The organism is Pseudomonas sp. TE3786 (assembly GCF_054057335.1).
This window is the reverse complement of sequence record NZ_JBSRZF010000028.1, coordinates 1-54254: the sequence shown is the minus strand read 5'-3', so window position 1 is coordinate 54254 and position 54254 is coordinate 1. Positions and strand designations below refer to the sequence as shown.

General features: G+C 58.5%; 49 protein-coding genes. 38 read left to right on the top strand and 11 right to left on the bottom strand.

Features of this window, described 5'->3' with window-relative positions; translation table 11 throughout:
• Positions 1-255 precede the first annotated feature (255 nt).
• The 6 genes from ACVW0Y_RS22450 (at position 256) to ACVW0Y_RS22425 (ending at position 6303) form a co-directional block, all read left to right on the top strand.
• Positions 256-1056 (top strand): alpha/beta fold hydrolase, encoded by an 801-nt coding sequence (locus tag ACVW0Y_RS22450; protein WP_457441382.1) that lies wholly within the window; start codon positions 256-258, stop codon positions 1054-1056.
• Positions 1053-1916, top strand: a complete 864-nt coding sequence (locus ACVW0Y_RS22445) for an alpha/beta fold hydrolase (RefSeq protein WP_457441380.1) — start codon at positions 1053-1055, stop codon at positions 1914-1916. The genes ACVW0Y_RS22450 and ACVW0Y_RS22445 overlap by 4 nt, the downstream gene beginning before the upstream one ends.
• Before the next feature lie 60 nt (positions 1917-1976).
• On the top strand, positions 1977-2642 hold the full coding sequence (locus ACVW0Y_RS22440) for a glutathione S-transferase family protein (RefSeq protein ID WP_457441378.1): 666 nt from the start codon (positions 1977-1979) through the stop codon (positions 2640-2642).
• Positions 2639-3478, top strand: a complete 840-nt coding sequence (locus ACVW0Y_RS22435; RefSeq protein WP_457441376.1) for a DUF4892 domain-containing protein — start codon at positions 2639-2641, stop codon at positions 3476-3478. Before ACVW0Y_RS22440 ends, ACVW0Y_RS22435 begins: the two co-directional genes overlap by 4 nt.
• Before the next feature lie 27 nt (positions 3479-3505).
• Positions 3506-4573, top strand: coding sequence for an AI-2E family transporter (locus ACVW0Y_RS22430; RefSeq protein ID WP_457441374.1), 1068 nt, complete (start codon positions 3506-3508; stop codon positions 4571-4573).
• 128 nt (positions 4574-4701) lie between these two features.
• Positions 4702-6303, top strand: a complete 1602-nt coding sequence (locus tag ACVW0Y_RS22425) for a YdgA family protein (protein ID WP_457441372.1) — start codon at positions 4702-4704, stop codon at positions 6301-6303.
• Positions 6304-6485: 182 nt separating this feature from the next.
• On the opposite strand, the gene ACVW0Y_RS22420 is transcribed toward ACVW0Y_RS22425, so the two are convergent.
• From ACVW0Y_RS22420 to ACVW0Y_RS22400, 5 genes are all read right to left on the bottom strand, one after another.
• Positions 6486-7412 (bottom strand): GGDEF domain-containing protein, encoded by a 927-nt coding sequence (locus tag ACVW0Y_RS22420; RefSeq protein WP_457441370.1) that lies wholly within the window; start codon positions 7410-7412, stop codon positions 6486-6488.
• Positions 7413-7781: 369 nt separating this feature from the next.
• The gene (locus ACVW0Y_RS22415; RefSeq protein ID WP_457441368.1) at positions 7782-8522 is read right to left on the bottom strand and encodes a YciK family oxidoreductase; all 741 of its coding nucleotides are present in this window, start codon (positions 8520-8522) and stop codon (positions 7782-7784) included.
• Positions 8523-8586: 64 nt separating this feature from the next.
• On the bottom strand, positions 8587-9258 hold the full coding sequence (mupP, locus tag ACVW0Y_RS22410; RefSeq protein WP_457441367.1) for an N-acetylmuramic acid 6-phosphate phosphatase MupP: 672 nt from the start codon (positions 9256-9258) through the stop codon (positions 8587-8589).
• On the bottom strand, positions 9258-9956 hold the full coding sequence (ubiG, locus tag ACVW0Y_RS22405) for a bifunctional 2-polyprenyl-6-hydroxyphenol methylase/3-demethylubiquinol 3-O-methyltransferase UbiG (RefSeq protein ID WP_457441365.1): 699 nt from the start codon (positions 9954-9956) through the stop codon (positions 9258-9260). Before ubiG ends, mupP begins: the two co-directional genes overlap by 1 nt.
• A gap of 36 nt (positions 9957-9992) precedes the next feature.
• Complete coding sequence (locus ACVW0Y_RS22400) at positions 9993-11324, bottom strand: TRZ/ATZ family hydrolase (RefSeq protein ID WP_457441363.1); 1332 nt, start codon at positions 11322-11324, stop codon at positions 9993-9995.
• A gap of 173 nt (positions 11325-11497) precedes the next feature.
• Between ACVW0Y_RS22400 and mtnA the strand changes: the two genes are divergently transcribed.
• The 30 genes from mtnA to ACVW0Y_RS22250 all read left to right on the top strand — a co-directional run bounded on the left by mtnA (position 11498) and on the right by ACVW0Y_RS22250 (position 44918).
• Positions 11498-12574 carry an S-methyl-5-thioribose-1-phosphate isomerase gene (mtnA, locus tag ACVW0Y_RS22395; RefSeq protein ID WP_457441362.1) on the top strand — a complete coding sequence of 359 codons (1077 nt, stop codon included), beginning with the start codon at positions 11498-11500 and terminating at the stop codon, positions 12572-12574.
• Positions 12575-12854: 280 nt separating this feature from the next.
• Positions 12855-15665, top strand: coding sequence for a DNA gyrase subunit A (gene gyrA, locus ACVW0Y_RS22390; protein WP_457441360.1), 2811 nt, complete (start codon positions 12855-12857; stop codon positions 15663-15665).
• Positions 15666-15769: 104 nt separating this feature from the next.
• Positions 15770-16855, top strand: a complete 1086-nt coding sequence (gene serC / locus ACVW0Y_RS22385) for a 3-phosphoserine/phosphohydroxythreonine transaminase (protein WP_457441388.1) — start codon at positions 15770-15772, stop codon at positions 16853-16855.
• Positions 16855-17949: a prephenate dehydratase gene (gene pheA / locus ACVW0Y_RS22380; RefSeq protein WP_457441358.1), complete on the top strand. Its 1095-nt coding sequence runs from the start codon at positions 16855-16857 to the stop codon at positions 17947-17949. Before serC ends, pheA begins: the two co-directional genes overlap by 1 nt.
• A gap of 26 nt (positions 17950-17975) precedes the next feature.
• Entirely contained in the window at positions 17976-19088 is a 1113-nt protein-coding gene (gene hisC / locus ACVW0Y_RS22375) for a histidinol-phosphate transaminase (RefSeq protein ID WP_457441356.1), read from the top strand.
• A gap of 28 nt (positions 19089-19116) precedes the next feature.
• Positions 19117-21324 carry a bifunctional prephenate dehydrogenase/3-phosphoshikimate 1-carboxyvinyltransferase gene (locus ACVW0Y_RS22370; RefSeq protein WP_457441386.1) on the top strand — a complete coding sequence of 736 codons (2208 nt, stop codon included), beginning with the start codon at positions 19117-19119 and terminating at the stop codon, positions 21322-21324.
• Positions 21321-22010 carry a (d)CMP kinase gene (gene cmk, locus ACVW0Y_RS22365; RefSeq protein WP_457441354.1) on the top strand — a complete coding sequence of 230 codons (690 nt, stop codon included), beginning with the start codon at positions 21321-21323 and terminating at the stop codon, positions 22008-22010. The genes ACVW0Y_RS22370 and cmk overlap by 4 nt, the downstream gene beginning before the upstream one ends.
• A 124-nt stretch (positions 22011-22134) precedes the next feature.
• Positions 22135-23814 (top strand): 30S ribosomal protein S1, encoded by a 1680-nt coding sequence (gene rpsA, locus ACVW0Y_RS22360; protein ID WP_108098129.1) that lies wholly within the window; start codon positions 22135-22137, stop codon positions 23812-23814.
• Between the two features lie 154 nt (positions 23815-23968).
• Positions 23969-24253, top strand: coding sequence for an integration host factor subunit beta (gene ihfB, locus ACVW0Y_RS22355; RefSeq protein WP_108098123.1), 285 nt, complete (start codon positions 23969-23971; stop codon positions 24251-24253).
• 216 nt (positions 24254-24469) lie between these two features.
• Positions 24470-25456, top strand: a complete 987-nt coding sequence (locus tag ACVW0Y_RS22350) for an FAD-binding oxidoreductase (protein WP_457441351.1) — start codon at positions 24470-24472, stop codon at positions 25454-25456.
• Between the two features lie 12 nt (positions 25457-25468).
• A complete protein-coding gene (gene rfbF / locus ACVW0Y_RS22345) occupies positions 25469-26242 on the top strand; it encodes a glucose-1-phosphate cytidylyltransferase (RefSeq protein WP_457441349.1) in 774 nt (257 codons plus the stop codon).
• Between the two features lie 2 nt (positions 26243-26244).
• Positions 26245-27333 (top strand): CDP-glucose 4,6-dehydratase, encoded by a 1089-nt coding sequence (gene rfbG, locus ACVW0Y_RS22340; protein ID WP_457441347.1) that lies wholly within the window; start codon positions 26245-26247, stop codon positions 27331-27333.
• 21 nt (positions 27334-27354) lie between these two features.
• Positions 27355-28668: a lipopolysaccharide biosynthesis protein RfbH gene (gene rfbH, locus ACVW0Y_RS22335; protein ID WP_457441345.1), complete on the top strand. Its 1314-nt coding sequence runs from the start codon at positions 27355-27357 to the stop codon at positions 28666-28668.
• A 23-nt stretch (positions 28669-28691) separates the two neighbouring features.
• The gene (locus ACVW0Y_RS22330; RefSeq protein WP_457441343.1) at positions 28692-29249 is read left to right on the top strand and encodes a dTDP-4-dehydrorhamnose 3,5-epimerase family protein; all 558 of its coding nucleotides are present in this window, start codon (positions 28692-28694) and stop codon (positions 29247-29249) included.
• Complete coding sequence (locus ACVW0Y_RS22325) at positions 29249-30178, top strand: NAD-dependent epimerase/dehydratase family protein (RefSeq protein ID WP_457441341.1); 930 nt, start codon at positions 29249-29251, stop codon at positions 30176-30178. The genes ACVW0Y_RS22330 and ACVW0Y_RS22325 overlap by 1 nt, the downstream gene beginning before the upstream one ends.
• Positions 30168-31085, top strand: a complete 918-nt coding sequence (locus ACVW0Y_RS22320; RefSeq protein WP_457441339.1) for a hypothetical protein — start codon at positions 30168-30170, stop codon at positions 31083-31085. The genes ACVW0Y_RS22325 and ACVW0Y_RS22320 overlap by 11 nt, the downstream gene beginning before the upstream one ends.
• Complete coding sequence (locus ACVW0Y_RS22315) at positions 31085-32329, top strand: lipopolysaccharide biosynthesis protein (protein WP_457441337.1); 1245 nt, start codon at positions 31085-31087, stop codon at positions 32327-32329. The genes ACVW0Y_RS22320 and ACVW0Y_RS22315 overlap by 1 nt, the downstream gene beginning before the upstream one ends.
• 161 nt (positions 32330-32490) lie before the next feature.
• Positions 32491-32943 (top strand): acyltransferase, encoded by a 453-nt coding sequence (locus tag ACVW0Y_RS22310; RefSeq protein WP_457441335.1) that lies wholly within the window; start codon positions 32491-32493, stop codon positions 32941-32943.
• Entirely contained in the window at positions 32936-33850 is a 915-nt protein-coding gene (locus tag ACVW0Y_RS22305) for an NAD-dependent epimerase/dehydratase family protein (RefSeq protein WP_457441334.1), read from the top strand. Before ACVW0Y_RS22310 ends, ACVW0Y_RS22305 begins: the two co-directional genes overlap by 8 nt.
• Positions 33847-34995: a glycosyltransferase gene (locus ACVW0Y_RS22300; RefSeq protein ID WP_457441332.1), complete on the top strand. Its 1149-nt coding sequence runs from the start codon at positions 33847-33849 to the stop codon at positions 34993-34995. Before ACVW0Y_RS22305 ends, ACVW0Y_RS22300 begins: the two co-directional genes overlap by 4 nt.
• On the top strand, positions 34988-36109 hold the full coding sequence (gene gmd / locus ACVW0Y_RS22295; protein WP_457441330.1) for a GDP-mannose 4,6-dehydratase: 1122 nt from the start codon (positions 34988-34990) through the stop codon (positions 36107-36109). The genes ACVW0Y_RS22300 and gmd overlap by 8 nt, the downstream gene beginning before the upstream one ends.
• Position 36110: 1 nt before the next feature.
• On the top strand, positions 36111-37085 hold the full coding sequence (fcl, locus tag ACVW0Y_RS22290) for a GDP-L-fucose synthase (RefSeq protein ID WP_457441328.1): 975 nt from the start codon (positions 36111-36113) through the stop codon (positions 37083-37085).
• Between the two features lie 66 nt (positions 37086-37151).
• Positions 37152-37946 carry a glycosyltransferase gene (locus ACVW0Y_RS22285; protein WP_457441326.1) on the top strand — a complete coding sequence of 265 codons (795 nt, stop codon included), beginning with the start codon at positions 37152-37154 and terminating at the stop codon, positions 37944-37946.
• 45 nt (positions 37947-37991) lie between these two features.
• Entirely contained in the window at positions 37992-38864 is an 873-nt protein-coding gene (locus ACVW0Y_RS22280; protein ID WP_457441324.1) for a rhamnosyltransferase, read from the top strand.
• A 49-nt stretch (positions 38865-38913) separates the two neighbouring features.
• The gene (locus ACVW0Y_RS22275; protein ID WP_457441322.1) at positions 38914-39624 is read left to right on the top strand and encodes a glycosyltransferase family 2 protein; all 711 of its coding nucleotides are present in this window, start codon (positions 38914-38916) and stop codon (positions 39622-39624) included.
• Between the two features lie 74 nt (positions 39625-39698).
• Positions 39699-40472, top strand: a complete 774-nt coding sequence (locus ACVW0Y_RS22270; RefSeq protein WP_457441320.1) for a glycosyltransferase family 2 protein — start codon at positions 39699-39701, stop codon at positions 40470-40472.
• Positions 40465-41424, top strand: coding sequence for a UDP-glucose 4-epimerase family protein (locus ACVW0Y_RS22265; RefSeq protein ID WP_457441318.1), 960 nt, complete (start codon positions 40465-40467; stop codon positions 41422-41424). The genes ACVW0Y_RS22270 and ACVW0Y_RS22265 overlap by 8 nt, the downstream gene beginning before the upstream one ends.
• Entirely contained in the window at positions 41421-42431 is a 1011-nt protein-coding gene (locus ACVW0Y_RS22260; protein ID WP_457441316.1) for an MraY family glycosyltransferase, read from the top strand. The genes ACVW0Y_RS22265 and ACVW0Y_RS22260 overlap by 4 nt, the downstream gene beginning before the upstream one ends.
• A 94-nt stretch (positions 42432-42525) precedes the next feature.
• Positions 42526-44517: a polysaccharide biosynthesis protein gene (locus ACVW0Y_RS22255; RefSeq protein WP_457441384.1), complete on the top strand. Its 1992-nt coding sequence runs from the start codon at positions 42526-42528 to the stop codon at positions 44515-44517.
• A gap of 68 nt (positions 44518-44585) precedes the next feature.
• Entirely contained in the window at positions 44586-44918 is a 333-nt protein-coding gene (locus ACVW0Y_RS22250; protein ID WP_457441315.1) for a ComEA family DNA-binding protein, read from the top strand.
• Positions 44919-44999: 81 nt separating this feature from the next.
• Here the strand turns inward: ACVW0Y_RS22250 and htpX are convergent, their stop codons facing one another.
• The 3 genes from htpX to ACVW0Y_RS22235 all read right to left on the bottom strand — a co-directional run bounded on the left by htpX (position 45000) and on the right by ACVW0Y_RS22235 (position 47642).
• Complete coding sequence (gene htpX, locus ACVW0Y_RS22245) at positions 45000-45872, bottom strand: protease HtpX (RefSeq protein WP_457441313.1); 873 nt, start codon at positions 45870-45872, stop codon at positions 45000-45002.
• A 90-nt stretch (positions 45873-45962) separates the two neighbouring features.
• Positions 45963-46415, bottom strand: a complete 453-nt coding sequence (locus ACVW0Y_RS22240) for a hypothetical protein (RefSeq protein ID WP_457441311.1) — start codon at positions 46413-46415, stop codon at positions 45963-45965.
• A gap of 15 nt (positions 46416-46430) precedes the next feature.
• Positions 46431-47642, bottom strand: coding sequence for a pyridoxal phosphate-dependent aminotransferase (locus tag ACVW0Y_RS22235; protein ID WP_122497941.1), 1212 nt, complete (start codon positions 47640-47642; stop codon positions 46431-46433).
• A gap of 174 nt (positions 47643-47816) precedes the next feature.
• Here ACVW0Y_RS22235 and msrB point away from each other — a divergent pair, with 174 nt between their 5' ends.
• Positions 47817-48212, top strand: coding sequence for a peptide-methionine (R)-S-oxide reductase MsrB (msrB, locus tag ACVW0Y_RS22230; RefSeq protein ID WP_457441308.1), 396 nt, complete (start codon positions 47817-47819; stop codon positions 48210-48212).
• Here msrB and ACVW0Y_RS22225 read toward each other — a convergent pair.
• From ACVW0Y_RS22225 to ACVW0Y_RS22215, 3 genes are all read right to left on the bottom strand, one after another.
• A complete protein-coding gene (locus ACVW0Y_RS22225) occupies positions 48209-49027 on the bottom strand; it encodes a hypothetical protein (protein WP_457441306.1) in 819 nt (272 codons plus the stop codon). The genes msrB and ACVW0Y_RS22225 overlap by 4 nt on opposite strands.
• A 151-nt stretch (positions 49028-49178) precedes the next feature.
• Positions 49179-50357 carry an MFS transporter gene (locus ACVW0Y_RS22220; protein ID WP_457441304.1) on the bottom strand — a complete coding sequence of 393 codons (1179 nt, stop codon included), beginning with the start codon at positions 50355-50357 and terminating at the stop codon, positions 49179-49181.
• Positions 50358-50577: 220 nt separating this feature from the next.
• Positions 50578-51624, bottom strand: coding sequence for a LacI family DNA-binding transcriptional regulator (locus ACVW0Y_RS22215; protein WP_457441302.1), 1047 nt, complete (start codon positions 51622-51624; stop codon positions 50578-50580).
• A 268-nt stretch (positions 51625-51892) separates the two neighbouring features.
• Between ACVW0Y_RS22215 and ACVW0Y_RS22210 the strand changes: the two genes are divergently transcribed.
• The gene (locus ACVW0Y_RS22210; protein WP_457441300.1) at positions 51893-54112 is read left to right on the top strand and encodes a TonB-dependent receptor; all 2220 of its coding nucleotides are present in this window, start codon (positions 51893-51895) and stop codon (positions 54110-54112) included.
• Positions 54113-54254 lie beyond the last annotated feature (142 nt).

Genomic DNA, 54254 nt, shown 5'->3' with positions numbered 1-54254 from the left:
CATTCCGGGGCGGACCGGGGCCATGGTGCCGCTGGGGTCTAGGGCGCCGCCGTTCAAACCCCCCCCCCTCACCGTAGGTGCGGCTTCAGCCGCGATGCTTTTCGAGATCAACGGCATCGCGGCTGAAGCCGCTCCTACGCAATTGATGCGGTATTGCGGTGGCCGTATCGCCATCATTCCCGGCAGTTACAGTCATTGCCCCACGCTCCCGGCTTGCGGACAATCGCCCGAGTTTTGTTTCTGGAAGTTCCGCGTATGTCGCAACCGGTGTTTTTCGCCCACGCCAACGGCTTTCCTTCGGCCACCTACGGCAAATTGTTCGCCGCCTTGGCACCGGACTATGGGGTGCTGCATCTGCCGCAGCATGGCCATGACCCGCGGTTCCCGGTGGATGACAACTGGGGCAACCTGGTGAATGAGCTGGTTCACCATCTGCGCGAATTGCCGGAGCCGGTGTGGGGCGTCGGCCATTCCCTGGGCGGGGTGCTGCATTACCACGCGGCGCTGCGTCACCCAGAGTTGTACCGGGGTGTGGTGATGTTGGATTCCCCCGTGCTGACCCTGGCCGACCGTATCGTGATCCGCGCCGCCAAGCGTTTTGGTTTTATCGACCGCATCACCCCTGCCGGCCGCACCCTTGGCCGCCGCGAAGCGTTCAGCGACTTCGCCGAAGCACGCGACTATTTTTCGGCTAAATCGCTGTTCCGCCGTTTTGATCCCGAATGTCTGGACGCCTATGTGCAGCACGGCCTGCAAGCCGACGGCGAGGGCCTGCGGTTGCTGTTCGACCCGGCCACCGAAATCAGCATTTACCGCAGCGTGCCCCATAGCAACCCGGGCCGCCCGCAGCAGTTGCAGGTGCCGCTGGCTATGGTGCGTGGTCGCCACAGTAGAGTGGTATTGCCCCATCACACCCGCTCGATCCGCCGCCTGCCGCACTGCGAATACCTGACCCTGCCAGGCGGTCACATGTTTCCCCTGGAGCGTCCGCAGGCGACTGCCGAGCTGCTGAAAACCCTGTTCGATCGTTGGCAAGCCCGTCTGGAGTCCGCATGAACTATTCCTTTGAAGAAGTGCGCTTGAGCCTGCCGCACATCGAGTTGTCGGCCCACGTGTTCGGCCCGGAGGACGGCAAGCCAGTGATTGCCTTGCATGGCTGGCTGGACAACGCCATGAGCTTTGCGCGCCTTGCACCCAAGCTCGATGGCTTGCGCATCATCGCCCTGGACTTCGCCGGCCATGGCCACTCCGACCATCGCCCGGCGGGTGCGCATTACCAGCTGTGGGATTACGCCTATGACGTGCTGCTGGTGGCCGAACAGTTTGGCTGGCAGCGCTTCTCGCTGCTCGGACACTCCATGGGTGCCATCGTCTCGGTGCTGTTGGCCGCGGCCATGCCTGAACGGATCGAGCGCCTGGCTTTAATCGATGGCTTGATCCCGTTTACTGGCGAAGCCGACGGTGCCCCGGCCAAACTCGGTTCGGCATTGCGCGAGCAGCTGGCCTTGGCGGGCAAACGCAAGCCGGTGTACGAGAAGGTGGAGCAGGCGGTCAAGGCGCGCATGAAGGGCGTCGGTGGCGTCAGTTTCGAGGCCGCGCAACTGCTCGCGCAGCGGGGCCTGATGCCGGTGCCGGGTGGCTTCACCTGGCGCACTGATAGCCGCCTGACCCTGCCATCGCCGCTGCGTTTCACCCAGGCCCATACCGAAGTGTTTGTGCGTAGCGTGGCCTGTCCGGCCTGCCTGGTGGTCGCCGAGGGCGGCATGCTGCACGCGCAGCCGGCGGTAGTCGGTTCGCTGCAGGGCACGCCGATTCAGGTGGAACGTCTGGCCGGTGGGCATCATCTGCACCTGGACGATGAGGCCGGTGCGCAAGCGGTAGCAGCCTGTTTCAATCGGTTTTTCGCCGCGCCTTGACTTGCCTCGGCCAACTGCGCAGGCTCGGCTGCTTCCGCCCGGCTGAGACGAGGTTTCGCCATGATCGAGCTCTATACCGCCGCCACGCCCAACGGCCACAAGGCCTCCATCACCCTCGAAGAGCTGCAGCTGACCTACCAGGTGCATAGCCTGAGCTTCGACAAGAAAGAACAGAAAAGCCCGGCGTTCCTCGCCATCAACCCCAATGGCCGTATCCCGGCCATTGTCGATCGCGGCAACGATGACTTCGCCGTATTCGAGTCGGGTGCCATCCTGATCTACCTCGCCGAGAAAACCGGGCAGTTGCTGCCAACGGACGTCAAAGGGCGCTCCACGGTTATGCAGTGGCTGATGTTCCAGATGGGGGGGGTAGGCCCGATGCAGGGCCAGGCCAATGTGTTCTTCCGCTATTTTCCGGAAAAACTGCAAGGCGCCATCGACCGCTACCAACACGAAACCCGGCGCCTCTATGAGGTGCTGGATGGTCAGCTGGGCCGCCATGAATACCTGGCGGGCGATTACAGCATTGCCGATATCGCCACCTATCCTTGGGTAAAGCTCCACGACTGGGCTGGCGTTTCCGTAGAGGGGCTGGAACACCTGCAGCGCTGGTTGGCGCTGGTGGGCGAACGGCCGGCGGTGCAGCGTGGTCTGAATGTGCCGGCCGCCAATCTGGGTGCACCGGACAAGGTGGTGAAGTCCGCCCAGAGCATGCTGATTCAATGAGAGAAACGATGCGAGTGTTTAGCCGTTTGGCCCCTTTGCTGGTGAGCGTTCTGGCTTGTCTGGCTGTGGTGCCTGTGTCTGCCGACGATCTGCCCGGCAGCCAGGATCTGGAAATTCTGCCGCGTTTTCCCCGCGCCGAGATTGTCGATTTTCGCGATGTCGCCGCCCAGGAGCGTATTTATCCCCTCGGTTCGATCCGCCGCATCAGCGGCACCCTGCGCTATGAACGGCAGATCGACAGCCAGGGCCGTATGCGTTCGGTAACCTATGAGCTGCCGCCGGAACACAGCTCCGGCCAAGCCTTCAACGCCGCCCGTGATGCCTTGCAAGAGCAGGGTGCCGAATTGCTCTACTGGTGTGAAAGCCGTGAGTGCGGCTCCAGCAGCCTGTGGGCCAACTCGGTGTTCGGCAATGCCAAGCTGTTGGGCGCCGATGACCAGCAAGCCTACCTGTTGCTGCGCCTGGCCGAGCCACGGCAGAACAGCCTGGTGGCGCTGTACAGCATCACCCGTGGCAATCGCCGCGCTTACCTGCATGTGGAGCAATTGGACAACCAGGCGGAGCTCGGCGAATTGCTTCCCGGCCCGGCTACGCTGCTGCGCCAACTGCGCAACACTGGCGAGCTGAATTTTGCCGGCCTGGATGGCGAACCGGTGGCCGCCTGGGCCGAGCTGCTGGGGCGGACCCTCAATCAGGACAGCACTTTGCGCGTCAGTCTGGCCGGCAAATATGCCCAGGCCTGGCGCGATGCCCTGGTGGCAGAGCGGGTGCGCGCGGCGCGCCTGGAAATCGATCAAGCGCCAACCGACGGCCTATCCTTTAAGCTGCTGCGCTAGTCGCCCCTGACCTCATCGGAGAATTCGATGCTCAATAACGACCGCATGCTGGTCCAGATCCTCCTGCTGGCGCTGCTGGGCGCTGCGCTCTGGGTGTTGGCGCCGTTCTTCTCGGCGTTGTTCTGGGCCGCCGTGCTGGCCTTCGCCAGTTGGCCGCTGATGCCTTTTCTCAATCGCTGCCTGGGCGGGCGCACCTCGTTGGCGGCGGGCATTCTGACCCTGTGCTGGATGGTGCTGGTGGCAGTGCCGCTGGTGTGGCTGGGCTTCAACCTCGCCGATCATGTGCGCGATGCCGTCAACCTGATCAAAGACCTGCAAGTGCAAGGCCTGCCAGCGCCACCGGAGTGGCTGGGGCGCGTCCCCTTGGTGGGCGAGCGCCTGGTGGGCTGGTGGATGTCCATCGACCAGCAGGGCGCGGCGATCTTTGCCAGCGTCAAACCTTACCTGGGTGAAGTCGGCAACTGGCTGCTGGCCCGCAGCGCCAAGATTGGCGGCGGCATACTGGAGCTGACCCTGAGCCTGGTGCTGGTGTTCTTTTTCTACCGCGACGGTCCGGCCCTGGCTGACCTGGTGCGCAAAGGCCTGCACCGCCTGATCGGTGCCCGCGCGGATCATTACCTGCACCTGGTGGCAGGCACGGTGCAACGGGTGGTCAACGGTGTGATCGGCACAGCGGCGGCGCAAGCCATGCTGGCGCTGTTCGGTTTCTGGATCGCTGGTGTACCTGGGGCCTTGCTGCTCGGGATTCTGACGTTCGTATTCAGCCTGATCCCCATGGGGCCGCCGCTGGTATGGATTCCCGCCACCGCCTGGCTGGCCTGGAAAGGTGAATATGGCTACGCCATCTTCCTCGGTATCTGGGGCACCTTTGTCGTCAGCGGCGTGGACAACGTGCTCAAGCCTTACCTGATCAGCCGAGGCGGTAACCTGCCGCTGGTGGTGGTACTACTTGGGGTGTTCGGTGGACTGCTGGCCTTCGGCTTTATGGGGCTGTTCCTCGGCCCGACACTGCTGGCGGTTGCCTACAGTCTGCTCGGCGATTGGGTGAGAACCGATCCGACGTTGCCGCCGGTAAAAATAATCGAAGAGAGATAGGCAACACAGCGGCGCCGATAGCCAGCTGCTACCATCGCGCCGTCTTTCGCTGTACTGCGTTTGCTATGCAAAGGCTCAGGGCCGGGAAGGCACATTCACTTAAACATGGACATTGGTTGAGTCAACACATGAAAAAAACAGGAATAGCAGTAGGCGTATTGGTCGCTGTAGGCCTCCTCAGCACCGCCGGTGCCTGGTACACCGGCACGCAGTTGCCTGCTGTACTGGAAGGCTCCATCGCCGAAGCCAACCAGAAGGGCGCAGACGCGCTGCTGGGCACCGGTATCACCAGCAAGCTCGAACTGCTGTCGCTGGACAGCCATCTGTTCACCAGTACCGCTCACTACCGTCTGACTCTGGATATGCCTGCCTCCGAAGGCGAAGCGCGTCATCTGGAAGTGCTGCTGGTGGACAATATCCAGCACGGCCCGTTGCCCGCAGCGCGCCTGAAGAAGCTCAACCTGTGGCCGGTACTGGCCACCAGCAACTTCGCTCTGGAACCCAATCAACTGACCCAGAAGTGGTTCGATGCCGCCAAGGGCGCCTCGCCGCTGACCGGCGAAGTCAGCCTCGGCTATGACCACTCCACCTCCGGCACGCTGTCGCTGACGCCGTTGGACTTCGCTCCTGCAGAAGGCCAGAACGTCAAGTTCTCCGGCCTCAATCTGGACCTCACCGCCAGCGCCCACGCCGAAAAAGTTACCCTGACCGGCGGCATGGACAGCCTGGTGCTCAATGGCACCGACAGCGATGGCAAGGCGATCACCTTCGCCTTGCGTGGCCTGACCCTAGACAGCGACCAGAAGCTGGGCAGCGGTGATTTCTACCTGGGCGACAGCAGCGTCAAGCTGGCCAGCGCCGAGCTCACCCTGGCTGACAAGCCGCCGGTAGTGCTGAAGAACATCGCCCAGACCGGCACCTTCGAAGAAGCCGCCGGCAAGCTGGCCGGCCATGTGTCTTACGACATCGGGCAGATCAGCTTTGCCGGTAAGGACATCGCTGGCGTGCAGATGCTCTGGCGCATGAAAGACTTCGACGCCGCAGCCATGCAATCGCTGGTGGAGCTGTACAAAGACAAACTGGCATCGTTGCAACACGCTCAGGCGCTTGGCCAGGAAGCACCAGATATGGCCTTCAGCGCGGCCGAGGAAGAAAAGCTCAAGGCGGATATCGGTCAGTTACTGGCCGGCAAGCCCCATATCGCCCTGGAGAAGTTCAGCGTCAAGACCGCCCATGGCGAAGCCGCGGTGAGTCTGGCGGTGGACTTCAACAAGCCGGAATCCTTCGAGTTGCCACCGTCTGAACTGGCCAAGCAACTGATTGGCCAGCTGGATGCCAAGGTGTCGGTGGACAAGGCGGTGATCGGTGACGGTGTGCGCGTTCAGGCCGCCCTCACTGGCGAAACCGATGAAAAGGCCGTCGACGAGCAGGCCAATATGTTCACCGAAATGGGCAGCGGCATGGCCCTGGCGACCGAGATGGTGGCGCTCAAAGGCGACAAGCTGGAAACCAGCCTGCACTACGCCAACAACGAAGTGGTGTTCAACGACCAGAAAATGTCGGTGGAAGAGTTCGTCATGCAAGTGATGTCCAAGGCTGGCGGCCTGGGCGGTGGTGCGGATGACGAGCAGGCGGCAGGCGACCCGCCGGATGAGCAGTCGCCAGACGCCGATACCCTCGACGAAGAAGCCCCGGAAGAAATGCCGCAAGAAGCAACCGAGGAGCAGTAAGCGGTCCTGGGATAAAACGTAGGTTGGGCTGCGCGTCGCTAAGCCCAACATGGCGCAGCACCGAGTCTGCCTCGTTGGGTTTCGCCTGCGGCTCACAGAGCGCCGAGCGACCCAATCTACGAAGCAAAAAAGGCCAGTCAATTGACTGGCCTTTTTTTGTCGTCGGCATTTGTAGCTGGCGCTTAACCCGCCATGGTCAGGCGGTTACGGCCATCGCGTTTGGCCACGTACAGGGCGTTGTCGGCGCGGCGCAGCAGGCTGTCCACCGACTCACCCGGCAGCAGGCAGGCGCAGCCCAGGCTGATCGAAACGTCGATGTGCTGGCCTTGGGCGGTGCACTGCAGTTGCTGCACGGCAAAGCGCAGGCGCTCGCCGACCATGGCCGCCCCTTCGCGGCTGGTGTTGGAGAGCAGCACCAGAAACTCTTCGCCGCCAAAGCGAAAAATCATGTCGATATTGCGCAGCTGAGCCTTGAGGGTGGCGGCCATGGCGCGCAGCACTTCGTCGCCAGTGTTGTGGCCGTGGGTGTCGTTGATGCTCTTGAAATGATCGACATCGAGCATCAGCGCCGACAGCGGTTGCAGGTTACGTCGAGCCAGATCGACTTCGCGCTGCAAGGCCTGGTCCATAGCGATGCGGTTGCCGGTGTCGGTCAGTGGGTCACGCAGCGCGCATTGTACGGCCTTGCGGTAGAGCAGGGCGTTGCGCAGCGGGAAGAGCATGCAGGCCAGCAGGGATTCCAGCTGGGACAGCTCTTCTTCGGAAAAACGTTGGTTGCGACGGAAAATCAGCTCGCCCAGGTATTCGCTGTCGTGGTTCAAGCGGTAGCCGGCCGAGTGAGTGGCGCGGGTGCCCAATTCCAGCCGCAGATCGCTGGACGGCTGCTGGTAGGCCAGAGCATGCAGCGGTACCAGACGCTGAACTTCGCGGAAGAAGATGTCGAGGATGCGCTCGACTTCCAGGCTGGTCTGCAATTGCAGGTTCAGCTTCTGCCGCAGTTGCGCCAGGGAAACAGGGCGCAGCGACTGCGTGCGGTTGCTGGCGAAACCCAGGCGCTGCAGCTTGGCGGCGTCAAAGTCGATGGTGTTGGATTTGCTTGGCGGGACCATACCGGGGAACCTCAGGCGCGAAATGCGGCGGCAAGCTCCCTTTTGCGAATAGTGTGCCAGTTCTCATAATTTGCTTTTAAGCTAATAAAATCAGCAGCTTATCGGTGTTGATGCGATGTGAGCGGCAAGCTTTTGCCGCTGTTTTGCCGGTTGTTTGGCGAGTAATGGCAATTTGCCGAAGGGCGGAAGAGGGGAATCGCCAATTTCTTGTCAGGGATTTCCTACGTTATTTAGGTAAGCCACCGTCGTCCCAGCGCAGGCTGGGACCCAGAATTGCACGGCGAGCGCATTTCCTTGGGAAGCCCGCATCGGCGGACCGCTGGATCCCAGCCTGCGCTGGGATGACGGTGGATTTGGGGTGACGGTTGCTTATTGCGCGTCGAACGCCTGGCCATTCACGCCTTGGCTATCCGGCCCCATCAGGTACAGGTACACCGGCATGATCTCGGCGGGCAGCGGATTGTTCATCGGGTTTTCGCCCGGGTAGGCGTGGGCGCGCATATCAGTACGGGTGGCACCGGGGTTGATGCTGTTGGCGCGCACATTGGTGATATCGGCCACTTCATCGGCCAGGGTCTGCATCAGGCCCTCGGTGGCGAATTTCGACACGCCATAGGCACCCCAGTAGGCGCGGCCTTTGCGGCCGACGCTGCTGGAGGTGAAGATTACCGAAGCATCCGGCGACAGCTTGAGCAGCGGCAGCAGAGTGGCGGTGAGCATAAACATGGCGTTGACGTTGACTTGCATGACACGCATGAAGTTGTCGCCAGACAGCTGTTCCAGCGGCGTGCGCGGGCCGATGATCGAGGCGTTGTGCAGCACGCCGTCGATATGGCCGAACTCGTTTTCGATCATCACCGCCAGCTCGTCGTACTGGTGCGCCAGGGCGGTTTCCAGATTGAACGGAATCACTACCGGCTGTGGGTGGCCGGCTGCTTCGATTTCGTCGTAAACGGCGCTCAGGTTGCTTTCGGTCTTGCCCAGCAACAGTACGGTGGCACCATGGGCGGCGTAGGTTTTCGCGGCGGCAGCGCCAATCCCGCGGCCAGCGCCGGTAACCAGAATGGTACGGCCCTTGAGCAGGTCGGGGCGGGCGGAGTAATCGAACATCGCAAGTCTCTCTTTTAAATAGCCAGACCGGCGCTCAGGGGCGCGCGGCCGGGAAACAGAACGGTCAGCAGCTGCACAGGGCGCGGTCGAGCACGGCGCGCAGTTCTTCGGGGTGATCGACCACCACGTCGGCACCCCAGTGGCTGGGGTTATCGTCGGGGTGGATATAACCGTAAGTCACGGCGGCAGTCTTGGTGCCGGCAGCGCGACCGGATTCGATATCACGCAGGTCGTCACCGACATACAGCACGCTGGCCGGGTCCAGGCCCAGGCGTGAGCAGGCCAGCAGCAGCGGCTCGGGATCGGGCTTGCTGTGGGTGACATGGTCCGGGCAGATGAGGATCGCCGAACGCTCGGCCAGGCCCAGCTGCTCCATGATCGGTGCTGCGTAGCGCACCGGCTTGTTGGTTACCACGCCCCAGATCAGCTTGGCCGCTTCGATATCGGCGAGCAGCTCGGGAATGCCGTCGAACGGCTTGGTCAGCACTGCGCAGTGGTCTTGGTAACGGGCGAGAAATTCCAGACGCAGGGCCTCGAACTGTTCGGACATCGGGTCGACATCGAATGCGCGCAGGACCATAGCGCGGGCACCACCGGAAACATGGTCGCGGATATCCTTGTCAGCCATCGGCGGTAACCCGTGGGCAGCACGCATGGCCTGGGCAATGGCGATAAAGTCTGGCGCGCTGTCGAGCAGGGTGCCATCCATATCGAAAAGAACGGCTCGCAAGCGCATCAGGCTTCCTTCAGGGTCTGGATCATGTAATTGACGTCTACGTCGTTGGCCAGCTTGTAATGCTTGGTCAGCGGGTTGTAGGTGAGGCCAATGATGTCTTTGACTTCCAGGCCGGCCGCACGGCTCCAGGCCCCCAGTTCCGAGGGACGGATAAATTTCTTGAAGTCATGGGTGCCACGCGGCAGCAGCCGCATCAGGTATTCGGCACCGACAATGGCGAACAGATAGGCCTTGGGGTTGCGGTTGATGGTGGAGAAGAACACCTGGCCGCCGGGTTTGACCATGGCGTAGCAGGCGCGAATCACCGAGGCCGGGTCCGGCACATGCTCAAGCATCTCCAGGCAGGTGACTACATCGAACTGCTCGGGCATTTCCTCGGCCAGGGCCTCGGCGGTGCATTGGCGGTATTCCACCTGCACGCCGGACTCCAGCTGGTGCAGCTGGGCTACGGCCAGCGGCGCTTCGCCCATGTCGATACCGGTGACGGTGGCACCACGCTGGGCCATGGCTTCGCTGAGAATGCCGCCGCCGCAACCGACGTCGAGGACCTTCTTGCCGGCCAGGCTGACGCGCTCGTCAATCCAGTTGACCCGCAGCGGGTTGATATCGTGCAGCGGCTTGAACTCGCTCTCGCGGTCCCACCAGCGGTGGGCGAGGGCGGAGAATTTGGCGATTTCGGCGTGGTCGACGTTGCTCATGCGGTTTTCCTCGAATCGAATTCTGTGCTGCCAGGCTCAGAGGCGGCTGGTGGCGATTTTCTGGCCCCAGGCGACGGCGCTGGCGTGCAGTTTTTCTTCGTCCATGCGGGTCAGGCGGCGGTTGTCGAGCAACTGCTTACCGCCGACCCAGACATGTTTGACGCTGTTGCGGTTACTCGCATAAATCAGTTGTGACACCGGATCGTACACCGGTTGTTGCGCCAGCTCGGTGAGGTCAAATGCCACGATATCCGCGGCTTTGCCGAGCTCCAGTGAGCCAATTTCATTTTCCAGGCCCAGGGCGCGGGCACCATTCAGCGTGGCCATGCGCAAGGCGCGGTGCACATCCAGCGCAGTGGCCGAACCGGCTACGGCCTTGGCCAACATCGCGGCGGTGCGGGTTTCGCCGAGCAGATCGAGGTCGTTGTTGCTGGCCGCGCCGTCGGTGCCGATGGCCACATTGACGCCGGCCTGCCACAAGCGCTCCACCGGACAGAAACCGCTGGCCAGCTTGAGGTTGGACTCCGGGCAGTGGATGACGCTGGCGTTGCTTTCTACCAGCAGCTGCACATCTTCATCGTTGATTTGCGTCATGTGCACGGCCTGGAAGCGCGGCCCCAGCAGGTCCAGCCGTGCGAGGCGAGCCATCGGCCGTTCGCCATGCAGGTCGAGGCTTTGCTGCACTTCGAAGGCCGTTTCATGCACATGCATCTGAATGCCGGCATCCAGCTCTTCGGCGAGCATGCGGATGGTTTCCAGCTTGTCGTCGCTGACGGTGTAGGGCGCATGGGGACCGAACGCCACCTTGATGCGCGGATGCAGGCGCAGGTCGTCGAACAGGCTCAGGCCCTTACGCAACGCTTCATCGGCGTCGCGGGCACCGGGGATGGGGAAATCCAGCACCGGAACGGTGATCTGCGCACGAATACCGCTGGTGTGTACCAGCTCGCTGGATACCTCGGGGAAAAAGTACATATCCGAGAAGCAGGTGATGCCGCCTTGCAGCTGTTCGGCGATCGCCAGCTCGGTGCCATCGTGAATAAAGGCCTCATTCACCCATTTGGCTTCGGCGGGCCAGATATGGTCTTGCAGCCAGGTCATCAGCGCCTTGTCGTCGGCCATGCCGCGAAACAGGCTCATCGCCGCGTGGCCGTGGGCATTGACCAGACCGGGGGTCAGCAGCATGCCGGGCAGCTCGCGCACTTCGCTGGCGGGATGGCGCAAAGCCACGTCACGCGGGGCGATCAGGGCGATACGACCATCACGAATACCCAGACCATGGTTGAGCAACACCACGCCGGCGGGCTCGACAGGCACCAGCCAGGTCGGCAGGAGCAGCAGGTCGAGCGGGGCGGCAGTGTTGGGCATGGCGGCATCCATTGGTTTATAACGATAGGGCTTACATCAATGTAGTGCGTCGACTACACCAGGCAGGGATGGGTAGCCTGGACAGCTTTTGGCGCTGGCGAAGTATACCCGAGCGCCCAAGTCAGGGGCTCGCTATAATCCGCAGCTTTTCGCTTCTGAGTACGAGGATGGTCATGCGCGAGCAATTGTTGGCGGCAGAGAAGGTCAAGGCCATCGATTGGCGGGATGACGCGCTGTACCTGCTGGATCAGCGTGCGCTGCCTTTCGAGGAAACCTGGGTGCGCTACGACTCCGCGGCAGCTGTGGCCCAGGCGATCAAGGACATGGTGGTGCGCGGTGCCCCGGCCATTGGCATTGCCGCGGCTTACGGTCTGGCCCTGGGTGTGCGCGCCCGGCTGGCCGAGGGAGATGACTGGCAGATGGCCCTGGAAGAGGACTTTGAAGTCCTGAATAACTCGCGGCCGACCGCCGTCAATCTGTTCTGGGCGCTGAACCGCATGCGTGAGCGCCTGTATCGCCTGAAAGACAGCGACGATGCCCTGGCCATCATGAATGCCGAAGCCGTGGCCATTCATGAAAGCGACCGTGAAGCCAATCTGACCATGGCGCAACTGGGGGTCGACCTGATTCGTCGCCACCAGGGCAATCTGCAAACCCTGCTCACTCACTGCAATACGGGTGCCCTGGCCACCGGCGGCTTTGGTACGGCGCTGGGGGTTATTCGCGCGGCGTATCTGGATGGTCTGGTCGAGCGCGTGTATGCCGACGAAACCCGCCCGTGGCTGCAAGGTTCGCGACTGACCGCCTGGGAGCTGCTGAACGAGGGTATCCCGGTAAGCCTGAACGCCGACTCGGCAGCGGCGCACCTGATGAAAACCAAAGGCATCACCTGGGTGATAGTCGGCGCTGACCGGATCACCGCCAATGGCGACGTGGCCAACAAGATCGGTACCTATCAATTGGCGGTGAACGCCATGCACCACGGCGTGCGTTTTATGGTGGTGGCACCGAGTTCGACCATCGATATGAACCTGGAAAGCGGTGACGACATTCCCATCGAAGAGCGCGCCGGCAGCGAGTTGCTGGAGCTCGGCGGCAAGCGGGTGGCGGCGGACGTCGAAGCGGTGAATCCGGTGTTCGATGTGACTCCGGCCGATCTGATCGATTTCATCGTGACCGAGAAGGGTGTGGTCGAGCGTCCGGACAAGGCCAAAATGGCTCAATTGATGTGTCGCAAGCGCCTGCACTAACTCCTTCATTTATTAGCTGTTCCGCGCGTTTCGGTGATGTCATTTATATGGCGCTGCCTGACGCGCGGCGTGCTCTGCGGGGATAGGTTCGGGGCATCGGGTGTGGTACTCTCCGTCAGTTTTCAAGGGGGCCTGTCATGGCCGCCGCAATTGCGCAGATCCATGCCATAACTCGTTGATTTGTCATGAGTCGTTGCTGGCCCCAAGGCCGCGACGGCGAGCTTCGCTCCATTCAGGATGAATGGGCGGAGTTTCACCAGAAAAAGGAACCAGGCTTCTCATGGGCGAACTGGCCAAAGAAATCCTCCCGGTCAATATCGAAGACGAGCTGAAACAGTCCTACCTCGACTACGCAATGAGCGTAATCGTCGGGCGCGCCTTGCCGGATGCACGTGACGGCCTCAAACCCGTGCACCGCCGCGTGCTGTACGCGATGAGCGAACTGGGTAACGACTGGAACAAGGCTTACAAGAAATCCGCCCGTGTGGTCGGTGACGTAATCGGTAAGTACCACCCCCACGGTGATACTGCGGTGTACGACACCATCGTCCGTATGGCGCAGCCATTCTCCCTGCGTTACCTGCTGGTGGACGGTCAGGGCAACTTCGGTTCGGTGGACGGCGACAACGCCGCTGCCATGCGATACACCGAAGTGCGCATGACCAAGCTGGCCCACGAGCTGCTGGCCGACCTCGACAAAGAAACCGTCGACTGGGTGCCCAACTACGACGGCACCGAAATCATCCCGGCAGTCATGCCGACCAAGATCCCCAACCTGCTGGTCAACGGTTCCAGCGGTATTGCCGTGGGCATGGCGACCAACATTCCGCCGCATAACCTCACCGAGGTTATCGACGGCTGCCTGGCGCTGATCGATAACCCCGAGCTGTCGATTGACGACCTGATGCACTACATCCCAGGTCCCGACTTCCCGACTGCGGCGATCATCAACGGTCGTGCCGGCATCATCGAGGCCTACCGCACCGGCCGTGGCCGTATCCAGATTCGCGCCCGCGCCATGTTCGAAGACATCGACAAGGTCGGTGGCCGCCAGCAGATCGTCATCACCGAGCTGCCGTATCAGCTCAACAAAGCCCGCGTGATCGAGAAGATCGCCGAGCTGGTGAAAGAGAAGAAGCTCGAAGGCATCACCGAGCTGCGCGACGAGTCCGACAAGGACGGTATGCGCATCGTGATCGAACTGCGCCGCGGTGAAGTGCCAGAGGTGATCCTCAACAACCTCTACGCCCAGACCCAGCTGCAGAGCGTGTTCGGTATCAACGTGGTGGCGCTGATCGACGGCCAGCCGAAGATCCTCAACCTCAAGGATCTGCTCGAGGCGTTTATTCTTCACCGTCGTGAAGTGGTCACCCGTCGTACCGTGTACCTGCTGCGCAAGGCCCGTGAGCGTGGCCATATCCTTGAAGGTCAGGCGGTTGCCCTGTCCAACATCGACCCGGTCATCGCCGTGATCAAGGCCTCGCCAAGCTCCGCTGAAGCGAAAGAAGCCCTGGTATCCCGCGCCTGGGAATCCAGCGCCGTCCAAGGCATGGTTGAAGCCGCTGGTGCCGATTCCTGCCGCCCGCAGGACCTCGACCCGCAATATGGTCTGCGCGATGGCATGTACTATCTTTCGCCTGAGCAAGCTCAGGCCATCCTGGACCTGCGCCTGCACCGCCTGACCGGCCTCGAGCACGAAAAACTGCTGGCCGAGTACAAGGAAATTCTCGAGCAGATCGGCGAGCTGATCCGCATCCTCACCAGCGCCACGCGCCTGATGGAAGTGATCCGCGAAGAGCTCGAAGGCGTGAAAGCCGAGTTCGGTGACAAGCGTCGTACCGAGATTCTCGATACCCGTCTGGACCTGACCCTGGGTGACCTGATCACCGAAGAAGAGCGTGTAGTAACCATCTCCCACGGCGGTTATGCCAAAACCCAACCGCTGTCGGCCTACCAGGCCCAGCGTCGTGGCGGTAAAGGCAAGTCGGCTACCGGCGTGAAAGATGAGGACTACATCGAGCACCTGCTGGTCGCCAACAGCCACGCCACCCTGCTGCTGTTCTCCAGCAAGGGCAAGGTGTACTGGCTGAAGACCTACGAAATTCCGGAAGCGTCCCGCGCTGCCCGTGGTCGTCCGTTGGTGAACTTGTTGCCATTGGATGAAGGTGAATACATCACCACCATGCTGCAGATCGATCTCGAAGCCCTGCAGAAAACTGCCGGTGCCGACGAGGATCTGGACGACGCCGAAGACGTGATCGAAGGTGAAGTGGTCGAAGCCGAAGAAGCGGTGGAAGTCGAAGAAGTCGAAGGCGAGACCGCTGAATGGGTGGCTGAGCCGACTGGCGAGTACATCTTTATGGCCACCGCCATGGGTACCGTGAAAAAGACCCCGCTGTCGCAATTTGCTCGTCCGCGTACCAGCGGCCTGATCGCCCTCAAGCTGAAGGAAGGCGACACCCTGATCGCTGCCGCCATCACTGACGGTGCCAAGGAAGTCATGCTGTTCAATGACTCCGGCAAGGTGATCCGTTTTGCCGAAAGCTCCATCCGTGTCATGGGCCGTGGTGCCCGTGGTATCCGCGGTATGCGTCTGGGCAAAGGGCAGACCCTGATCTCCATGCTGATCCCCGAGTCCGGTGCGCAGATCCTTACCGCCTCCGAGCGCGGCTTCGGCAAGCGCACTGCTCTGAGCAAGTTCCCACGTCGCGGTCGCGGTGGTCAGGGCGTGATCGGTATGGTCACCAAAGAGCGTAACGGCAAGCTGATCGGTGCCATCCAAGTGCAGGACGGCGAAGAGATCATGCTGATCTCCGACCAGGGCACCTTGGTGCGTACCCGCGTTGACGAAGTGTCCAGCTCGGGCCGTAACACCCAGGGCGTGACCCTGATCAAGCTGGCCGCCGACGAAACACTGGTGGGCCTGGAGCGCGTGCAAGAGCCTTCGGAAGTGGAAGGTCAGGTACTGCTCGGCGAAGACGGCGAGGTGCTGGAAGGCGCTGAGCTGGAAGCGGCTGATCTGGAAGACGGCAATGATGCGGTCGTCGATGACGCCGTAGCGGATGACGCCGAGGCACCAAGCGAAGAGTAAGCGGGCAGGGCGCGTCCGCCTCGGGTGGCGCGCCCCTTACCTGCACGAATGACAGCATGCATCGTCGCATCGCCGGCGGTGTGGGTGAACTGAGAGAGACTGACGTGAGCAAGCGAGCCTTTAACTTCTGCGCAGGCCCAGCCGCGCTTCCCGAAGCTGTACTGCAACGTGCCCAGGCTGAGCTCCTGGACTGGAATGGCAAAGGCCTTTCGGTCATGGAAATGAGCCATCGCAGCGATGACTATGTGGCCATCGCCGAGAAGGCCGAGCAGGACCTGCGCGATTTGCTCGCTATTCCGTCGAATTACAAAGTGCTGTTTCTGCAAGGTGGCGCGAGCCAGCAATTTGCCGAAATCGCCCTGAACCTGCTGCCCGAAGACGGCACCGCCGACTATATCGACACCGGCATCTGGTCGAAGAAAAGCATCGAAGAGGCGCGTCGCTACGGCAACGTCAATGTCGCGGCCAGCGCCAAGCCGTATGACTATTTCGCCATTCCGGGGCAGAACGAGTGGAAGCTGAGCAAAGACGCGGCCTATGTGCACTACGCCAGCAACGAAACCATCGGTGGCCTGCAGTTTGACTGGATTCCGGAAACCGGTGATGTGCCCTTGGTGGTCGACATGTCCTCGGACATTCTGTCGCGCGAGCTGGATGTGTCGAAGTTCGGCCTGATCTACGCCGGCGCGCAGAAAAACATCGGCCCGTCCGGCCTGGTGGTGGTGATCGTCCGGGAAGACCTGCTGGGTCGTGCCCGCTCCAGCACGCCGACCATGCTCAACTACAAGATCGCGGCTGATAACGGCTCGATGTACAACACCCCGGCGACCTTCTCCTGGTACCTGTCCGGTCTGGTCTTCGAGTGGCTGAAAGAGCAGGGCGGTGTGGCGGCCATGGAACAGCGCAACCGCGCCAAGAAAGAGCTGTTGTACGGCGCTATCGACGCCAGCGGCCTGTACAGCAATCCGATTGCCATCAACGCTCGCTCGTGGATGAACGTGCCTTTCCGTCTGGCCGATGAGCGTCTGGACAAGCCGTTTCTGGCCGGTGCCGATGCCCGTGGCCTGCTCAACCTCAAGGGTCACCGTTCGGTGGGCGGCATGCGCGCTTCTATTTATAACGCTGTCGGTCTGGATGGTGTGCAGGCGCTCGTGGCCTACATGGCGGAGTTCGAGAAGGAGCACGCTTGATGAGCGAGCACGAGTTAAAAGCCCTGCGGGTGCGGATCGACAGCCTCGACAAGAAGATCCTCGATCTGATCAGCGAACGCGCCAGCTGCGCCCAGGAAGTGGCGCGGGTAAAAATGGCCGCGCTGCCCGCAGGCGAGAAGCCGGTGTTCTACCGCCCCGAGCGTGAAGCCTGGGTGCTCAAGCACATCATGGAGCTGAACAAAGGCCCGCTGCCCAACGAGGAAGTGGCGCGTCTGTTCCGCGAAATAATGTCGTCCTGCCTGGCGCTGGAGCAGCCGCTGAAAGTGGCCTATCTGGGCCCGGAAGGTACCTTCACCCAAGCGGCGGCCATGAAGCATTTCGGCCATGCGGTGATTACCGTGCCGATGGCGGCCATCGACGAAGTGTTCCGCGAAGTGGCCGCCGGCGCGGTGAATTTCGGCGTGGTGCCGGTGGAGAACTCCACCGAAGGCGCGGTGAACAACACCCTCGACAGCTTCTTCGAGCACGACATGGTGATCTGTGGCGAAGTCGAGCTGCGCATCCACCACCACTTGCTGGTGGGCGATGTCACCAAGACTGACCGCATTACCCGAATCTACTCCCACGCCCAGTCCCTGGCCCAGTGCCGCAAGTGGCTGGATGCCCATTACCCGAATGTCGAGCGCGTGGCGGTTTCCAGCAATGCCGATGCCGCCAAGCGGGTGAAGAGTGAGTGGAACTCGGCGGCGATTGCCGGCGATATGGCGGCCAGCCTGTACGGCTTGAGCAAGCTGGCCGAGAAGATTGAAGACCGTCCGGACAACTCGACGCGCTTTTTGATCATCGGTAACCAGGAAGTGCCACCGACTGGCGACGACAAGACCTCGATCATCGCCTCGATGCGCAACCAGCCGGGCGCGCTGCACGAGCTGTTGGTGCCGTTCCATGCCAATGGCATCGACCTCACCCGCATCGAAACCCGCCCCTCGCGCAGCGGCAAATGGACCTATGTGTTCTTTATCGATTTCGCCGGCCATCACCGTGATCCGCTGATCCGTGACGTGCTGGAGAAGATCAATCAGGAAGCGGTCGCACTGAAAGTATTGGGCTCCTACCCCAAGGCAGTGCTGTGACCCCTTTGATTCTCTGAGGAGAACCCATGAGCAGTGATTTCCTCGCCCTGGCGCAGCCCGGCGTGCAAAAGCTTTCGCCCTACGTCCCCGGCAAACCGGTGGATGAACTGGCCCGTGAGCTGAATCTGGACCCGGCCAGCATCGTCAAGCTGGCCAGCAACGAAAATCCTCTGGGCCCCAGCCCGAAAGCCCTGGAAGCCATTCGCCAGGCAGCTGCCGAGCTGACCCGCTACCCCGATGGCAACGGCTTCGAGCTGAAAGCTGCGCTGGCAGCACGCTGCCGCGTGCAGGCCAACCAAGTGACGCTGGGCAATGGCTCAAACGACATTCTTGAGCTGGTGGCTCGTGCTTACCTGGCTCCTGGCCTGAATGCGGTATTCAGCGAGCACGCCTTCGCCGTTTACCCGATCGCCACCCAGGCGGTCGGCGCGCAGGCCAAGGTGGTTCCCGCCAAAGAGTGGGGGCATGACCTCGACGCCATGCTGGCGGCCATCGATGCCAATACCCGCGTGGTATTTATCGCCAACCCCAATAACCCCACCGGTACCTGGTTCGGCGCTGATGCCTTGGCGCGTTTCCTGGCCAATGTGCCGGAATCCGTGCTGGTGGTGCTGGACGAGGCTTATATCGAGTACGCCACGGGTGGTGAATTGCCAGACGGCCTCGACTATCTGGCGGATCATCCGAATCTGCTGGTTTCGCGCACCTTCTCCAAGGCCTACGGCCTGGCGGCGCTGCGCGTCGGTTATGGCCTGTCGTCGCCGGCGATTGCCGATGTGCTCAATCGCGTGCGCCAGCCATTCAACGTCAACAGCCTGGCCCAGGCCGCTGCCTGTGCGGCGCTGGCTGACGGCGAATATATGAACCAGAGCCGTGCCCTCAACGATGCCGGCATGCAGCAGCTGGAATCGGGTTTCCGCGAGCTGGGCCTGAGCTGGATCGCCTCCAAAGGCAACTTTATTGCCGTGGATGTGGGCCGTGAAGGTTTGCCGGTGTATCAGGGGCTACTGCGCGAAGGCGTGATCGTGCGCCCGGTGGCCAACTACGGGATGCCCAGCTTCTTGCGCGTGACCATCGGCACTCGGGCGGAAAACACCCGCTTCCTGACGGCCCTGACCAAGGTTCTGGCCTGTGGCTGATGTCATGGCGGCGCAACAGCGCACCCCTATGATCGAGCGCCTGGTGGTAATCGGCTTGGGCCTGATCGGTGGCTCCTTTGCCAAAGGCCTGCGCGAAAGTGGCCTGTGTCGCGAAGTGGTCGGCGTCGATCTGGATCCGGAATCCCGTCGTCTGGCGGTAGAGCTTGGGGTAGTCGATCGCTGCGAAGCGGAATTGGCTGCCGCCTGTCAGGGTGCCAGTGTGATTCAGCTGGCGGTTCCTATTCTGGCCATGGAAAAGCTGCTGCGCGAACTGGCCAAGCTCGATCTCGGCGACGCCGTGCTTACCGATGTGGGCAGCGCCAAAGGCAATGTGGTGCGTGCCGCGCGCCTGGCCTTTGATGGCTTGCCGGCGCGCTTTGTGCCGGGCCACCCGATTGCCGGTTCGGAGCAGAGCGGGGTAGAGGCTTCCAATTCGGAGCTGTTTCGCCGTCACAAGGTGATTCTGACGCCGCTGGAACAGACCGATGCTGCCGCGCTGTCGCTGGTCGACACCTTGTGGCGGGCGCTGGGCGCGGATGTCGAGCATATGGCCGTGGAGCATCATGACCAGGTGCTGGCAGCCACCAGCCACTTGCCGCATCTGCTGGCGTTTGGTCTGGTGGACTCGTTGGCCAAGCGCAGCGAGAACCTGGAGATTTTCCGTTACGCCGCCGGCGGTTTCCGTGATTTCACGCGGATTGCTGGCAGCGACCCAGTGATGTGGCATGACATCTTCCTCGCCAACCGCGAGGCGGTGCTGCGCACCCTGGACACATTTCGCAGCGATCTCGACGCCCTGCGCGACGCGGTCGATGCCGGGGATGGGCATCAGCTTCTGGGCGTTTTTACCCGCGCCCGGGTGGCCCGTGAGCATTTCAGCAAAATTCTGGCCCGTCGGGCCTATGTGGACGCTATGAATACCAACGATCTGATTTTCCTGGCCAACCCAGGTGGCCGTTTGTCCGGGCGTATTCGTGTGCCGGGCGATAAATCCATTTCCCACCGTTCGATCATGCTCGGCTCGCTGGCTGAAGGCACCACCGAGGTGGAAGGCTTCCTCGAAGGCGAAGACGCCCTGGCGACCCTGCAGGCATTCCGCGATATGGGCGTGGTGATCGAAGGTCCGCACCACGGTCGGGTGACCATTCATGGCGTCGGCCTGCACGGCCTGAAAGCGCCACCTGGCCCGATCTACCTGGGTAACTCGGGTACCTCGATGCGCCTGCTGTCGGGCCTGCTGGCCGCGCAGCCGTTCGACGTCACCCTGACTGGCGATGCCTCGCTGTCCAAGCGCCCGATGAATCGCGTGGCCAAGCCGCTGCGGGAAATGGGTGCGCTGATCGATACCGCCGCTGAAGGTCGTCCGCCGATGACCATTCACGGCGGCCGTCGCCTGGCTGGCATGACGTACGAAATGCCGATGGCCAGCGCTCAGGTGAAGTCCTGCCTGTTGCTGGCGGGCCTGTATGCCGCTGGTTCTACCACCGTGATCGAACCGGCACCGACCCGCGACCATACCGAGCGCATGCTGCGTGGCTTCGGCTATCCGGTGACCGTCGAGGGTAACAAGGCTACCGTTGAGTCCGGCCATAAGCTGACCGCTACCCATATCGAAGTGCCAGCGGATATCTCGTCTGCAGCCTTCTTCCTGGTGGCCGGTTCGATTGCCGAAGATTCCGAGCTGGTACTGGAACACGTCGGTATCAACCCGACCCGTACCGGCGTTATCGACATCTTGCGTCTGATGGGTGCCGATATCACGCTGGAGAATCAGCGTGAAGTGGGCGGTGAACCGGTGGCTGATCTGCGCGTGCGTTCGGCCAAGCTGAAGGGCATCGATATCCCGGAAGACCTGGTGCCGCTGGCTATCGACGAATTCCCGGTATTGTTCGTTGCCGCTTCCGTCGCCGAAGGTCGTACCGTGCTGCGTGGTGCCGAAGAGCTGCGGGTTAAAGAGTCGGACCGTATTCAGGTGATGGCTGACGGCCTGCTGGCATTGGGCGCGAAAGTCGAGCCGACGCCGGACGGCATCATCATCGACGGCGGCACCCTGGGTGGTGGCGAAGTGCATAGCCATGGCGACCATCGCATCGCCATGTCCTTCAGCGTCGCTTCGCTGCGTGCCAGCGCGCCGATCCGCATCCACGACTGCGCCAACGTTGCCACCTCGTTCCCGAACTTCCTCGGCCTGGCCGCGCAAGTGGGTATCCGTGTTGCAGAAGAGGGCAAGTCATGAGCATGCAGGCGCCAGTCATCGCTATCGACGGTCCAAGCGGTTCCGGTAAAGGCACCATCGCCAGCCTTCTGGCCAAGAAGCTGGGCTGGAGTTTGCTGGATTCGGGCGCGTTGTATCGTCTGCTGGCATTTGCCGCGCGCAACCATGGCGTCGACCTGACCAACGAAGAAGCACTGAAGTTGTTGGCCGCTCATCTGGATGTTCAGTTTCTCGCTGCTGCCAATGGCCAGCCACAACGCATCATTCTGGAAGGCGAGGAAGTGACCGACGCCATCCGTAACGAGCAGATTGGTGCAGGTGCCTCGCAGGTCGCCGCACTAGGCGCCGTGCGGGATGCGCTGCTGCAACGGCAGCGCGCATTCCAGGAAATGCCGGGGCTGGTGGCCGATGGTCGCGACATGGGCACCGTGGTGTTTCCCGATGCGCCGCTTAAGATTTTCCTGACCGCCAGTGCGGAAGAGCGTGCTCGACGCCGGTACTTGCAGTTGAAGGCCAAGGGCGACGATGTTAATCTTGCGAGTCTGCTAGACGAGATTCGTTTGCGCGATGAGCGCGACACCCAGCGTACGGTGGCACCGCTCAAACCAGCGGCTGACGCCATTCAGCTGGATTCCACCGAACTCTCCATCGAGCAGGTGTTGGAACGCATTCTGAGCGAAGTCGCCAACCGCGATCTCGCCGGATGATCAAGCAGGCCTGTAGGGAACCCAGTCTTTATCCCGCAGCCGGCTTTTAAACTAACGAAACCCACGTTGTCTGGAATGTGGATGCTGGGCGGGTTTATCCGTCCTAGATCAATCAGGAATTAACATGAGCGAAAGCTTTGCAGAACTTTTTGAAGAAAGCCTAAAAACCCTCGACATGCAGCCGGGCGCCATCATCACCGGTATCGTTGTTGATATCGACGGTGACTGGGTTACTGTCCACGCCGGTCTGAAGTCCGAAGGCGTCATCCCGCTCGAGCAGTTCTACAACGACGCTGGCGAGCTGACCATCAAGGTCGGTGACGAAGTACACGTTGCGCTGGACGCGGTTGAAGATGGCTTTGGTGAAACCAAGCTGTCCCGCGAAAAAGCCAAACGTGCAGAGTGCTGGATCGTTCTGGAAGCGGCTTTCGCAGCTGAAGAAGTGGTTAAGGGCGTTATCAACGGTAAGGTTAAAGGCGGCTTCACTGTCGACGTTAACGGCATCCGTGCGTTCCTGCCAGGTTCTTTGGTTGACGTTCGCCCAGTGCGCGACACCACGCACCTCGAAGGCAAAGAGCTGGAATTCAAAGTCATCAAGCTCGACCAGAAGCGCAACAACGTTGTCGTTTCCCGTCGCAGCGTCCTCGAAGCCGAGAACTCCGCCGAGCGTGAAGCTCTGCTGGAATCCCTGCAAGAAGGCCAGCAAGTCAAAGGTATCGTCAAAAACCTCACCGACTACGGCGCATTCGTCGATCTGGGTGGCGTGGACGGCCTGCTGCACATCACCGACATGGCTTGGAAGCGCATCAAGCATCCATCGGAAATCGTCAACGTTGGCGATGAGATCGATGTAAAAGTGCTGAAGTACGATCGCGAGCGCAATCGTGTTTCCCTGGGCCTGAAGCAACTGGGTGAAGATCCATGGGTTGCTATCAAAGCTCGTTACCCAGAAAGCACCCGCGTAACTGCCCGTGTTACCAATCTGACCGACTACGGCTGCTTCGCTGAGCTGGAAGAAGGCGTTGAAGGTCTGGTGCACGTTTCCGAAATGGACTGGACCAACAAGAACATCCACCCGTCGAAAGTCGTACAAGTTGGCGACGAAGTGGAAGTTATGGTTCTGGACATCGACGAAGAGCGTCGTCGTATCTCCCTCGGCATCAAGCAGTGCAAAACTAACCCGTGGGAAGATTTCTCGGGTCAGTTCAACAAGGGCGACAAGATCTCCGGCACCATCAAGTCGATCACCGATTTCGGTATCTTCATTGGTCTGGATGGCGGCATCGACGGCCTGGTTCACCTGTCCGACATCTCTTGGAACGAAGTAGGCGAAGAAGCTGTACGCCGCTTCAAGAAAGGCGACGAGCTGGACACCGTGATCCTGTCGGTTGACCCAGAGCGCGAGCGCATTTCCCTGGGTATCAAGCAACTGGAAAGCGATCCGTTCTCCGAATACGTTGCTACCAACGACAAAGGCGCGATCGTTCGCGGCACCGTCAAAGAAGTAGACGCCAAGGGCGCTGTAATCACCCTGGCCGAAGGCATCGAAGCTGTACTGAAAGCCTCCGAAATCAGCCGCGACCGCGTTGAAGACGCCCGCAACGTGCTGAAAGAAGGCGAAGAAGTAGAAGCCAAGATCATCAGCGTTGACCGTAAGAGCCGCGTAATCAGCTTGTCGGTCAAGTCGAAAGACGTTGAAGACGAAAAAGAAGCCATCAAAGAAATGCGCAAGCAGGAAGTTGAAACTGCTGGTCCGACCACCATTGGTGATCTGATTCGCGCACAAATGGAAAACCAGAACTAAGTTCTGAGTCCCATTAAGAAAAAGGGCGACTTCGGTCGCCCTTTTTTGTTTTGGAATTCAAGGATCTGCAACACTCCAGGGGCTGGTCAAAGCCCGCTGGTCATGCTAAAACCTTTTCAAGCTGATCTAGTCGCTTGAAAACGAAGGGAAAATCATGACCAAGTCGGAACTGATCGAACGGATCGTCACCCATCAGGGGCTCCTGTCTCCAAAAGACGTAGAGCTGGCCATCAAGACCATGCTGGAACAGATGTCCCAGGCCTTGGCCACGGGAGATCGTATCGAGATCAGGGGCTTTGGAAGCTTTTCCCTCCATTTTCGTGCTCCGCGTGTGGGGCGCAATCCGAAGACTGGGCAGTCGGTGCGCTTGGATGGGAAGTTTGTTCCGCACTTTAAGCCGGGTAAGGAGCTGCGGGATCGAGTCAACGAAGACGAGTGAGCTCTCCGACTTCAACGCTTCATGCATACCGCCACACGTAATCGGCTCATTCCTTTCGGCCGATAGCTGTCAATCTGCGACCGTCGCTAGCCAAACCGATTAGCGCTCAGGGATAATTCCCTCTCTACTGGTCGGTGCGATGTCCGCGCTCTCTTTTTATCTCACCTGCTCCGCGAGAATTAACGTCGCGTTGCCTTTATTTTTCAGTCTTTTTATATGCCCCTCGTTCAGCTCTCGAATAATGTCACTTTTGATGCCGAGCCTAAGAAAACGGTGCTTGATAGTGCCAAAATGAAAGGTGTATTTCTCGAGTACAGTTGTAGAACGGGGCGGTGTGGCGTGTGCAAGGCGCATGTTCTCCAAGGGGATACTGCGATTGAGCAAGAGGAGCAAGCGCTGTCAGCTGAAGACGCGGCTGCGGGTTTTATACTGACCTGTTGTCGCTCGGCGCTTACTGACCTTGAGCTCGACATAGAAGACGTAAGTCAGTTCGCTCAGTGTCCCGCCAAAACATTACCTTGCCGTATTGACTCCGTCGCGCAACTTGCTGTTGATGTCGTTGGAGTGGTGTTGCGACTTCCACCAAATAATGGAATGAGCTATTTGCCTGGGCAGTACATCGATGTAATCGCCCACGGCGTGCGCCGCAGTTATTCCATCGCCAATTCTCCTCGGCCGGACGGAAAAATCGAGTTGCAAATTCGCCAAGTGGAAGACGGTGTGCTCAGCGCCTACTGGTTTGGCGATGCCAAGGCAAATGACCTGCTGCGCCTGGAAGGCCCCTTGGGCACCTTCAGTTTGCGTACGTTGGCCCCGGCACATCTGGTTTTCCTTGCTACCGGCACCGGTATAGCGCCCATCAAAGCGATTCTGGAACAGCTTGCGGCGCATCCTGAGCGCCTGGCCGGAAAGTCGATTCACGTCTACTGGGGCGGTCGCACCGCGGCGGATCTCTATTGGCAGCCCATTTTTAATGATCTACCGCTGAAGTTTATTCCGGTATTATCGCGCCCCGATTCTGCATGGACTGGCCGTACGGGGTACATTCAGCAAGCAGTTTTGGACGATGCGGTGACATTGGGCGAGTCGGTTGTGTACGCCTGTGGATCAGATGCCATGATTCATTCTGCGCGGGACACCTTAGTTGCTGCCGGCTTGTCGGCAAAAAACTTCTACTCCGATGCATTTGTAAGCTCGAATTGAATAGGAAAGATCATGAAGGCTGTAATTCTTGCGGGTGGCTTAGGGACGCGTCTGAGCGAAGAAACCAGTACTCGGCCCAAGCCCATGGTCGAGATTGGTGGAAAACCTATTCTTTGGCACATCATGAAGATGTACTCCGCCCATGGCGTGAATGACTTTATTATTTGTTGTGGTTACAAGGGGTATTTAATTAAAGAGTACTTCGCCAACTACTTTCTGCACATGTCAGATGTCACATTCAATATGCGCGACAACACCATGGAAGTGCACGACCGTCGCGCCGAACCATGGAATGTCACGTTGGTTGATACCGGTGAAAACTCAATGACGGGCGGTCGCCTGCGCCGCGTTGCCGATTATCTGCGCGATGAGGACGCTTTCTGCTTCACCTATGGTGATGGTGTAAGTGACGTCGATATTCAGGCCACCCTGGCATTTCACAAACAACACGGTAAAGCGGCAACCCTAACGGCGGTTTATCCGCCTGGCCGATTTGGCGCCTTGGATATCAAGCAAGGCCAAGTCCTTAGTTTCAGAGAAAAGCCCAAGGGTGATGGCGCGCTGATCAATGGCGGCTTTTTCGTACTAAACCCCAGTGTGTTGGACACACTCTCCGATGACAGTGACGTTTGGGAGCAGGAACCTCTGATGGGTCTGGCCGCAGCAGGCGAGCTCATGGCCTACGAGCACGAGGGTTTCTGGCAGCCGATGGACACCCTGCGTGACAAGCATCTGCTGGAAGAGCTTTGGCAAAATGGCGAAGCACCCTGGAAATCATGGGAGTAACCATGAAAGCGTCCATTACTGCCGAGTTCTGGCGGGGTAAGCGAGTTTTCCTCACCGGCCACACCGGCTTCAAGGGCAGCTGGCTGTCACTCTGGCTCCAGCATTTGGGTGCCGAGGTAAAGGGCTTTGCCCTGGAGCCGCCTACCACCCCTGCGCTTTATGAAGTTGCTCAAGTAGAGCAGGGGATGGCGTCTGAGATCGCTGACATCCGCGATCTGCCAGCAATCACCCGCAGCATGACCGCGTTCAATCCCGAGATTCTCATCCATATGGCGGCCCAGCCGCTGGTTCGCTTGTCCTATCGTGAACCGGTTGAAACCTATGCCACCAACGTCATGGGCAGTGTCCATGTCCTTGAAGCTGCTCGGCAGTGCAGCAACCTACGCGCTATCGTCAACGTCACCACCGACAAGTGCTACGAGAATCGGGAGTGGGAGTGGGGCTACCGTGAAGATGAGCCGATGGGCGGCCACGACCCTTACAGCAATAGCAAAGGCTGCGTGGAGCTGATAACAGCATCCTATAGAAACTCATTCTTCAACACCCAGCAGTCCGCAGCGCTCGCGTCGGCGCGCGCGGGGAATGTGATTGGGGGGGGGGATTGGGCAGAAGACCGACTTATTCCTGATATCCTGAGCGCCTTTGAAAAAGGCCAGCCAGTCGTCGTGCGCAATCCATTGGCCACTCGCCCGTGGCAGCATGTACTTGAGCCGTTAAGTGGTTATCTGGTGCTGGCACAGCGGTTGTGGGAAGAAGGGCAGATGTTCGCCCAAGGCTGGAACTTCGGTCCTCGTGACGAAGATGCCCGCCCCGTTGAGTGGATTCTTAAGCGCATGATCGCAAGCTGGGGCGAACACGCCCGCTGGCAGTTGGACGAAAACCCCCAGCCCCATGAGGCCCGTTACCTCAAGCTGGATATTTCCAAGGCGCGCAGCCGCCTGCAGTGGTCTCCAACCTGGCCGCTCGAAACAACGCTCGCCCGCATCGTCGATTGGCATCGCGCCTGGCTTAGTGGCAATGACATGCGCGCCGGCTGCCTGGCCGAGATAGATGCCTACATGGCCGATATGTCTGGCAATGGCGCTCACTAAATTTTTACAGCAGGAACACTCATGACACCCGATATGCTCCGCCAAGAAATTAGCAAGCTCGTCGAGCAGTACGCGCAAGTAGCCTTGGCTCCAAAGCCGTTCGTCGCTGGCGAAAGCGTAATCCCGCCTTCCGGCAAGGTTATCGGTGCGCGCGAGCTGCAATTTATGGTCGAAGCGTCCCTGGATGGTTGGTTGACCACTGGACGTTTCAATGCTGAATTCGAGAAGAAACTCGCTGAGTTTCTCGGTGTTAAGTTCGCCCTATCGGTGAACTCCGGCTCCTCCGCCAATCTGGTGGCATTTAGCACCCTAACGTCTCCGAAGCTTGGCAGCCGCGCCATTCGCAAAGGCGATGAAGTGATTGGCGTCGCGGCGGGCTTTCCCACCACCGTCAATCCTATCGTGCAGTTCGGTGCCATTCCGGTGTTTGTCGACGTTGACATGGCGACCCACAACATCGATCCCGAACTGATCGAAGCCGCCATTACTCCCAAAACCAAAGCCATCATGCTGGCCCACACCCTAGGCAATCCGTTCAACCTCAATAAGGTCAAGGCGCTGTGCGAAAAGTACAACCTGTGGCTGGTTGAAGACTGCTGTGACGCCCTCGGCGCTACCTACGACGGTAAGCAGGTCGGCACCTTTGGCGACATCTGCACCTTGAGTTTCTACCCCGCCCACCACATCACCATGGGCGAGGGCGGCGCGGTGTTCACTAACGACCCACTGCTAAAACTCATCGCCGAGTCGTTCCGCGATTGGGGTCGCGATTGCTACTGCGCGCCAGGCTGCGACAACACCTGCGGTGACCGCTTTGGCCAGCAGTTTGGCAGCCTGCCCAAAGGCTACGACCACAAATACGTCTACGCCCACTTGGGCTACAACCTGAAAATCACCGACATGCAAGCAGCTTGCGGCCTTGCTCAACTGGAACGTGCCCAGGAATTTATCGACACCCGTAAACGCAACTTCGATCTCCTGAAAACCCGCCTCGCCGGACTGTCGGACTTCATCGAAATCGCCGAAGCGACTCCTAACAGTTCGCCGTCCTGGTTTGGTTTCCCGGTCACCCTGAAGGAAAGCAGCGGCGTCCAGCGCGTAGACCTGCTGAAATTCCTAGACCAGAACAAAATCGGTAGCCGCCTGTTGTTTGCTGGCAACCTCACACGTCAGCCTTACTTCCAGAATCTGGAATACCGCGTGGTGGGCGAGCTGACCAATACTGATCGCACCATGAATCAAACATTCTGGTTAGGTATTTACCCGGGGTTGGGGCAGGAGCATTTCGACTTTGTGGGTGAGAAGCTGGAAGAGTTTTTCGGGTTGAGTTTTTAATTTAATTCCATGCGAGACGCGCAGTGAAGCTGATTAATACTGAGATATCGGGGTGTTACGAGGTTATCTGCGCAGCCTCTCAAGATGCACGGGGTACCTTTGTTAAGACCTTTCACCAGCCCAGCTTTGAAGCACTAGGGCTGCGCTGTGACTGGCAGGAAGAGTATTACTCGGTATCTGCAAAAAATGTGATTCGCGGTATGCACTTTCAGATTCCTCCCCATAGCCATGCAAAGTTAGTGTATTGCCTGCAGGGCGAGGCACTGGATGTGCTAGTTGATTTGCGTCGTGGCTCGCCGAACTATGGCTCGGTAGCTTCGCTGACGCTATCTCCTGAGAAGGCCAATAGTATTTATATTCCCTCAGGTGTTGCACACGGCTTTCTGTCGTTAAAAGAAAATACCGTTATGCAATACAAGGTTACCAGTGTGTATTCGGCGCAGCACGATGCCGGCGTTCTTTGGAGTTCGTTGAATTTCGATTGGCCGGTTGACAATCCCGTGATATCTGCAAGGGATCAAATTCATCCTTCACTAGAAGAATTTGATTCTACATTTGAATTTTTAGTTGATACGTATTGATGGCCAAGATCGCTCTAGTTACCGGCATATCCGGATTTGTTGGTAGCAACCTGGCCCGTCTGCTCTTGTCTGCGGGATGGGAGGTTCACGGTGTAGTGCGCAGCGGTTCAAGCCTCACCGCTATTGGCAAGGAAAAAGATGCCTGTGAATTTCATATTTACGACGGCTCTATTAATAGCCTCTTTGCGATTTTCAGGTCTGTAAGGCCCGACGTGACGTTTCACTTGGCCTCATTGTTTCTATCCGAGCATACGTCGAAACAAGTCGACGAGCTGATCACTGCAAATATAGTGTTTGGCAGCCAGTTACTGGAAGTAATGGCGGTTTCAGGGTGTAGGAATATTGTAAACGCAGGTACTTCCTGGCAGAACTTCCATTGCGAAGACTATAATCCAGTTAACCTATATGCCGCTACCAAGCAGGCTTTTGAGGATATTTTAAAGTACTACCATGATGCTCGAAGCATTTCATGTGTAACGCTGAAATTGTTCGATACCTATGGGCCAAATGACCCGCGGCGTAAGCTTATAAAAATTCTGGTAGAGGCTGCATTGGCAGGTAGCCCCCTGGATTTATCGCCTGGTGACCAGGTGTTAGATTTATCTCATGTTGATGATGTTTGTGATTCGTTTATTAGCGCTGCTGACTATTTACTGGCGGCCGATGCACCGCTGTGTAAAAGCTTTACTGTTTCCGGCGAGAGAATGACGGTTAAGCAGCTTGTTTCAGTTATTTCCGATGCATTGCAAATTGAAATAAGCGCAAATTTTGGTGGTCGTCCCTATCGCGAAAGAGAGGTGATGGTATTGCCACCTTGCGAAGCTACAAGCGCGCCCTGGAGTCAGGCTCTTTCAGAGCGCCGTCTTTATGAGGAAATCGCTAAGCTCGGCGTATCCACTTCAACGTCTGAGAATTTACATGACGCCTAATGCCTTGGATTATGTCGATTTTTGTATTCCCACTTATAATAGAGCCGACTACGTAAAAGTTTTGCTGGATTCGTTACCTTCAGGCGCGACGGTGCATCTGCGGGATAATGGAAGTTTCTTGAGTGGTGTGGATTTCAATTTCAACGGTCGGTTGCATTTGGAGCAAGATAGCTCTGTGGTCGGTATGTTTGAAAACTGGTCAAAAGTCGCTCGGTTAGGCGATGGAGAGTGGTTCTTTTTGACCTCGGATGATGATCTTTACTACGCGAACCTCCAGGCCGAGCTGGACTCGGTTTTAGCCAATTCTCCAAATGTGGGAATGATCATTTTTGGTCATAATATAATTGATTCAGAGGGACGCGTGTTAAGCACTTGGACGCCAAGCTCGCTTGGGCTGAAACAAGGCAAAGAGGCATTTGATAGTTTTGCCTATGGAGTGGATGCCCGCATGCCCTCTATTTTGATAAACAGGGAGTGCTATAACCAGTCGGGTGGCCTTTCAACAGAGTTCAACATATCAGCCGCTGACAGCGAGCTCGTACAGCGCTTGTTGGTACAGTACCCGGTCTTGTTCATGCCTGCCGTCGTCTCGGGTTACAGAGTTTGGCCGGGTGCGGCGACCCATGACAAGATTGCCGGTGAAGAGTGGCGTCTCGATGTTGAGTTGTGGGTGCGGAAATTAGAGCGCGTACTTATCGCTCAGCCTTGGGCTAAAAATCTGCTTTGGAGGCGTCATGTTCAACACGATATTCGCTTGCAAAATATCAATGCTGCACTAACTAAGCTGCCTGGGTTCGCGGCCAAACTCCGCTATCTTTCCACCACCCGCTACCCGATTCTGTCGCGGCCCAGCAGTCATTTGACCTGTGCGCTACTGTTAATCAAGAGCCTGGTAAAAAAAGCATAATGTACACCAATCTGGCTTTCTCCATCCTATGTCGCGGCGTACAGGTAGTACTTTCGATATTGACTATTCACCAGCTCGTGCAAGTGCTGGGCGTCGATAACTATGGTCTGTGGGTTACGCTGACATCCGTTATGGCATGGATGGCGTTGTTCGACTTCGGTATCGGATATGGGCTAAAAAACAGGTTGTCTGAAGCGTATGCGTCCGGAAAAAAAGAGACGGTAGGTGCGTTGCTGTCTAGTGTGTATTTTATCTATGTGGTTATTGCTGCGCTGATACTTATAATGTTTTCTGCCGCTGCTTATTTCGTAAGTCCTTTCTCGGAAAATATCCCGGCTTCGCTTGTTTTAGTCTTTTGTGCCTCTGTTTCATTCTTGTTTTCCATCGGTGCAATCATTCTTCAGGCTGTTGGTGCATTTAAGCGTTTTTACTTTTTCAGTCTTCTCGTCCCGGTAGGCTGGTTTATATTTGTGGTAAGTAACAAGGGTGTGTCGTTGAGTGTGGGCGACGTGGTCTGGGTTTTTGGCGGATTGATGGTGGTTCAGTCAGGTTTGCTATTTGCATCGGGGCGTACTTTTTTTTCCGCAGATCGATTTATTTTTTCTTACTTGAGTCGCATTGATGTGCGAAACGTTTTACTGGCTGGCGGTGGATTTTTTATTCTTCAGCTATCAAGCTTGTTTTTGTTTATGTCGGGTAATTTTCTGGTTTACCAGCTTGCCGGTCCGTCGGATGTTGCTAGTTATGATGTGATAAATAAGGTCTATCAGTTGTTCGGCGTTGGGTATTCTATTTTGATTACCTTGGCATGGACTGGAATTTCAAAAGCCAAAGCGCTTGGCGACGTAAAGGCAAAGGTTTTGGTGTTTAAGGGCTTGGCGCTGTGCTCGGTGCTTGTTTTGGTTTCTGCTGCTCTATTGGCTAGTCAAATCGGGCCGGTAACCAGTCTGATTTCCGCCGGGAAAATTGTCGTTTCTTCTAACGTTGCGTTGGTATTTTCTTTTTTTGTTTTCGTGCAATCCGTAGCGTATAGCGGTGCGGTCTTCCTTAATGCTTACGAGCGACTTGTCCCGCAGATTGTCTTGGCTATAATTGCGGTCCCTATCTTTATTTGTCTGGCTTATTACTTGTTGTCGAATAATTTTGGTATAGCTGCCGTTCCGGCTGCGTGTTCAATTGCAATTCTACCATCCGCAATTTACTGCTTTATCCACGGTTACAAGCTTGCGAGGCAGCCACAATGATCGGCCAACTATGGAGGCGCTTCTTTTACAATCCCTACTCGTTCGTGGCCAAGTGCGCTTATGCTACTATTGGTAACTCAAAGCTCACCAAGTCTTTTTCGTTGGAGTTTCGTGTTGCACGGACTGCCTCCGCGTTTGCAGCGGGTGATAATTGTATTCTTATGAATAAGAACGTATTTGAAAGTGACGCCGGGTTTATTCGAATTGGGTCTGGAACCTTTATTAATGCAGGTACCAGTTTAATTTCCCGAGAATCCATTTCGATTGGTAACGACGTCACTATCGCGTGGGGTTGCACTATTTACGATCACGACTCGCATTCGCTCGATTACAAAGAACGCATTCGAGATCAGCAAAATCAATTAAACGACTGGGATACCGGTTCGTTTATCCAGTCCAAGAACTGGAGTTCTGTGCGTTCCGGCGCGATTAAAATTGAGGACTTTGCGTGGCTCGGTTTTGATGTGGTGGTGTTGAAGGGAGTAACGATCGGCAAGGGTGCCATTATTGGTGCTAGGTCGGTTGTTGCATCTGACATTCCGCCGTGGACCGTTGCAGTGGGTAACCCTGCCAAGGTGGTGAAAGAGTTGCCAAGGGAGCTAAGGCATGACTGAGGTGTTGCGTCGTGTGTTGGTCGTGGGGGCTGGTGGTTTTATCGGTCAGCACCTTGTTGCCCGGCTGGCGGGCGCTGGCGATTGCACACTTACCTTGATAGGCCATGGTACTGACGCCGCGGATCTGTCTGAGCACACGTGCTTTCCCGGCGAGGTAGGTCGCGAGCTGTTTGATCAGTGTGCTGCTCCGGATGTGATTTTTTACCTTGCCGGCGGCGCGTCGGTGGGTGAATCCATCGCGCGGCCAATTCGGGATTTTCAGCGCACGGTTTCACCGGTGTATGACCTGTTGGAAAAGGTCAAAAATGATTGGCAAAGCAGCCATATTGTTTTTGTGTCCAGCGCCGCTGTTTACGGCCGCTCGGCGACTTTCGCAACGAGCACGGCCAGCGCGCTGAACCCTGTCTCGCCGTATGGACTGCATAAAAAGATGGCCGAAGAACTGCTGTGCTTCTATGCCGCGGAGCATGGGGTCGGCGTTTCTATCGTCCGCCCGTTCTCGGTGTATGGCGAGGGTCTGAAAAAGCAGTTGTTGTGGGACGCGTTGCAGAAGTGCAGCCGTGGCGATCACCATTTTTTTGGCAGCGGTAAAGAGCTCAGGGATTGGGTGTATGTGGGCGATCTGGTGTCCTTCTTGTTGAGTATTGCATTTCGTCCCGAGCAATACCCACGAGTAATCAACGCAGGTTCCGGTGTGGCGGTTTCCACCCGTGAAATACTGACTACGCTCTTTTCGCTTTTTGGCCAAAACGCGCTTCCGGAATTTAAAGAAGAAAACAAACCGGGTGACCCGCAGCATCTGGTCGCTGATCTGGAAGAGCAGCGTGCCTATGCAAATTTCTTTGTTACTCCATTATCAGCGGCGTTGGCGCGTTACGTGGATTGGTACAGGAGTAACGCTTCGTGATTAATGTAGGGATTCCGGTGGCGGCAGGTAACGGCTGGCTGGGTGGGCTGAATTATTTCAAAAGCCTTGCCTATGCGCTTAACCAATCGGGTACACAGGATGTGCGCCTGACGTTGCTCACTAACGATGTGGCGGCGCTGGAGGATTGCGCGGGTGCCCGTGTGGCGGTTAAAAAAGCAGCCGGCGTATTCTCAGCAAACAAGCTGGTTCGCGCGTTTAATATGCTACTGCAGCGTAATATTCCGCTGAGTTTTTACGCGTTCAAACATAACGTGGACATCGTGACTCACTTTCGTTCGAACTCGGTAATCGGCGTTCCGGTTTTGTTCTGGATGCCTGATTTTCAGCATAAATACCTGCCCGAGTTTTTCTCCGCCAGCGACTGCGCGGCGCGAGACGAGGCCGTTCGCTCCAGTAGTGCGTTGGGCGAAATTCTATTTAGCAGCGTGGCCGCGCAAAATGATTTCCGTGCGTTTTATCCCGACCTTGCGGCAGTGCGCTCGCACGTGTTGCACTTCGCGCCGTTGATAAGCGCCGCCAAGGCGGACGGGGCAGCGGTCGATCTCGCGCAGAAGTATGGTGTTGGCCAGCGGTTCTTTTATTTGCCCAACCAGTTTTGGAAGCATAAAAATCATCAAATAGTCGCCGAGGCGCTGTTAGCCCTACCCGATGATTTTGTGGTTGTGTGTACGGGAGGCATGGAGGATTTTCGAGATGCATCGCATGTCGAGCAGTTCAAAGCCTTTATTTCGAACAACGGGCTGGCTCAACGTTTTATGATGCTTGGCCTTGTTCCACGTGCAGATGTGTACGCGTTACTCGAGCAGTGCATTGCCGTTATCAACCCGTCTTTTTTTGAGGGGTGGAGCACAACCGTTGAGGAGGCCAAGCACTCCGGTAAGCGTTTGATCCTCTCTGATATTCCGGTGCACAGAGAGCAAAATCCCGACCAGGGATTGTTTTTCTCTCCCGTGCGAGCAGATGAGTTAGCGAGTTGCATGAAAGTGGTGGTGAGTGAGTTTGATGCTGATGTGGAAGCTGGTAGGAAGGCGCGAGCTGACCTCGCTTACCCGGAGGCAGTCAAAAAGTTTGCCTATGACTATGTCCAGATTGTGAAGTCTTGCGTGAGGAATAACGATGACTAAGAGAGCTATTATTACCGGTGTTACTGGCCAAGACGGGTCGTACCTCGCTGAATTCCTGTTGGAAAAAGGCTATGAAGTGCATGGCATCAAACGTCGTGCCTCGTCTTTTAATACCCAGCGGGTCGATCATATTTACCAAGACCCGCACATCGACAACCGTAATTTCGTATTGCATTACGGTGATCTCACGGACTCGTCCAACCTCACTCGCATTATTCAAGAGGTTCAGCCCGATGAGGTGTACAACCTGGGCGCGCAGTCCCATGTGGCGGTCAGCTTTGAGGCACCGGAATACACTGCCGACGTGGATGCAATGGGTACATTGCGCATTCTGGAAGCTATCCGTTTGCTGGGCCTAGAAAAAAAGACCCGGTTTTATCAGGCGTCTACTTCCGAATTGTATGGTCTGGTGCAGGAGACACCGCAAAAGGAGACAACGCCGTTCTACCCGCGTTCCCCCTATGCGGTTGCTAAGTTGTATGGCTACTGGATCACCGTTAACTACCGCGAGGCCTACGGTATGTATGCCTGCAACGGCATCCTGTTTAACCACGAGTCTCCTCGTCGCGGCGAAACCTTTGTTACGCGTAAGATCACTCGCGGTCTGGCCAACATCGCCCAGGGCCTTGAGCAGTGTCTGTACATGGGTAATGTGGATGCGTTGCGTGACTGGGGCCATGCGAAAGATTACGTGCGTATGCAATGGATGATGCTGCAACAGGACGTGGCGGATGATTTTGTTATTGCCACTGGCGTGCAGTACTCGGTGCGCGAGTTCATTTGCTGGTCGGCCGAAGAGTTGGGCGTGAAGCTTCGCTTTGAAGGGCAGGGCGTTGATGAAGTGGCGATTGTGGCCAGCATTGACGGCGACAAGGCTCCTGCTCTTAAGGTAGGCGATGTCGTCATGCGCGTCGATCCGCGTTATTTCCGCCCTGCAGAAGTTGAAACGCTGTTGGGTGATCCGACCAAGGCGAAAGAAAAGCTGGGTTGGGTTCCCGAGATTACCGTGCAGGAAATGTGTGCCGAGATGGTGGCCGAAGATTTGAAAGTTGCCCAGCGCCATGCGTTGCTCAAGCTGCACGGCCACGATGTTCCGGTTTCACTGGAGAACTGATATGGCGCGTGATCTGAATCAAGCCGTTTTTGTCGTGGGCCACCGCGGCATGGTGGGTTCCGCCATCGTGCGGCGCCTGCAGTCGCTGGGTTATAGCAATATTCTGACGGCTGGCCGCGAAGAGCTGGACCTGCTCAACCAGGCAGCTGTGAATGCGTTTTTTCAGGCCAACCCCGTTGATCAGGTGTACTTGGCAGCCGCGAAAGTTGGCGGCATTCATGCCAACAATGTTTTTCCGGCTGACTTCATCTACGAAAACCTGATGATCGAAGCCAACGTTATCCATGCTGCTCATTTAACTGGCACGCAGAAGTTATTGTTCCTCGGTTCGTCCTGCATCTATCCAAAGCTGGCTGAGCAACCGATGCGTGAAGACGCTCTGCTTACCAGCGTTCTTGAGGAGACCAACGAGCCTTATGCGCTTGCCAAGATCGCCGGTATCAAGTTGTGCGAGAGCTATAACCGGCAGTACGGGCGCGACTACCGCAGTGTGATGCCAACCAACCTGTATGGCCCGCACGATAACTACCATCCGGAAAACAGCCATGTGATTCCGGCACTTTTGCGCCGTTTCCACGAAGCGGTTAAAAATGCCGATGAGCAAGTGACCATCTGGGGTAGCGGCAAACCCATGCGTGAGTTCTTGCATGTGGATGATATGGCGGCAGCCAGCGTCCACGTCATGGAATTGGATGATCAAACCTACTTGGATAACACCAAGGCCATGCTGTCGCACATTAACGTGGGCACGGGCGTTGATTGCACTATTCGAGAGCTTGCACAGACCATTGCGAAAGTGACCGGCTACAGCGGCAATCTGGTTTTCGATGCGTCCAAGCCAGACGGCCCTCCGCGTAAGCTGGTGGATGTGTCCCGCTTGAATGCACTTGGCTGGCGCGCCTCGATCGACCTGGAAGCAGGTTTGCGCGATGCCTATGCCTGGTATGTACAGCATGCGGAGCAGGCGAGGGGGTAATTTCCCCGCCGCGGTTTTATAAGTGTTCGTGAACGATTGGCTATAAGTGAAATGGAAATGCCCAGTATGGATTTAAATCAGCCAATCCCCAGCACTGGGTGCCTGCGCCAGCTTCCTTCCCACGAAGGACGTATTGCCGAGGGCGGCGTTCGTATCACTGGTGCGTCTGCCAAGCCTGTCGCCATTACCGTCATTATCGTAGTGTTCAACGGCGCTGAAGATATTAAAAGTTCGGTTAATCGAATTTCGGCGTTGGGGCGTGATGATCTGGAGTTGATCGTTATCGATGGCGGCTCCAAAGACGGTACTGTCGAATTTTTGCAGGCCAGTAATAATCAGATTGGCTATTGGGTGAGTGAAAAAGATCGCGGTATTTACGATGCGATGAATAAGGGCTGGTCGCTGGCGGATCAATATTCCCATGTTATTTATATGGGTGTTGGCGATTATCTGCTCTCCCTGCCAGAAACTCACGAGTTGCAGTCTGACGTGATTTTGTATGGTGATGTGCTGCTGGGCGATTATCTGTTTAAGTCCGGGCTGAGCCCACGGCTGAAGCTGGGCAATACGTTGCATCACCAAGCACTGCTGATACCCAAAGCGTTACACCCCACGCCGCCGTTTGATGTGAGTTTCAAGGTATACGCCGATTACGACTTCAACCTGCGGCTGTACAAGCAGCGACGTACGTTTAAATCGTGCGCCACGTTGAAGGGATATGCCTTGCCCGGCGGTGTTAGTGCGAGCATTGGCATTGCTGAAACGTCCGCCGTCGTGCGTAAAAACTACGGTGCGGTATGGGCCGCGTTGTCGGCGTTACACAGCGCGCTGGTCACCCTTAAAAGCAAGCTTCGGCCATGACGCGCGGGGCTTTTGCCGTTACTCACCGCTCACCGAGCGGTGCCCATGAGTAATATCTTTGCGGTCCTGGTTACCTACAACCCGGTGTTGCCAAAGCTTGTCAGCTTGCTGCAGGCGTTAAAGGCGTCCGGGGTGGTCTGCTGTGTGGTGGATAACAGCGTTGGCGTTGATTTTTCCTCGGTTTCCGGGCTCTGTACCCTTGTGCTGCTGGGCGATAACCAAGGCATCGCCGCAGCGCAAAATGTCGGTATAGAAACGTGCATCGCCCAAGGTGCCGAGAGGATCGTTTTTTTTGATCAGGACAGCGTCATCTCCGAGCATTTCATTGCGCAGCTGAACGAGGCGTTTAGCGACCCGGCTGTGCGTATATCCGCCCCGGTGTTTTCCAACGAAAGCCACGGCTTTGAATACCCGCTTGTGGACGTCGATGCCCGTGGCCGGGTGCGCAAGCGCTCGCTGAGCAGTTTTTCCAAGGCCATAGACGTGTCCACGGTGATTTCGTCGGGGACGATGGTTGATACCCGCGTATTCGCCCAAGTCGGGAATATGGATGAACGGCTGTTTATTGATTATGTGGACACCGAGTGGTGCCTGCGCTGCATGGCGGCCGGTATTTCAATTCGGGTAAATCCCAAGGCCAGCATGCTTCATTCAATCGGCGATCAGTCGTTGCGGTTTCGCTTTTTTGTAGTTCCTGTGCATAGCCCGGTTCGCCGCTATTATCGCGTGCGCAACTCGCTGTTATTGCTGCGTATGCGCCATGTACCGTGGTTATATTCACTTCGCGAAATCGCGCTGAATAATATTCATCAGTTAATTATCATGCTCTTTACTCCACATAGAGCTGAGTATTTTCGCCATTATTTTTTTGCGATTGTAGATGGCCTTAAGGGTGTAACAGGGAAGTTTAGCCGGTGATGGGTTATTTGTTATCAGGTGCAAGCGCCGCCACTCTCGGAGTCGAATTATGATTTCCGTATGTTTGGCTAGTTTTAATGGTGAGCGTTATATTCGCGAGCAGCTCGAAAGTATTCTGCGCTCACCGAAGGTATCCGAAGTTATTATTTCAGATGATGGTTCCAGTGATACTACCCTGGCGTTAGTCGCTGCTATTGCGGACCCCCGTATAAAAGTACTCAAAGGGCCGGGGCGGGGCTTGATTCGCAACTTTGAGTTTCTTCTTGGCAAGGCTCAGGGGGACTACATTTTTCTTTCCGACCAGGACGATATCTGGCTGGAGAACAAGGTCGAGGTGATGCTTGCCCATCTGCAGGCGGCGGAACTTGTAGTGTCGGATTGCAAGGTAGTGGATGCTCAGGGGCAGGTGCTCAATGAGTCGTTTTTTGCCCTGCGTCACTCCGGTCCCGGGTTTATCAAAAACCTCACGCGCAACTCCTTTCTCGGTTGTTGCATGGCGTTCCGCCGTTCTTTGTTGGCCGCTGCACTGCCGTTCCCTGGCCATGTGCCGATGCATGACTGGTGGCTGGGTTTACTCGCCAGCGCTACCGGTAGGGTGACCTTTGTTGATACGCCCCTGATCCATTACCGACGTCACGGTGGCAACGCATCGGATACGGCGCAGCGATCCACTGCAGCACGCTGGCAACAGCTGTCATGGCGTTTTCATCTGCTCTTTCATGTTGGTGCGCGACTGGTACGGTGCAAGCGCTTGGCTTGAGCCCCATCGCGATAAATTTTGTTAAGGTCGCCCGGTTGTGAATTCGACGGGGTGGCTGATCTGAGGTTGTTGATTTGAAGGTTTCCATCATTACGGTTTGCTACAACAGCAGCGAAACGATCCGTACCGCCGTTGAGTCGGTTATCGCCCAGGATTACCCGAATATTGAATACATCGTGATCGACGGTGGCTCCAAAGACGGCACGCCGGCGATTCTTGACGAGTACCGGGGTTCCATCGATGTGCTGGTGAGCGAGCCGGATCGTGGCATTTATGACGCGATGAACAAGGGCGTGGCTCTGGCGACGGGGGATATCGTCGGCTTGCTCAACTCCGATGACCTGTATGAATCGCCTACCTCGATCAGCGAGATCGTCGCGGCATTCGAGCGGTCTCCGCAGGCTGAAGTGGTGTTCGGTGATGTGGTTTTTGTCGCCTCGGACGATTTGAACAAGGTCACGCGCTACTACTCGTCCCGTCACTTCCGTCCATGGAAGCTTCGTTTTGGCTGGATGCCACCTCATCCCGCGACCTTTGTTCGTCAGCAGGTTTATCAACGCCTGGGCAACTACAGCCTCGCTTACAAAATCTCTGCGGATTACGAGGTGTTTGTCCGTTGGTTGTTGGTCAGCAAACTTGCCTATAAGCGCCTGGACCGTGTGGTGGTGCGCATGCGCGCAGGCGGCGCGAGCACCGCCGGAGTGCAAAGCAGTATCCGTCTGAATCGCGAGATCGTGCAGGCATGCCGCAGCAATGGCGTGTACACCAATCTGTTTCTGGTGCTGCTGAAAACCCCTTTCAAGCTGCTGGAGTTGATGCGTAAGCCGAAGGCACCGTCCCATGGTTGATATCGTCGTCACGGGTGCATCCGGCTTTGTAGGTCAAGCGTTAGTCCGGCAGCTGAGTGCCAAGCCGGACACTCAGGTTGTGGCGCTTTCGCGCCGTGCCAAAGCGGTCGAAGCGGCTATCGAGTTGGTTCAGGTTGGCGATTTTGCCAGCAGCGATTTTTCCCGGGTATTAACCGGGGTTGATTGCGTGATTCATGCGGCGGCGCGGGTTCATGTAATGAGTGACTCCTCGGCGAGCCCGCTTGCTGAATATCGAACAGTCAACGTCCTGGGCACCCTCAACCTCGCGCGCCAAGCGGCGCAGCATGGGGTGAGACGTTTTATTTTCCTCAGCTCTGCCAAGGTCAATGGTGAGGCCAGCCCAGAGGGTGAGCCGTTCTGCGCCGAGCAAATTCCCGCCCCGGTTGATCCCTATGCGATCTCGAAAATGGAGGCGGAGCAGGGGCTGCGCGCCCTGGCGATGGAAACCGGGATGGAGGTGGTAATTATCCGCCCCGTGCTGGTTTACGGCCCTGGGGTAAAAGCCAATTTCCGCAGCATGATGAACTGGTTGGCCAAAGGTGTGCCATTGCCCTTGGGGGCGATCAATAACAAGCGCAGCCTGGTGGCACTGGAGAACCTGGTGGATTTGCTTATTACCTGTGTCGACCATCCTGCTGCGGCGAATCAGACGTTTCTGGTCAGCGATGGCGAGGATGTCTCCACCTCGGAATTGCTGCGTCGTTTAGGTCGGGCACTGGGCAAGCCGGCGCGCCTGCTGCCGATTCCGGCCGGCTGGTTGCAAGGCGTCGCTAGCTTGCTGGGCAAAGGTCAGGTGGCTCAGCGGTTGCTCGGTTCGTTGCAGGTCGATATCAGTAAAACCAAAACGCTTTTGAATTGGACGCCGCCGGTTTCCTTGGACGAGGCGCTGGCCCGCACGGCGAAAGATTTTCTAGAGCATCCTTCCTCATGACCGTGTGGTTACTGGTTCCGGCTGTAGCCGTTTTTTCCTTGCTGCTGACTGCGCTGTTACGTCGCTACGCACTCGCTCGCAGTCTGATGGACATCCCCAACGCCCGCAGCTCGCACACCGTGCCAACCCCGCGCGGCGGCGGTGTGGCGATTGTGCTGAGTTTTCTCCTCGCCTTGCCTGTGGTGGCTTTGTTGGGCGGTATGTCTTGGGCGGTTGCTGCTGCGTTGCTCGGTGCCGGCGGCTGGGTGGCGGTCATCGGCTTTCTCGATGACCACGGCCATATCGCCGCGCGCTGGCGTCTGTTGGCACACTTTGCCGGGGCTATCTGGGCCCTGAGTTGGCTGGGCGGTCTGCCGCCGTTGGAGATGGCTGGTTATTCGGTCGCGCTTGGCTGGTTCGGGCATATCGCGGCGGCGTTCTATCTGGTCTGGCTGCTCAACCTCTATAACTTTATGGATGGTATCGACGGCATCGCGGGTGTCGAGGCGGTGACTGTTTGCGTGGGCGGCGCATTGTTCTATGGCCTGCTGGGGCAAACCAGTCTGGCGTTGGTGCCGTTGCTGCTGGCGGTGGCCAGTGCCGGTTTTCTGTATTGGAATTTCCCGCCGGCGAAGATTTTCATGGGCGATGCCGGCAGCGGCTTTCTCGGTCTTGTGCTGGGCATTCTCTCGCTGCAGGCGGCCTGGGTGGCACCGCAGTTGTTGTGGAGTTGGCTGATACTGTTGGCGGTGTTTATTGTCGACGCGACCTGGACGTTGATGCGCCGTCTGCTGCGCGGCGACAAGGTCTATGAGGCTCATCGTAGTCATGCCTATCAATACGCCTCACGCCGTGCGGGCCGGCACTTGCCGGTGACCCTGGCAGTGTTGGCAATCAATCTTGGCTGGTTGCTGCCCATCGCCCTGTGGGTGGCAGTCGGCGGGCTGAATGGCCTGCTCGGTTTGGTTCTGGCGTGTGTGCCATTAATCTTTTTAGCCATCAAGTACGATGCAGGGAAGCAAGAGTAGTGAATAATGCCGTTTGTCTACGGCAGGACGAGCATGGATAGGGGGGATAGTGGCGCGGAATATTAGTAAAAGCGGCATCTTGCTGCGTGAGCGCATGGTGGGTTTGCGTCGCCGTTACAAGCGTCTGCTGCAGGTGTGCACCGACGTTCTGCTGTTATGGGCGTCACTATGGCTGGCGTTTGTTGTCCGTCTGGGCATCGAGAGCCCCATCAACCCGTTCGACGAATACGCCTGGCTGTTTCTGATCGCGCCGGTCATTGCCATTCCGATCTTTATCCGCCTGGGTATGTACCGGGCCGTTATGCGCTACTTCGGAAACGAAGCGCTGGTGGCAATATTCAAGGCGGTGTCGCTGTCTTCCCTTTTGCTGGGGTTCTATATCTATCTTTACCGCGCAGACGTCATCGTGCCGCGCTCCACGGTGTTCAACTACTGGTGGTTGAGCATCCTGATGATTGGCGGCTTACGGCTGTTTATGCGCCAGTTCTTTCTGGGCGATTGGTTGCTCGCCGGCCAGCACGTCCCGTTTTTTCGTCTGGATGACGGTCTGCCGAAAGTCGCCATCTACGGTGGCGGTTCGGCCGGCAACCAGTTGGTCGCTGCCCTGCGCATGGGCAAAGGTATGCGTCCGGTGGCGTTTATCGATGACGACGAAGGCATTGCCAACCGTGTGGTGGCGGGCCTGAAGGTGTACACCTCGCGTGATATCCAGTTGATGATCGAGGAAACCGGCGTGCAGGAGGTGCTGTTGGCGATTCCGTCGGCTTCGCGCTCCCGGCGTCGGGAAATTCTTGCGGCGCTGGAGGCCTATCCGCTGCATGTGCGCACGGTGCCGGGCTTTATGGATCTGGCCAGCGGCCGGGTGAGTGTCAGCGATCTGCAGGAGGTGGATATCGCCGATCTGCTCGGCCGCGATGCGGTGCCGCCGCGTAGCGATCTGTTCGAGCGCTGCATTCGCAATCAGGTGGTGATGGTCACCGGTTCGGGTGGTTCGATCGGTTCGGAGCTGTGTCGGCAGATTCTGTCATCGGCACCTACTGCCCTGGTGCTGTTTGAGCACAGTGAGTACAACCTCTATAGCATCCAGAGCGAGCTGGAAGTGCGTATCCGTCATGAAGGCCTGGGCACCAAGTTGATCCCGATTCTGGGCTCGGTGCGCAGCCCTGAGCGGCTGCTGGATGTGATGCGCACCTGGGGCGTGAATACGGTCTATCACGCGGCGGCGTACAAGCATGTGCCTATCGTTGAGCACAACGTCGCCGAAGGGGTGCTGAACAATGTGTTCGGCACCTTGCAGACCGCGCAGGCGGCGGTGCAGGCGGGGGTCGAGCACTTTGTGCTGATCTCTACCGACAAAGCAGTGCGACCAACCAACGTGATGGGCAGTACCAAGCGCCTGGCGGAGATGATTCTGCAGGCCCTGAGCGCCGAGAAGCAGCCGCTGTTGCTGGGTAGTACGGCCGCTTTGCAGGCCAATAAAACCCGTTTCACCATGGTGCGTTTCGGCAATGTGCTGGGTTCGTCGGGTTCGGTGATTCCGCTGTTCCGCGAGCAGATCAAGCGCGGTGGGCCGATTACCGTCACCCACCCGAATATCACCCGCTATTTCATGACCATTCCGGAAGCCGCGCAGTTGGTGATTCAGGCCGGGTCCATGGGGCAGGGCGGTGATGTGTTTGTGCTGGATATGGGGTCGCCGGTGAAGATCGCCGAGCTGGCGGAGAAGATGGTGCATCTGTCCGGCCTGACGGTGCGCAACGAGCAGAACCCCCATGGCGATATCGCCATCGAGTTCACCGGTCTGCGTTCCGGGGAAAAGCTTTATGAAGAGCTGCTGATTGGCGACAACGTCAGCCCCACCGAACACCCGATGATCATGCGCGCTAACGAAGAACACCTGTCGTGGGCGGTTTTCAAGGAAGTGTTGAGCGAGATCTTTCTGGCTGTTGAGCGTGACGATTACGAGCGCTTGCGGGAATTGTTGCGCGAGCACGTTAACGGTTACCTGCCAGAGTGCGAAATCGTTGATTTAATTCATAAAAAGCGTCTGGAGACGCCCGCGCCGGGTGATTTGACACTGCATTAAGGCACCCCCTAATTTGGCTTCCGCAGGGCGCTCAGACGTCCTGCGTAAACCACTTAAGGAGTGTCATCATGCGTAACGGATACGTGTCTTCCCTGTTGTTCGCGACCCTCGCTTGCTTCTCTCTTGTCACCTCGGCGGCCGAGCCGGCCAAAGTCGATCCTGCACCCCCTGCCGTCACCCAGCCTGCCAAGGGCCAGGAGCTCGGTATGGTCAATCTCAACACCGCTGACGCTGCCACCTTGGAGCGTGACCTGGTTGGGATTGGGCAGGTGAAGGCCAAGGCGATCATTGAGTACCGCGAGGCCCATGGGCCATTCACCAGCGTGGATGAGTTGCTGGAAGTGAAGGGCATTGGTGCGGCGACACTGGAGAGGAATCGCGCCCGCTTGAGCATCAACTAAGCGCCCGCGGAAAAGAAAAAGGCCGATCATTGATCGGCCTTTTTTCGTTTTACGCGTCTGTCGCGGGCGACTGAGCGGCGATCAACCGCGGGCTTGCAGGGCGGCGATACGTTCTTCCAGCGGCGGGTGGGTCATAAACAAGGCTTTCAGACCACCTTTGATGCCACCGTTGATGCCGAAGGCGCTCATGGTTTCCGGCATATGCACCGGTACACCCTGTTCCGAACGCAGACGCTGCAGGGCACCGATCATCGCGCTGGTACCCGCCAGGCGGGCGCCGGCTTCGTCGGCACGGAATTCGCGGCGGCGCGAGAACCACATGACGATCACGCTGGCCAGAATGCCCAGGACCATTTCGGCGAAGAAGGTGGCGATATAGAAACCGATGCCGTTGCCTTCTTCGTTCTTCAGCAGAACCTTGTCGACGAAGTTGCCGAAGATCCGCGCGAAGAACATCACGAAGGTGTTCACCACGCCTTGGATCAGTGCCAGGGTGACCATGTCACCGTTGGCGACGTGGCCGATTTCGTGGGCCAGTACGGCCTTCACTTCATCTGGCGAGAAACGCTCCAGCAGACCCTGGCTGACGGCGACCAAGGCGTCGTTGCGGTTCCAGCCAGTGGCGAAGGCGTTGGATTCGTAGGCAGGGAAAATGCCGACTTCCGGCATCTTGATCCCGGCGTTGCGCGACAGCTCTTCAACGGTTTGCAGCAGCCACTGTTCGTGACGGGTGCGCGGTTGGCTGATGATCTGGGTACCGGTGCTCATCTTCGCCATCCACTTGGACAGAAACAGCGAAACCAGCGAACCGGCAAAACCGAATACGGCGCAGAAAACCAGCAGGCTGGTGTAATTCTGGCCAGTGAAGCGGTCCACCCCGAGCAATTTGAGGGTGATGCTGGCGATCAACAAAACCGCCAGGTTGGTGGCCATGAACAACAGAATGCGCATCATGGTGTGAGGCTTCTCCTTTGAGCAAAAGACATACGACTAGTGCGGGCTATATAAGGGCGGCCCCCCGCCCTATACAACTCAGCGACTATTTCAAACTGTGTCGTTTGCGCCGTTGAGGGTGCTGTTAAACAGCAGCCGGGTAAGACGGGCAATGCGTTCACTGTGTTGTTGCTGCAGCGCTTCACGCAACTGGTGGGCGAGGGTTGCATGTACCCGACGCACACTGGGCGGCAAGGCATCGCCTTCCGGCAGCGCATGGGGCACGCCGCGCGACAGGCGCAGAAAGCCTTTCTCGCTGAGCACGGCCTGGTCCAGGGCGTCGTAATGAATGGTCGACTCGTAGCGCAGGTAACCTTCGTCCGCCAACCACAGCAGAGCGCCCAGACACGCCTGGTGGCGGGTGCTGGGCAGGCCGAACTCGTCCGGCTCTTCGCGTCCGATCAGGTCTTCGACGTATAGGCCAACCTTGCGCGGGAAGGCCAGGTACAGCGCCAGCAAGCCGGCTGCGGCATCTTTATAGAAGTCGTCGATCTGCAGGTCCATGGTCGGCTCGGCGGCTTATTGGCTGTAGGTCTTGAGGAAGTTACCGATGCGTCCGATTGCCTGGTCGAGGTCGTCGAGGCGCGGCAACGTGACCACGCGGAAGTGGTCCGGCCACGGCCAGTTGAACGCCGTGCCTTGTACTACAAGAAGTTTCTCCGATAGCAACAGGTCGAGCACGAACTTCTCGTCGTTATGGATCGGGCAGACCTTCGGGTCGATTTTCGGGAAGGCATACAGGGCACCCATCGGCTTCACGCAGCTGACGCCGGGAATGCTGTTGAGCAGCTCCCAGGTGCGGTTACGTTGCTCCAGCAGACGGCCCTGGGGCAACACCAGGTCATTGATGCTCTGGTAGCCGCCCAGCGCGGTCTGGATCGCATGTTGGCTCGGCACGTTGGCGCACAGGCGCATGTTGGCGAGGATGTCGATGCCTTCGATATAGCTCTGCGCCTTTTGCTTGGGCCCGGAAATGGCCACCCAACCGGAGCGGAAACCGGCCACGCGGTAGGACTTGGACAGACCGTTGAAGGTCAGGCACAGCACGTCCGGTGCCAACGAAGCGGTAGAGATATGCACGGCTTCGTCGTACAGAATCTTGTCGTAGATCTCATCGGAGAACAGCACCAGATTGTGCTGACGGGCCAACTCCACCATGCCTTCCAGAACTTCTTTGGAATACACCGCACCGGTGGGGTTGTTCGGGTTGATGATGACCATGGCCTTGGTGTTCGGGGTGATCTTGGCCTTGATGTCGTCCAGATCTGGCCACCAGTTGGCCTGCTCGTCGCACAGGTAGTGCACCGGGTTACCGCCGGCCAGGCTGACGGCGGCAGTCCACAGCGGATAGTCCGGTGCCGGGATCAGCACTTCATCACCGTTGTTGAGCAGGGCCTGCATGGACATCACGATCAGCTCGGACACACCGTTGCCCAGGTAGATGTCTTCAATGCCAACGCCTTCTACCTGCTTCTGCTGGTAGTACTGCATCACCGCCTTGCGCGCGCTGAACAGGCCTTTGGAGTCGCTGTAGCCCTGGGCGGTGGGCAGGTTACGGATCACGTCCTGGAGAATTTCTTCAGGGGCTTCGAAACCGAACGGCGCCGGGTTGCCGATATTCAGCTTGAGGATGCGGTGGCCTTCCTCTTCCAGGCGTTTGGCGTGCTTGAGCACCGGCCCGCGAATGTCGTAGCAGACGTTGGCGAGCTTGTTCGATTTGCTGACCTGCATGGTGGGGATCCTGAATAAAAGAGCCGGCCTTGGCGAATGGCCACGGGCCGTGCGGCTTGGCAGTCTGTAACGCGGATGACAGACTGGCGTCTAACGAAGTGCCGCAATCATACGTGTGGCCCGAGCCTCGGAAAAGGTACAGCTCGGGCTTTTTTCAGCCAATGAGGTAGCCCCATGGACAAGCTTGAAAAACCGCTGGACAGCTGGCGCGAGGAGCTCTCTGACGAGCAGTTCCATATCTGCCGCCTGGGCGGCACCGAGCGTGCCTTCACCGGCAAATACCACGACGACAAGACCCCTGGCGTCTATCACTGCGCCTGCTGTGGCGAGGCGTTGTTCGATTCGCAAGCCAAATTCGACTCCGGCACCGGCTGGCCGAGCTACTACCAGCCGGCATCCAACGCCGCCATCACCAGCAAGGACGACTTCAGCCACGGCATGCACCGCATCGAAGTCACCTGCGCCAAATGCGATGCGCACCTGGGCCATCTGTTCCCCGACGGCCCGCCACCCACCGGCATGCGTTACTGCATCAACTCGGCATCGCTGAAGCTGGTACCGCGCTCTTAATCATCCTCGCTGCCGATCAACGCCCGGGCGGCGTTCGGTTCGGCAGCGCAGTTCAACCCGTCCAGCAGCACGCTGCGCCGTTTGCGTGCGGTTCTCGCGCTGGCACCATCGCAGGCCAGGGAGCAGCTTTGCTCGCTCTGGTAAAAGCGGATGCTGGCAGGCGATATCAAGGACGGCAGCACGAACTCGTCGGTCATTGCCGTGGTCGGCTGGCGAAAGTTGGGATTCAGTTCGAACGGCACCAGCGCCACCGCTTGGTCATCAGCAAGCGCCGCAGGGGAAGCAAAATAGGTGGCAGAACGGATGTTTTGTGGCGCTATCCGCCGGGTGACCACCTCAAATCTGGCGTCGGGCGAAGCGCTGGTTTGCAGTTGTTCGATCAACTCGGCATGCAGCGGGGTGTAGCCCAGTTGGGAGTTCTGGCCGGCGTGGATCACCTGGCGCAAAGCGTCGTCGATCGACACAAAGCTCTCGTCCGGAACGATGCGGTAGAGCCATATGCCAGGCGTTCCCGGACCCTGCTGGTGGTAGCGTGCCCGGGCAAAGTTCCTGGCCGCCTTGTATTTACCGGTAGTACTGACCCAGGCGGACCGGCTTGCAGCGTCATCTGCATCGCAACTGGCATCAAACACATGTTCGAGCAAATTGGTGTTATTGCCGCCGCCACTGAAACCGTAGGCGAACACCTCGGCGGGAGGGCGGGTGTCGACGCGATACACCACCGAAAAGATTTCTGCCCGCAGCGGCGAGCTGGCGAGCGCGGTAATCAGGCTAAGAGCGGTCAGTGAGCGTAAGAGTGCGAGACGCATATCCATATCGTTACTCCATCAGGGCCATTGAGCCCTGATGGTGGTGTTGCAACGGCAGCCTGCTCCAGCAGCTGCTTCCGTCAGACCGGCAAAAATCCGAGCGCAGACGCGGCAGAAACTTCCGTGAAATCCTGATTGACTCCCGCGCGCGCCGTGCTCAGTGCAGGGCAATATCGTGGGAAACGGCTTTAAGCCGCGGCAGCCACCAGGCCACGGCAACGTTCAGAGTCAGCAGCAGCACGGCAAGTACCGGCAACAGTGGCAGGCCCATCTGGGCGCTCAGCCACAGCCCGCCAAACCAGGCACCTGCAGCATTGCCGAGGTTGAAGGCGGCGTGACTGAGGGTGGCCGCCAGGCTGGCGGATTCACCGGCCTGTTCCACCAGCAGCAATTGCAGGGGCGTGGAGACGGCGAAGGTGGCGATGCCCCAACCCAGCAGAATCAGCAAGGTGGGAATCTGCAGGTGGCCAAAGAAATACAGCCCCAGCACCAACAGCGCGCTGGTGGCCAATGCCTTGGGGACGGCTCGCTGCACGCCCCTGTCGGCCAGACGGCCGCCAAAGATATTGCCCAGGGTCAGGCCAATCCCCATCAGCAGCAGGGCACCATTGCTCTGGTCCGGGGTAAAGCCGCTGACCTCGCGCAGAAACGGGCTGATATAGGTGAACAGGGTAAACAGCGACACCGAGGTCAGGCTGCACACCAGCAGCGCATGCAGCACCGGCCGGCGCAAGATGCCGCTCCAGCTGCCCGCCGCACTGCGTACCGGGCGGGCGGTTGGCGGCAGCCAGAGGAACTGCGCGAGCACCGTCAGCGCGCCGATAGCGGCGACCACAAAGAAGGTCACCCGCCAGTTGGTGGTTTGCCCGAGCCAGGCGCCCAGGGGCACGCCCAACACATTGGCGATGGTCAGGCCGCTGATCACCATGGCCATGGCCGAGGCTTGCCGGTGTGGCGGGGCCAGATCGCGGGCGAGCAGGGTGGCGCAGCCGAAGAAGCCGGCATGGCTGATCGCCGTGGCCAGACGGGCCGCCAGCAACCAGTGATAGTCCGGTGCCAGGGCGCAGGCGAGGTTGCCGAGGGTATAGGCGAGCATCAGCAGAATCACCGCTTGCCGGCGCGGCACGCGGTCGAGCATCGGTCCTAGCAGGGGCGCACCCACCACCACGCCAAGGGCATAGGCGCTAACCAGCAGGCCGGCGTCGGCCAGGCTTACCCGCAGGTCGGCGGCCAGTTCGGGCAACAGGCCCATGATGATGAATTCACTACTGCCCACCACAAAACCGCCCAGGGCGAGGGCGAGCAGGGGCAGGGACATAAGGGTACGGGCATGCATCTAGCGGGGTTTCCAATCGGTGCGAAGTTACGGCGCGGCTTATGGCTGCCCGGTTCTTCGGATGGTGCGGAATAGGGCGTCACCCTCACGACTCTGGGTCCCAGCCTGGGCTGGGATAACGGTGATTGCTTGAAAAAATCCGTCGTCCCAGCGGCTGGGACCCAGAATGGGTCGGCAAACGGCGATCAAACCCTAGCCCACCCGAACGAGGGCGCGCATTTTAAGCGCTTTCGCGCTCCACCAGTTCGCATTCGAGCAAATTCAGTGCCTGCAACGGCTCATCCGCCTCGATCACCCCCAGTGCCTGCAGCACTCGGAGCGCCGCCACCTCGCCAATCTGCCGGGCCGGCGGCTTGATGGTGGTCAGGCTGGGTAGCAGCATTTCGGCGAAGGCGTAGTCACCAAAACCCATCACCGCGCAGTCCTGGGGAATGCGCACGCCGGCGCGCTGCCCGGCCAGCAGGCCGCCAGCAGCCAGGTTGTCGTTGGCGAAAATGATCGCGTCCGGACGCGGCGTGCGTTTCATCAACGCATCCATTGCCTGCTTACCGCCCTCGAACGGCGTCGCGTCGGCGCTCGGCACAAACACCCAGGGCTCATGGCCGGCTTCGCGCAGGGTTTGCGCATAGCCGTCACGGCGCTCCAGGGCGCTGAAGTCGCCGGCCACGCTGTTCTGCACAAAGGCGATGCGCTGATAGCCCTTGTCCAGCAGATAACGGGCGGCGCGTACGCCCACCTCGTGGTGAAGAAAGCCCACCTGCATGGGCGCGCGCTCGGGGCGGTAGTCCCAGATTTCCACCAGGGGAATATCCGCCTCGGCCAACATCTTGTCGGTGCCCGGCGTATGGAAATGACTGGTAACCACCAGCGCCGCCGGCGACCAGCCGAGAAACGCCCGCACCGCGCTTTCTTCCTGTTCTTCGGAGAAATAACTGGAGGCCAGCAGCAGCTGATAACCGTGGCTGGCCAGGGTGTCGCTGAAGCCTTGAATGGTGTTGGCAAAGATCGGCCCGGAGATGTTCGGAATCACCATGCCGACGATCCGCCCGCGCGCCGAGGCCAGCCCGCCGGCCACCAGATTGGGCACATAGCCCAGCTCGTTGACCACCGCCTGAATACGCTCGCGCAGCTCTTCGGAAACCTGCTCCGGCTGGTTGAAGTAACGCGACACGGTAATTGCCGAAACGCCTACCTGTTTGGCCACCGTACTGAGGGTTACACGGCCGGCACCACGGCGTTTGCGGGTAGGTTCTTTGTCGCTGCTCACGGTAAAAGCCGTTCCTGGGCGGGGGGAGAATGGCGGCCACGTTAGCGCTAACAAAAGAGAATCCATAAATCACTTAATGGAATATAAAAGTAATTTAATAGTATTTGACGGTCTATCCAGTGGCCGCTGATACTGGCGATGTTAGCGCTAACAAGCGCCGCACTGTCGTCATCCAGCTGCCACTCGTACGAGCGAGACCAGACCGCGACAGTTCTCTAGAAGCCCGTCATTGAATGGGCAATGTCTGGTCTAAACGGGGCAGTCCACCATGCACACGCACAACACTTTTATCGCCCGCCGCAGCCCTCTGGCTGTAGCGGTATTACTCGCCGCACTGGGGCAGCCAGGCTTCGCCGCCGAGGCAACCACCAGCGGTGAGCAAGCGGAAGAAACGCCAACCCTGAGCACTGTGACCGTAACCGCCACCCGCCGCGAAGAGTCGCTGCAAAAGGTGCCGGTGGCCGTGTCCGTGGTCGATGGCGAACAACTGGAACGCGACAACCGCAACAACGTCTCCACCATCGTCCAGCAGGTGCCGACGCTCAATTACCGCAGCGGCGCGTCGAACAAGGATACCTCGCTGTTTATCCGCGGCGTCGGCACCATCACCACCTCGCCAGGTATCGAGCCGACCGTGGCCACCGTGATCGACGGCGTGGTCCTCGGCCGTCCGGGGCAATCGACTCTGGACCTGCTGGATCTGCAACGCATCGAAGTGCTGCGCGGCCCGCAAGGCACGCTGTTCGGCAAAAACGCCTCGGCCGGTGTGCTGAACATCGTCAGCAAGGACGCGCCGGAAGAAACCCAGGGCTACGTCGACTATTCGCACTTCGGCGGCGGCAATGAAAACCGCCTGCGCTTCGGCATCGGCGGGCGTCTGACCGACACCCTGAAAGGCTCGCTGACCACCTTGCTGGGCAAGTACGACGGCAATGTGGAGAACGAATACAACGGCGACGACGCCAACGGCTACGACCGCAAAGGCGCGCGTGGCAAGCTGGAATTCGAGCCTAACGACGAGCTGAAAGTCACCCTGATCGCCGACTACACCCAGGGCAAAGACACCATCCCCAATGGCGTACTGACCAAGACCAGCGCGGCGTTTGGCTCCCAGTTGGACAGCAGCATTTCGCCGAGCGATCACAACCGCGAAATCAGCAGCGAAATGAACACCCGCGTGGATGACCGCAACCAGGGCCTGTCTGGCCAAGTGGACTGGGCACTGGGTGACTTCACGCTGACCTCCATCACCGCCTGGCGCGGCTGGAACAACACCCAGTATCAGGACGGTGACCGTCTTTCCAGCTTTGCCGTAGTGCCGCAATCCCAGGACAAGGGGCAGCTGGACTACAACCAGTACTCGCAGGAACTGCGTCTGGCCTCGCCCAAAGGTGAGTTCAACGAGTACGTGCTCGGTGCCTTCTATATGCACGGCAAGAGCGAGGAAACCTATCGCCGCGCGGTCACGACCACGGCGTCCACCCAGTCGGGTCGCGCCGACTATGAAGCCACCAACGACAGCGTCGCGCTGTTCGGCGAGAACACCTTTAATTTCACCGACGATTTGCGCGGCATCCTCGGCCTGCGCTGGACCCACGACGACCTCGAATACCAACACCAGCGCGTGCGCACCGGTGCCGCTACCGGTATCAACCCCAACTACGCCAGCGAAGGTTCGGTGGACGAAGACGGCTTTACCGGCCGGGCGGGCTTCCAGTACGACATCAACGACAACCTGACCAGCTACATCACCTATTCCCGTGGCTACAAAGGTCCGGCCTACAACGTGTTCTTCAATATGCAGGCCCGCGACGAAGAGCCGCTCAAACCGGAAACTTCCAACTCCTGGGAAGTGGGCCTGAAAAGTACCGCCTTTAACAATCGCCTGACCGCCAACCTGGCGGTGTTCCATACCGAGTATGAAAACTACCAGGCCAACTTCTACGATGTGGTCGGCGGCACCGTGGTAACCCGGCTGATCAACGCCGGTAGCGTGAAAACCGAAGGCGTGGAGCTGGATACCGCGTTCCAGGTCACCAGCCAGTTCAAACTCTCTGGCGCACTGGCGTACACCAAGGCCCGCGTCGACGAGTTCACCTGCCCGGCGAACGCCGCCGCCAACTGCGACATCAACGGCCAGCCGTTGCCGTTCAGCCCGGACTGGAAAACCTACGCCCGGGCCGACTACACCATCCCGCTGGACAACGGTCTGGATATCGAGCTGAGCACCGACTACGCCTGGCAGGACGAAGTGCAATACAGCCTCGACCAGAACAAAGTCACCATCCAGGGGGCCTACGGCATCTGGAACGCCAGCGTCGCTCTGGCCAACTACAACGAGGGCTGGCGTGTGGCGCTGCTGGGCAAAAACCTGGCGGACAAGAGCTACTCCAACGGCCTGGGCTACAGCGGCACCAATTACGTGTATCGCTCGGTGCCGCGTGATGACGAACGTTACTTTGGCGTAGAGGTGCGTAAGGACTTCTAATGCTGTCCCCGTAGGAGCGGGGGGGGGGGGGCGGGGGGGGGGGGGGGGGCTAAAACACCCCGCAGCCCCCCCCCCCACCAACCCCAACAGAAAAAAAAAAACGACCAACACCCCGCCCCCCCCCCCCCCCCCCCCCCCCCCC

Bases quoted from the DNA above. Each gene is read 5' to 3' on its own strand.
- ACVW0Y_RS22450 (WP_457441382.1), top strand. From the start codon at position 256: ATGTCGCAACCGGTGTTTTTCGCCCACGCCAACGGCTTTCCTTCGGCC.
- ACVW0Y_RS22445 (WP_457441380.1), top strand. From the start codon at position 1,053: ATGAACTATTCCTTTGAAGAAGTGCGCTTGAGCCTGCCGCACATCGAG.
- ACVW0Y_RS22440 (WP_457441378.1), top strand. From the start codon at position 1,977: ATGATCGAGCTCTATACCGCCGCCACGCCCAACGGCCACAAGGCCTCC.
- ACVW0Y_RS22435 (WP_457441376.1), top strand. From the start codon at position 2,639: ATGAGAGAAACGATGCGAGTGTTTAGCCGTTTGGCCCCTTTGCTGGTG.
- ACVW0Y_RS22430 (WP_457441374.1), top strand. From the start codon at position 3,506: ATGCTCAATAACGACCGCATGCTGGTCCAGATCCTCCTGCTGGCGCTG.
- ACVW0Y_RS22425 (WP_457441372.1), top strand. From the start codon at position 4,702: ATGAAAAAAACAGGAATAGCAGTAGGCGTATTGGTCGCTGTAGGCCTC.
- ACVW0Y_RS22420 (WP_457441370.1), bottom strand. From the start codon at position 7,412: ATGGTCCCGCCAAGCAAATCCAACACCATCGACTTTGACGCCGCCAAG.
- ACVW0Y_RS22415 (WP_457441368.1), bottom strand. From the start codon at position 8,522: ATGTTCGATTACTCCGCCCGCCCCGACCTGCTCAAGGGCCGTACCATT.
- mupP (WP_457441367.1), bottom strand. From the start codon at position 9,258: ATGCGCTTGCGAGCCGTTCTTTTCGATATGGATGGCACCCTGCTCGAC.
- ubiG (WP_457441365.1), bottom strand. From the start codon at position 9,956: ATGAGCAACGTCGACCACGCCGAAATCGCCAAATTCTCCGCCCTCGCC.
- ACVW0Y_RS22400 (WP_457441363.1), bottom strand. From the start codon at position 11,324: ATGCCCAACACTGCCGCCCCGCTCGACCTGCTGCTCCTGCCGACCTGG.
- mtnA (WP_457441362.1), top strand. From the start codon at position 11,498: ATGCGCGAGCAATTGTTGGCGGCAGAGAAGGTCAAGGCCATCGATTGG.
- gyrA (WP_457441360.1), top strand. From the start codon at position 12,855: ATGGGCGAACTGGCCAAAGAAATCCTCCCGGTCAATATCGAAGACGAG.
- pheA (WP_457441358.1), top strand. From the start codon at position 16,855: ATGAGCGAGCACGAGTTAAAAGCCCTGCGGGTGCGGATCGACAGCCTC.
- hisC (WP_457441356.1), top strand. From the start codon at position 17,976: ATGAGCAGTGATTTCCTCGCCCTGGCGCAGCCCGGCGTGCAAAAGCTT.
- ACVW0Y_RS22370 (WP_457441386.1), top strand. From the start codon at position 19,117: ATGATCGAGCGCCTGGTGGTAATCGGCTTGGGCCTGATCGGTGGCTCC.
- cmk (WP_457441354.1), top strand. From the start codon at position 21,321: ATGAGCATGCAGGCGCCAGTCATCGCTATCGACGGTCCAAGCGGTTCC.
- rpsA (WP_108098129.1), top strand. From the start codon at position 22,135: ATGAGCGAAAGCTTTGCAGAACTTTTTGAAGAAAGCCTAAAAACCCTC.
- ihfB (WP_108098123.1), top strand. From the start codon at position 23,969: ATGACCAAGTCGGAACTGATCGAACGGATCGTCACCCATCAGGGGCTC.
- ACVW0Y_RS22350 (WP_457441351.1), top strand. From the start codon at position 24,470: ATGCCCCTCGTTCAGCTCTCGAATAATGTCACTTTTGATGCCGAGCCT.
- rfbF (WP_457441349.1), top strand. From the start codon at position 25,469: ATGAAGGCTGTAATTCTTGCGGGTGGCTTAGGGACGCGTCTGAGCGAA.
- rfbG (WP_457441347.1), top strand. From the start codon at position 26,245: ATGAAAGCGTCCATTACTGCCGAGTTCTGGCGGGGTAAGCGAGTTTTC.
- rfbH (WP_457441345.1), top strand. From the start codon at position 27,355: ATGACACCCGATATGCTCCGCCAAGAAATTAGCAAGCTCGTCGAGCAG.
- ACVW0Y_RS22325 (WP_457441341.1), top strand. From the start codon at position 29,249: ATGGCCAAGATCGCTCTAGTTACCGGCATATCCGGATTTGTTGGTAGC.
- ACVW0Y_RS22320 (WP_457441339.1), top strand. From the start codon at position 30,168: ATGACGCCTAATGCCTTGGATTATGTCGATTTTTGTATTCCCACTTAT.
- ACVW0Y_RS22315 (WP_457441337.1), top strand. From the start codon at position 31,085: ATGTACACCAATCTGGCTTTCTCCATCCTATGTCGCGGCGTACAGGTA.
- ACVW0Y_RS22310 (WP_457441335.1), top strand. From the start codon at position 32,491: ATGAATAAGAACGTATTTGAAAGTGACGCCGGGTTTATTCGAATTGGG.
- ACVW0Y_RS22305 (WP_457441334.1), top strand. From the start codon at position 32,936: ATGACTGAGGTGTTGCGTCGTGTGTTGGTCGTGGGGGCTGGTGGTTTT.
- gmd (WP_457441330.1), top strand. From the start codon at position 34,988: ATGACTAAGAGAGCTATTATTACCGGTGTTACTGGCCAAGACGGGTCG.
- fcl (WP_457441328.1), top strand. From the start codon at position 36,111: ATGGCGCGTGATCTGAATCAAGCCGTTTTTGTCGTGGGCCACCGCGGC.
- ACVW0Y_RS22285 (WP_457441326.1), top strand. From the start codon at position 37,152: ATGGATTTAAATCAGCCAATCCCCAGCACTGGGTGCCTGCGCCAGCTT.
- ACVW0Y_RS22280 (WP_457441324.1), top strand. From the start codon at position 37,992: ATGAGTAATATCTTTGCGGTCCTGGTTACCTACAACCCGGTGTTGCCA.
- ACVW0Y_RS22275 (WP_457441322.1), top strand. From the start codon at position 38,914: ATGATTTCCGTATGTTTGGCTAGTTTTAATGGTGAGCGTTATATTCGC.
- ACVW0Y_RS22265 (WP_457441318.1), top strand. From the start codon at position 40,465: ATGGTTGATATCGTCGTCACGGGTGCATCCGGCTTTGTAGGTCAAGCG.
- ACVW0Y_RS22260 (WP_457441316.1), top strand. From the start codon at position 41,421: ATGACCGTGTGGTTACTGGTTCCGGCTGTAGCCGTTTTTTCCTTGCTG.
- ACVW0Y_RS22255 (WP_457441384.1), top strand. From the start codon at position 42,526: ATGGTGGGTTTGCGTCGCCGTTACAAGCGTCTGCTGCAGGTGTGCACC.
- ACVW0Y_RS22250 (WP_457441315.1), top strand. From the start codon at position 44,586: ATGCGTAACGGATACGTGTCTTCCCTGTTGTTCGCGACCCTCGCTTGC.
- htpX (WP_457441313.1), bottom strand. From the start codon at position 45,872: ATGATGCGCATTCTGTTGTTCATGGCCACCAACCTGGCGGTTTTGTTG.
- ACVW0Y_RS22240 (WP_457441311.1), bottom strand. From the start codon at position 46,415: ATGGACCTGCAGATCGACGACTTCTATAAAGATGCCGCAGCCGGCTTG.
- ACVW0Y_RS22235 (WP_122497941.1), bottom strand. From the start codon at position 47,642: ATGCAGGTCAGCAAATCGAACAAGCTCGCCAACGTCTGCTACGACATT.
- msrB (WP_457441308.1), top strand. From the start codon at position 47,817: ATGGACAAGCTTGAAAAACCGCTGGACAGCTGGCGCGAGGAGCTCTCT.
- ACVW0Y_RS22225 (WP_457441306.1), bottom strand. From the start codon at position 49,027: ATGGATATGCGTCTCGCACTCTTACGCTCACTGACCGCTCTTAGCCTG.
- ACVW0Y_RS22220 (WP_457441304.1), bottom strand. From the start codon at position 50,357: ATGCATGCCCGTACCCTTATGTCCCTGCCCCTGCTCGCCCTCGCCCTG.
- ACVW0Y_RS22210 (WP_457441300.1), top strand. From the start codon at position 51,893: ATGCACACGCACAACACTTTTATCGCCCGCCGCAGCCCTCTGGCTGTA.